Origin of the sequence: Blautia hansenii DSM 20583, from assembly GCF_002222595.2 — a bacterium.
GTDB classification, from domain to species: domain Bacteria; phylum Bacillota; class Clostridia; order Lachnospirales; family Lachnospiraceae; genus Blautia; species Blautia hansenii.
The window spans coordinates 17,501-75,171 of the sequence record NZ_CP022413.2; the positions used below are offsets into that span (position 1 = coordinate 17,501).

General features: G+C 38.2%; 57 protein-coding genes, 7 tRNA genes, 1 rRNA gene and 1 pseudogene (2 of these 66 running past the window's edge). 42 read left to right on the forward strand and 24 right to left on the reverse strand.

What is annotated here, in order from left to right:
- The 9 genes from CGC63_RS00070 to CGC63_RS00110 form a co-directional block, all read left to right on the forward strand.
- A 23S ribosomal RNA gene (locus tag CGC63_RS00070) occupies positions 1-1,953 on the forward strand (it extends 931 nt beyond the left edge of the window).
- A 90-nt stretch (positions 1,954-2,043) separates the two neighbouring features.
- A tRNA-Asp gene (locus tag CGC63_RS00075) sits at positions 2,044-2,117 on the forward strand.
- A gap of 33 nt (positions 2,118-2,150) precedes the next feature.
- Positions 2,151-2,223: transfer RNA gene (locus CGC63_RS00080), tRNA-Val, on the forward strand.
- A gap of 21 nt (positions 2,224-2,244) precedes the next feature.
- Positions 2,245-2,326 (forward strand) — tRNA-Tyr (locus tag CGC63_RS00085).
- Positions 2,327-2,332: 6 nt separating this feature from the next.
- Positions 2,333-2,405, forward strand: a tRNA-Thr gene (locus tag CGC63_RS00090).
- 43 nt (positions 2,406-2,448) lie between these two features.
- A tRNA-Met gene (locus tag CGC63_RS00095) sits at positions 2,449-2,522 on the forward strand.
- 5 nt (positions 2,523-2,527) lie between these two features.
- A tRNA-Phe gene (locus tag CGC63_RS00100) sits at positions 2,528-2,600 on the forward strand.
- 8 nt (positions 2,601-2,608) lie between these two features.
- A tRNA-Lys gene (locus CGC63_RS00105) sits at positions 2,609-2,681 on the forward strand.
- A gap of 170 nt (positions 2,682-2,851) precedes the next feature.
- A complete protein-coding gene (locus CGC63_RS00110) occupies positions 2,852-3,895 on the forward strand; it encodes a CAP domain-containing protein (RefSeq protein ID WP_040351180.1) in 1,044 nt (347 codons plus the stop codon).
- Between the two features lie 556 nt (positions 3,896-4,451).
- Here the strand turns inward: CGC63_RS00110 and CGC63_RS00115 are convergent.
- On the reverse strand, positions 4,452-5,225 hold the full coding sequence (locus CGC63_RS00115) for a DUF6062 family protein (protein ID WP_003021784.1): 774 nt from the start codon (positions 5,223-5,225) through the stop codon (positions 4,452-4,454).
- Positions 5,226-5,378: 153 nt separating this feature from the next.
- Between CGC63_RS00115 and CGC63_RS00120 the strand changes: the two genes are divergently transcribed.
- The 8 genes from CGC63_RS00120 to CGC63_RS00155 all read left to right on the forward strand — a co-directional run bounded on the left by CGC63_RS00120 (position 5,379) and on the right by CGC63_RS00155 (position 11,540).
- The gene (locus CGC63_RS00120; RefSeq protein ID WP_003021780.1) at positions 5,379-6,746 is read left to right on the forward strand and encodes an MATE family efflux transporter; all 1,368 of its coding nucleotides are present in this window, start codon (positions 5,379-5,381) and stop codon (positions 6,744-6,746) included.
- Positions 6,743-7,054 carry a hypothetical protein gene (locus CGC63_RS00125; RefSeq protein ID WP_003021778.1) on the forward strand — a complete coding sequence of 104 codons (312 nt, stop codon included), beginning with the start codon at positions 6,743-6,745 and terminating at the stop codon, positions 7,052-7,054. The genes CGC63_RS00120 and CGC63_RS00125 overlap by 4 nt, the downstream gene beginning before the upstream one ends.
- 13 nt (positions 7,055-7,067) lie before the next feature.
- A complete protein-coding gene (gene crcB / locus CGC63_RS00130) occupies positions 7,068-7,430 on the forward strand; it encodes a fluoride efflux transporter CrcB (RefSeq protein WP_009247662.1) in 363 nt (120 codons plus the stop codon).
- Positions 7,431-7,457: 27 nt separating this feature from the next.
- Positions 7,458-8,747: an O-acetylhomoserine aminocarboxypropyltransferase/cysteine synthase family protein gene (locus CGC63_RS00135; protein WP_003021771.1), complete on the forward strand. Its 1,290-nt coding sequence runs from the start codon at positions 7,458-7,460 to the stop codon at positions 8,745-8,747.
- Positions 8,748-8,749: 2 nt separating this feature from the next.
- Positions 8,750-9,316, forward strand: a complete 567-nt coding sequence (gene mnmM, locus CGC63_RS00140; RefSeq protein WP_003021768.1) for a tRNA 5-(aminomethyl)-2-thiouridylate-methyltransferase MnmM — start codon at positions 8,750-8,752, stop codon at positions 9,314-9,316.
- A 54-nt stretch (positions 9,317-9,370) separates the two neighbouring features.
- Positions 9,371-10,237: a SpoIID/LytB domain-containing protein gene (locus tag CGC63_RS00145; protein ID WP_003021765.1), complete on the forward strand. Its 867-nt coding sequence runs from the start codon at positions 9,371-9,373 to the stop codon at positions 10,235-10,237.
- Positions 10,238-10,325: 88 nt separating this feature from the next.
- The gene (locus CGC63_RS00150) at positions 10,326-11,108 is read left to right on the forward strand and encodes a M23 family metallopeptidase (RefSeq protein ID WP_040351226.1); all 783 of its coding nucleotides are present in this window, start codon (positions 10,326-10,328) and stop codon (positions 11,106-11,108) included.
- A gap of 186 nt (positions 11,109-11,294) precedes the next feature.
- Positions 11,295-11,540, forward strand: a complete 246-nt coding sequence (locus tag CGC63_RS00155) for a GIY-YIG nuclease family protein (protein WP_003021758.1) — start codon at positions 11,295-11,297, stop codon at positions 11,538-11,540.
- A gap of 69 nt (positions 11,541-11,609) precedes the next feature.
- Here CGC63_RS00155 and CGC63_RS00160 read toward each other — a convergent pair whose 3' ends face one another.
- From CGC63_RS00160 to nagA, 3 genes are read right to left on the reverse strand one after another with little or no spacing between them, the layout of a single operon-like run.
- Positions 11,610-13,316 carry a vWA domain-containing protein gene (locus CGC63_RS00160; RefSeq protein ID WP_242970499.1) on the reverse strand — a complete coding sequence of 569 codons (1,707 nt, stop codon included), beginning with the start codon at positions 13,314-13,316 and terminating at the stop codon, positions 11,610-11,612.
- Positions 13,317-13,327: 11 nt separating this feature from the next.
- Positions 13,328-14,215: an AAA family ATPase gene (locus CGC63_RS00165; RefSeq protein WP_003021751.1), complete on the reverse strand. Its 888-nt coding sequence runs from the start codon at positions 14,213-14,215 to the stop codon at positions 13,328-13,330.
- Positions 14,216-14,237: 22 nt separating this feature from the next.
- On the reverse strand, positions 14,238-15,341 hold the full coding sequence (nagA, locus tag CGC63_RS00170; RefSeq protein ID WP_003021748.1) for an N-acetylglucosamine-6-phosphate deacetylase: 1,104 nt from the start codon (positions 15,339-15,341) through the stop codon (positions 14,238-14,240).
- A 187-nt stretch (positions 15,342-15,528) separates the two neighbouring features.
- On the opposite strand from nagA, the gene CGC63_RS00175 reads away from it, so the two are divergent.
- From CGC63_RS00175 to CGC63_RS00220, 10 genes are all read left to right on the forward strand, one after another.
- Positions 15,529-16,395 (forward strand): AraC family transcriptional regulator, encoded by an 867-nt coding sequence (locus CGC63_RS00175; RefSeq protein ID WP_242970500.1) that lies wholly within the window; start codon positions 15,529-15,531, stop codon positions 16,393-16,395.
- 325 nt (positions 16,396-16,720) lie between these two features.
- Positions 16,721-18,070: an ABC transporter substrate-binding protein gene (locus tag CGC63_RS00180; RefSeq protein ID WP_003021742.1), complete on the forward strand. Its 1,350-nt coding sequence runs from the start codon at positions 16,721-16,723 to the stop codon at positions 18,068-18,070.
- A gap of 65 nt (positions 18,071-18,135) precedes the next feature.
- Complete coding sequence (locus tag CGC63_RS00185; RefSeq protein ID WP_003021740.1) at positions 18,136-19,023, forward strand: carbohydrate ABC transporter permease; 888 nt, start codon at positions 18,136-18,138, stop codon at positions 19,021-19,023.
- Complete coding sequence (locus tag CGC63_RS00190; protein ID WP_003021735.1) at positions 19,023-19,856, forward strand: carbohydrate ABC transporter permease; 834 nt, start codon at positions 19,023-19,025, stop codon at positions 19,854-19,856. The genes CGC63_RS00185 and CGC63_RS00190 overlap by 1 nt, the downstream gene beginning before the upstream one ends.
- A gap of 29 nt (positions 19,857-19,885) precedes the next feature.
- On the forward strand, positions 19,886-20,995 hold the full coding sequence (locus CGC63_RS00195; RefSeq protein ID WP_003021731.1) for a Gfo/Idh/MocA family protein: 1,110 nt from the start codon (positions 19,886-19,888) through the stop codon (positions 20,993-20,995).
- 85 nt (positions 20,996-21,080) lie between these two features.
- Complete coding sequence (locus CGC63_RS00200) at positions 21,081-23,258, forward strand: sialidase family protein (protein WP_154965426.1); 2,178 nt, start codon at positions 21,081-21,083, stop codon at positions 23,256-23,258.
- Between the two features lie 29 nt (positions 23,259-23,287).
- Positions 23,288-23,743 (forward strand): NanQ anomerase/TabA/YiaL family protein, encoded by a 456-nt coding sequence (locus tag CGC63_RS00205; RefSeq protein ID WP_040351178.1) that lies wholly within the window; start codon positions 23,288-23,290, stop codon positions 23,741-23,743.
- Between the two features lie 31 nt (positions 23,744-23,774).
- Positions 23,775-24,473, forward strand: a complete 699-nt coding sequence (locus CGC63_RS00210) for an N-acetylmannosamine-6-phosphate 2-epimerase (protein ID WP_003021723.1) — start codon at positions 23,775-23,777, stop codon at positions 24,471-24,473.
- A 26-nt stretch (positions 24,474-24,499) separates the two neighbouring features.
- On the forward strand, positions 24,500-25,426 hold the full coding sequence (locus tag CGC63_RS00215; RefSeq protein WP_003021720.1) for a dihydrodipicolinate synthase family protein: 927 nt from the start codon (positions 24,500-24,502) through the stop codon (positions 25,424-25,426).
- 37 nt (positions 25,427-25,463) lie between these two features.
- Entirely contained in the window at positions 25,464-26,348 is an 885-nt protein-coding gene (locus CGC63_RS00220; protein ID WP_003021717.1) for an ROK family protein, read from the forward strand.
- A 65-nt stretch (positions 26,349-26,413) separates the two neighbouring features.
- Here CGC63_RS00220 and CGC63_RS00225 read toward each other — a convergent pair whose 3' ends face one another.
- The 3 genes from CGC63_RS00225 to CGC63_RS00235 all read right to left on the reverse strand — a co-directional run bounded on the left by CGC63_RS00225 (position 26,414) and on the right by CGC63_RS00235 (position 28,230).
- Positions 26,414-26,956 carry an NADH peroxidase gene (locus CGC63_RS00225; RefSeq protein WP_003021715.1) on the reverse strand — a complete coding sequence of 181 codons (543 nt, stop codon included), beginning with the start codon at positions 26,954-26,956 and terminating at the stop codon, positions 26,414-26,416.
- A gap of 118 nt (positions 26,957-27,074) precedes the next feature.
- Positions 27,075-27,482: a Fur family transcriptional regulator gene (locus tag CGC63_RS00230; RefSeq protein ID WP_003021711.1), complete on the reverse strand. Its 408-nt coding sequence runs from the start codon at positions 27,480-27,482 to the stop codon at positions 27,075-27,077.
- A 205-nt stretch (positions 27,483-27,687) separates the two neighbouring features.
- On the reverse strand, positions 27,688-28,230 hold the full coding sequence (locus CGC63_RS00235) for an NADH peroxidase (RefSeq protein WP_003021709.1): 543 nt from the start codon (positions 28,228-28,230) through the stop codon (positions 27,688-27,690).
- 353 nt (positions 28,231-28,583) lie between these two features.
- Between CGC63_RS00235 and trhA the strand changes: the two genes are divergently transcribed.
- Positions 28,584-29,246 carry a PAQR family membrane homeostasis protein TrhA gene (gene trhA / locus CGC63_RS00240; RefSeq protein ID WP_003021703.1) on the forward strand — a complete coding sequence of 221 codons (663 nt, stop codon included), beginning with the start codon at positions 28,584-28,586 and terminating at the stop codon, positions 29,244-29,246.
- A gap of 113 nt (positions 29,247-29,359) precedes the next feature.
- Here the strand turns inward: trhA and CGC63_RS00245 are convergent, their stop codons facing one another.
- Positions 29,360-30,154, reverse strand: coding sequence for a Cof-type HAD-IIB family hydrolase (locus CGC63_RS00245; protein ID WP_003021696.1), 795 nt, complete (start codon positions 30,152-30,154; stop codon positions 29,360-29,362).
- Between the two features lie 225 nt (positions 30,155-30,379).
- On the opposite strand from CGC63_RS00245, the gene spoVT reads away from it, so the two are divergent.
- On the forward strand, positions 30,380-30,925 hold the full coding sequence (spoVT, locus tag CGC63_RS00250) for a stage V sporulation protein T (RefSeq protein WP_003021695.1): 546 nt from the start codon (positions 30,380-30,382) through the stop codon (positions 30,923-30,925).
- Positions 30,926-31,011: 86 nt separating this feature from the next.
- Here the strand turns inward: spoVT and CGC63_RS00255 are convergent, their stop codons facing one another.
- Both CGC63_RS00255 and CGC63_RS00260 read right to left on the reverse strand, forming a co-directional pair.
- Positions 31,012-32,475, reverse strand: coding sequence for a nicotinate phosphoribosyltransferase (locus CGC63_RS00255; RefSeq protein WP_009247657.1), 1,464 nt, complete (start codon positions 32,473-32,475; stop codon positions 31,012-31,014).
- A gap of 79 nt (positions 32,476-32,554) precedes the next feature.
- The gene (locus tag CGC63_RS00260; RefSeq protein ID WP_242970501.1) at positions 32,555-33,004 is read right to left on the reverse strand and encodes a M15 family metallopeptidase; all 450 of its coding nucleotides are present in this window, start codon (positions 33,002-33,004) and stop codon (positions 32,555-32,557) included.
- Between the two features lie 467 nt (positions 33,005-33,471).
- Here CGC63_RS00260 and CGC63_RS00265 point away from each other — a divergent pair, with 467 nt between their 5' ends.
- The 11 genes from CGC63_RS00265 to CGC63_RS00315 all read left to right on the forward strand — a co-directional run bounded on the left by CGC63_RS00265 (position 33,472) and on the right by CGC63_RS00315 (position 45,283).
- Positions 33,472-33,621, forward strand: a complete 150-nt coding sequence (locus tag CGC63_RS00265; protein ID WP_003021687.1) for a hypothetical protein — start codon at positions 33,472-33,474, stop codon at positions 33,619-33,621.
- A 284-nt stretch (positions 33,622-33,905) separates the two neighbouring features.
- Positions 33,906-34,256 carry a hypothetical protein gene (locus tag CGC63_RS00270; RefSeq protein WP_003021683.1) on the forward strand — a complete coding sequence of 117 codons (351 nt, stop codon included), beginning with the start codon at positions 33,906-33,908 and terminating at the stop codon, positions 34,254-34,256.
- An 87-nt stretch (positions 34,257-34,343) separates the two neighbouring features.
- Positions 34,344-36,104 carry a sensor histidine kinase gene (locus CGC63_RS00275; protein ID WP_040351177.1) on the forward strand — a complete coding sequence of 587 codons (1,761 nt, stop codon included), beginning with the start codon at positions 34,344-34,346 and terminating at the stop codon, positions 36,102-36,104.
- Between the two features lies 1 nt (position 36,105).
- On the forward strand, positions 36,106-37,668 hold the full coding sequence (locus tag CGC63_RS00280; protein WP_003021677.1) for a response regulator transcription factor: 1,563 nt from the start codon (positions 36,106-36,108) through the stop codon (positions 37,666-37,668).
- Between the two features lie 89 nt (positions 37,669-37,757).
- Complete coding sequence (locus CGC63_RS00285) at positions 37,758-39,080, forward strand: ABC transporter substrate-binding protein (RefSeq protein ID WP_003021674.1); 1,323 nt, start codon at positions 37,758-37,760, stop codon at positions 39,078-39,080.
- A gap of 26 nt (positions 39,081-39,106) precedes the next feature.
- A complete protein-coding gene (locus CGC63_RS00290) occupies positions 39,107-40,000 on the forward strand; it encodes a carbohydrate ABC transporter permease (protein ID WP_003021670.1) in 894 nt (297 codons plus the stop codon).
- 59 nt (positions 40,001-40,059) lie between these two features.
- Positions 40,060-40,842 (forward strand): carbohydrate ABC transporter permease, encoded by a 783-nt coding sequence (locus CGC63_RS00295; protein WP_412693778.1) that lies wholly within the window; start codon positions 40,060-40,062, stop codon positions 40,840-40,842.
- A gap of 136 nt (positions 40,843-40,978) precedes the next feature.
- Positions 40,979-42,130, forward strand: coding sequence for an ABC transporter ATP-binding protein (locus tag CGC63_RS00300; RefSeq protein WP_040351176.1), 1,152 nt, complete (start codon positions 40,979-40,981; stop codon positions 42,128-42,130).
- Positions 42,123-42,986 carry a carbohydrate ABC transporter permease gene (locus tag CGC63_RS00305; RefSeq protein WP_003021661.1) on the forward strand — a complete coding sequence of 288 codons (864 nt, stop codon included), beginning with the start codon at positions 42,123-42,125 and terminating at the stop codon, positions 42,984-42,986. Before CGC63_RS00300 ends, CGC63_RS00305 begins: the two co-directional genes overlap by 8 nt.
- Positions 42,983-43,825 carry a carbohydrate ABC transporter permease gene (locus CGC63_RS00310; protein WP_003021658.1) on the forward strand — a complete coding sequence of 281 codons (843 nt, stop codon included), beginning with the start codon at positions 42,983-42,985 and terminating at the stop codon, positions 43,823-43,825. Before CGC63_RS00305 ends, CGC63_RS00310 begins: the two co-directional genes overlap by 4 nt.
- Before the next feature lie 18 nt (positions 43,826-43,843).
- The gene (locus CGC63_RS00315) at positions 43,844-45,283 is read left to right on the forward strand and encodes an ABC transporter substrate-binding protein (RefSeq protein ID WP_003021656.1); all 1,440 of its coding nucleotides are present in this window, start codon (positions 43,844-43,846) and stop codon (positions 45,281-45,283) included.
- A 271-nt stretch (positions 45,284-45,554) separates the two neighbouring features.
- Here CGC63_RS00315 and CGC63_RS00330 read toward each other — a convergent pair whose 3' ends face one another.
- The 14 genes from CGC63_RS00330 to CGC63_RS00395 form a co-directional block, all read right to left on the reverse strand.
- On the reverse strand, positions 45,555-46,931 hold the full coding sequence (locus CGC63_RS00330) for a virulence-associated E family protein (RefSeq protein ID WP_044930255.1): 1,377 nt from the start codon (positions 46,929-46,931) through the stop codon (positions 45,555-45,557).
- Positions 46,843-47,481 (reverse strand): CHC2 zinc finger domain-containing protein, encoded by a 639-nt coding sequence (locus CGC63_RS00335; protein ID WP_003021647.1) that lies wholly within the window; start codon positions 47,479-47,481, stop codon positions 46,843-46,845. Before CGC63_RS00335 ends, CGC63_RS00330 begins: the two co-directional genes overlap by 89 nt.
- A 62-nt stretch (positions 47,482-47,543) precedes the next feature.
- Positions 47,544-49,079, reverse strand: a complete 1,536-nt coding sequence (locus tag CGC63_RS00340; protein ID WP_003021645.1) for a plasmid recombination protein — start codon at positions 49,077-49,079, stop codon at positions 47,544-47,546.
- A gap of 181 nt (positions 49,080-49,260) precedes the next feature.
- Positions 49,261-49,644, reverse strand: coding sequence for a hypothetical protein (locus CGC63_RS00345; RefSeq protein ID WP_003021642.1), 384 nt, complete (start codon positions 49,642-49,644; stop codon positions 49,261-49,263).
- 61 nt (positions 49,645-49,705) lie between these two features.
- Complete coding sequence (locus tag CGC63_RS00350; RefSeq protein WP_004844830.1) at positions 49,706-50,356, reverse strand: DUF6560 family protein; 651 nt, start codon at positions 50,354-50,356, stop codon at positions 49,706-49,708.
- A 285-nt stretch (positions 50,357-50,641) separates the two neighbouring features.
- The gene (locus CGC63_RS00355; RefSeq protein WP_003023134.1) at positions 50,642-51,088 is read right to left on the reverse strand and encodes a hypothetical protein; all 447 of its coding nucleotides are present in this window, start codon (positions 51,086-51,088) and stop codon (positions 50,642-50,644) included.
- A 28-nt stretch (positions 51,089-51,116) separates the two neighbouring features.
- Positions 51,117-51,497, reverse strand: coding sequence for a hypothetical protein (locus tag CGC63_RS00360; RefSeq protein ID WP_003023131.1), 381 nt, complete (start codon positions 51,495-51,497; stop codon positions 51,117-51,119).
- 289 nt (positions 51,498-51,786) lie between these two features.
- A complete protein-coding gene (locus CGC63_RS00365; protein ID WP_003023129.1) occupies positions 51,787-52,536 on the reverse strand; it encodes a hypothetical protein in 750 nt (249 codons plus the stop codon).
- Positions 52,537-52,822: 286 nt separating this feature from the next.
- Entirely contained in the window at positions 52,823-53,473 is a 651-nt protein-coding gene (locus CGC63_RS00370; protein WP_003023127.1) for a DUF6560 family protein, read from the reverse strand.
- Between the two features lie 253 nt (positions 53,474-53,726).
- Positions 53,727-54,203, reverse strand: coding sequence for a hypothetical protein (locus CGC63_RS00375; RefSeq protein ID WP_003023125.1), 477 nt, complete (start codon positions 54,201-54,203; stop codon positions 53,727-53,729).
- A gap of 214 nt (positions 54,204-54,417) precedes the next feature.
- A complete protein-coding gene (locus CGC63_RS00380; RefSeq protein ID WP_003023123.1) occupies positions 54,418-54,726 on the reverse strand; it encodes a hypothetical protein in 309 nt (102 codons plus the stop codon).
- Positions 54,704-54,952, reverse strand: coding sequence for a hypothetical protein (locus CGC63_RS00385; RefSeq protein ID WP_003023122.1), 249 nt, complete (start codon positions 54,950-54,952; stop codon positions 54,704-54,706). Before CGC63_RS00385 ends, CGC63_RS00380 begins: the two co-directional genes overlap by 23 nt.
- Before the next feature lie 109 nt (positions 54,953-55,061).
- Complete coding sequence (locus tag CGC63_RS00390) at positions 55,062-55,445, reverse strand: TnpV protein (protein WP_003023120.1); 384 nt, start codon at positions 55,443-55,445, stop codon at positions 55,062-55,064.
- Positions 55,442-57,364: a recombinase family protein gene (locus CGC63_RS00395; protein ID WP_003023119.1), complete on the reverse strand. Its 1,923-nt coding sequence runs from the start codon at positions 57,362-57,364 to the stop codon at positions 55,442-55,444. Before CGC63_RS00395 ends, CGC63_RS00390 begins: the two co-directional genes overlap by 4 nt.
- A gap of 55 nt (positions 57,365-57,419) precedes the next feature.
- Here CGC63_RS00395 and CGC63_RS00400 point away from each other — a divergent pair.
- Positions 57,420-57,605: pseudogene (locus tag CGC63_RS00400) on the forward strand (ABC transporter substrate-binding protein); the annotation flags it as partial.
- 15 nt (positions 57,606-57,620) lie between these two features.
- Positions 57,621-57,671, forward strand: the 5' portion of a protein-coding gene (locus CGC63_RS00405) for a glycerophosphodiester phosphodiesterase (RefSeq protein ID WP_040351220.1). It continues 660 nt past the right edge of the window; 51 of the gene's 711 nt are visible here — the first part of the coding sequence; its start codon is at positions 57,621-57,623; the stop codon falls past the right edge of the window.

Consider the following 57,671-nt stretch of genomic DNA (forward strand, 5'->3'; position numbering starts at 1 on the left):
AAGAATATCAAACTCCGAATGCCGCAGAATTGCTTACCGGGAGTCAGACTATACGAGATAAGTTGGATAGTCGAAAGGGAAAGAGCCCAGACCTCCAGCTAAGGTCCCAAAGTGCGTGTTAAGTGGAAAAGGATGTGGGATTTCAAAGACAACCAGGATGTTGGCTCAGAAGCAGCCATACATTCAAAGAGTGCGTAATAGCTCACTGGTCGAGAGGTCCTGCGCCGAAAATGTCCGGGGCTAAAACACGACACCGAAGCTGAGGAATTCTAAGGAATTGGTAGAGGAGCATTGCATAAGGGAAGAAGCAGTACCGAAAGGAGCTGTGGACTTTATGGAAGAGAGAATGCCGGAATGAGTAGCGAGAGTAAGGTGAGAATCCTTACGGCCGAATATCTAAGGTTTCCAGGGTAAAGCTGATCTGCCCTGGGTAAGTCGGGACCTAAGGCGAGGTCGAAAGACGTAGTCGATGGACAACAGGTTGAAATTCCTGTACTGCGATATAACAGAACTGTGGGGACACGTGTGGAAAGCACATCCCGGGAATGGAATCCCGGGGCAAGCGAGGTAGGAGTCTGGTAGGCAAATCCGCCAGGCAATCTGAAGACGTGATGCGGACCGAAAAGAAGTAGGGAAGTGTGTGAGCCATGCGTCGAGAAAAGCCGCTATTGTTTATATCGTACCCGTACCGTAAACCGACACAGGTGGATGAGGAGAGAATCCTAAGGCCGACGGAAGAAGCATTGTTAAGGAACTCGGCAAAATGACCCCGTAACTTCGGGAGAAGGGGTGCCACAGAGATGTGGCCGCAGAGAATAGGCTCAAGCAACTGTTTAGCAAAAACACAGGTCTATGCAAAACCGAAAGGTGAGGTATATGGGCTGACGCCTGCCCGGTGCTGGAAGGTTAAGAGGAGAGGTTAGCGCAAGCGAAGCTTTGAATTTAAGCCCCAGTAAACGGCGGCCGTAACTATAACGGTCCTAAGGTAGCGAAATTCCTTGTCGGGTAAGTTCCGACCCGCACGAAAGGCGTAATGATTTGAGCGCTGTCTCAACAATGCATCCGGTGAAATTGAAATACCAGTGAAGATGCTGGTTACCTGCGCCAGGACGGAAAGACCCCATGGAGCTTTACTCCAGTTTGGTACTGGGACTCGGTATTGCATGTACAGGATAGGTGGGAGACGAAGAGGCATGGACGCCAGTCTATGCGGAGTCGCTGTTGGGATACCACCCTTGTGATATTGGGTTTCTAACCAGCCGCCGTAATCCGGCGGTGGGACAATGCCAGGCGGGGAGTTTGACTGGGGCGGTCGCCTCCGAAAGGGTATCGGAGGCGCCCAAAGGTTCCCTCAGAATGGTCGGAAACCATTCGCAGAGTGCAAAGGCAGAAGGGAGCTTGACTGCGACACCGACGGGTGGAGCAGGTACGAAAGTAGGGCTTAGTGATCCGGTGGTATTAAGTGGGAATGCCATCGCTCAACGGATAAAAGCTACCCTGGGGATAACAGGCTTATCACTCCCAAGAGTTCACATCGACGGAGTGGTTTGGCACCTCGATGTCGGCTCATCGCATCCTGGGGCTGTAGTAGGTCCCAAGGGTTGGGCTGTTCGCCCATTAAAGCGGTACGCGAGCTGGGTTCAGAACGTCGTGAGACAGTTCGGTCCCTATCCGGCGTGGGCGTAGGATATTTGAGAGGAGCTGCCCTTAGTACGAGAGGACCGGGGTGGACGGACCGCTGGTGTACCGGTTGTTCTGCCAAGAGCATGGCCGGGTAGCCAAGTCCGGAAGGGATAAACGCTGAAGGCATCTAAGCGTGAAGCCCCCCTCAAGATGAGATATCCCATTCGAAAGAAGTAAGACCCCTTGAAGACGACGAGGTAGATAGGACAGAGGTGGAAGTGCAGTAATGTATGGAGCTGACTGTTACTAATCGGTCGAGGGCTTGACCTAATAGCTTAGGAAGTTAAGCGGACTAAGCTGAACGGCAGTTGGAAGGTTTCGTTTTATATATGTAGTTTTGAAGGTATATATCTTCAGTATGGCCCAGTGGCTCAGTTGGTTAGAGCGCCGCCCTGTCACGGCGGAGGTCGAGAGTTCGAGTCTCTTCTGGGTCGTTTACTTTCATTTGAAAGTAAATGAAAATTTATGGGATCTTAGCTCAGCTGGGAGAGCATCTGCCTTACAAGCAGAGGGTCACAGGTTCGAGCCCTGTAGGTCCCATTTATTTTAAAAAGTTAATATGGGCGATTTCCCGAGTGGCCAAAGGGGACAGACTGTAAATCTGCTGGCAACGCCTTCGGTGGTTCGAATCCACCATCGCCCATTATATGCCGATGTGGCTCAATTGGCAGAGCAGCTGATTTGTAATCAGCAGGTTATCGGTTCGAGTCCGATCATCGGCTTAGCAATAAGATTTATTATAGATTTTATTGTAAAATAGTATATCGCGGGGTGGAGCAGTCTGGAAGCTCGTCGGGCTCATAACCCGAAGGTCATAGGTTCAAATCCTGTCCCCGCTACTCATGCCCAGATAGCTCAGTTGGTAGAGCAGAGGACTGAAAATCCTCGTGTCGCTGGTTCGATTCCGGCTCTGGGCATTTAATATGGAGCATTAGCTCAGTCGGTAGAGCACTTGACTTTTAATCAAGTTGTCCGGGGTTCGAATCCCCGATGCTTCACTGTTTTAAAACAGTCTAAGTCCTTAAGATAAGGATTTAGGCTGTTTTTTGTTTTATAGAAAAATTTGCTCTATGAAATAAAAATACTCGATATCTCATTTTTATCTCACTCTTGTATATCCATAGGATGTTTAGTAAAATTAGTTTAAATGAAAGAGGAGGTAAGCAGTATGAGAAACAAAAGAGTAAAATTATTTGCGGCAGCATTGCTTTTTATGGGAAGTATAGTTGTAGGCAATAAAGAAGTACAAGCAGCTCAGTGGGAGTATAATAGCTCGGGCTGGTGGTATCAGGAGGATGATGGAAGTTATCCGGTTAATACATGGAAATCAATTAGTGGAAAGTGGTATTATTTTGATGGAAATGGATATATGCTGACAGGATGGCAGAAAATTAATGGAGTGTGGTATTATCTTTATAGTGACGGAGCAATGGCATCAAATAGATGGGTAGGTGATTACTATTTAACCGAAAATGGAGCAATGGCAACGAATACTTGGATTGATGGGTATTATGTAGGCTCTGATGGTCAGTGGAAAAGAAATCAATGGATAAATACAGAGTATGGCTGGTGGTATCGTCATGGAGACGGAAGCTATACAACAAATAATTGGGAGTTTATAGACGGATACTGGTACTATTTTGATGGAAACGGTTATATGAAAACAGGTTGGCAGGAGATATGGGGAAAATGGTATTATCTTTATAGTGATGGAGCAATGGCATCAAATAGATGGATAGGTGATTACTATTTAACCGAAAGCGGAGCAATGGCAACGAATACTTGGATTGATGGGTATTATGTAGGACCTGATGGAAAATGGGTGAAAGATATTTCCATAGTTTATGAAATGGAAGTTGCCAACATTGTAAATAAAGAGCGTGCTGCAAATGGATTAGAACCTTTAGAATATGATTATGAACTTGCTGAGGCAGCCGGTGTGCGTGCAAAGGAGCTAGAGCAAAATTTGTCACATACTCGTCCGGATGGAACATCATGTTTTACTGTTTTGCAGGAATTTGGTATTGAATATTGGATGTGCGGAGAAAATATTGCAGCGGGACAAAGGACACCTGAGCAGGTTATGAATGGGTGGATGAACAGTCCAGGGCACCGTCAGAACATTATGGGTCCATATACACATATAGGTGTAGGGTATTATGTAGATAAGAACGGAAGAATGAATTGGGTCCAGCTTTTTATCGGAAAGTAGTTAAGGCAGACAATAAAAAAGAACCAGAACCAATGAGGGGGGAAGGTTGGTTCTGGTTTCTTTTTTAATATTTTTAAATATTAAAAAGAAGGAGAGCCGGTTTTTATTCCGGCAATATGAAAAAGAAAAAGATTTTTGAAAAAGTCTTATCGGCTTTTACAAGTTATACTATAAAGGGTAAATGTGATGAATTTGTGATGAAATGATAAAAGAAATGTGAAGAAAAGAAAAAAACGGAGAATATCATATTTGTTTGTAACAGTGAGATTTTTACAGAAGGATTTTACAGTGCAGACTAATTTTTACATAAAAAAAGCAAGAGCAGAAATCTGAGGGGGATAGATTTCTGCTCTTGTTCATTTCATAAAAAAGAAGGAGTTACTGGCAATAGGCTTGCCAGTAATATGAAAAGAAAAAGATTTTGAAAAAAGTCTTATTGGCTTTTACAAGTTATACTATACTATGTAAATAAGGCTAATTTATGACAAAATACTAAAAGAAAAATGAAAAAGAGAAGTTTTCATTTATTCTTTTTTTATAAATGCTTTTGAATTTCTTATCTTTCGGATTGATAGAAAGGATCGGCAGGATAGCTGCCGGCGGATTTCTGCATTCCCCGCTGTATTGCGTCTTTAGAGGTTTTCCAGTCAGCATCCTTGTTTTTATAATCGAATTTGTCACAGAACCATGCTAAATCATCGGTAACTCGCTGTAAGTTTTCTGTCATTAAAGAGAATAATTGTGGGTAAAATTCAGCTTTTTCTTTGTCAGACAATAATTCTTCAGCTGTTTCTACTAAATCACCGAAGTGAGGAAGGCAGAAGCCATTGCTGTTTTTGAAAATCTCCTGAAATTCTTTATTTTTACGATAGAGTTCAAAAAAGGTATCTAAATATCTGGCATAAGTATTCTTGGAATAATCACAGATATAACAGGAGTTATTCTGTTCCTTTACCCAAGTGCCCAAAGAGGTTTGAGGGTTATCGGGATTTAATTTTGCCTTTTTAAAATGTCCCAGCATAGATGCCTTTTTTGGAGAAAACATTTTTATTTGTTGCTGCAATTCTTCATTTTTCTTTTTAAAATGTGTGGTGAGAATAAGTCCGGTACCAAGACGGTTGCCATAGTGAAACATCTTTTTATAGTGGTCTCGGCAAAATCCCATTTTATCGGTTTCTGCCCGTATGTCGTCTTCCATGTAGGAAGCGCCTTGTCCCAAGACAAAGTCCAAAGCGTGTTGTTCCAGATTTCTTTCAATAAAACAGAATGGACATTCATCATTTGCATGAAATGCGTCCATTAGTGGAATGGTGTATATTTTCTCTTTCATAATGCGTCCTCTATTCTTTAATTTTATATATTAAAGGGTATCATAGTTGGGGGTAGTTGAAAAGAGACTTTTGCAGATAAAAATTAGTGTTTGCAGGTTCTTTCAGAGTTTGGTAAGATAGTAAAGTAATGACAGAATTTGAGGAAAAAGGACATGAGAAAAAAGATTGATTTATTAGAAGGATCAATTGCGGGAACCCTTGCCCGTCTGGCTTTTCCTATCATGGGAACTTCCTTTATTCAGATGGGATACAATCTGGTGGATATGATATGGATTGGAAGATTGGGAAGCAATGCGGTAGCAGCAGTTGGAGCAGCCGGTATGTTTATGTGGCTGGCAAATGGATTTACAATGATACCAAGAATAGGTGGGCAGGTAAGTGTAGGACAGCGTTTGGGTGCGGGAAATCCGGAAGAAGGAGCCGAGTTTGCCAGAGGAGCTCTTCGTATGGGAGCATTTCTGGGTGTTTTGTATGGAATTATCAGTTTGCTTTTGAATAAGCAGTTGATTGGATTTTTTAATTTGAACAGTCCGGATGTTATATGGGATGCGAGAGTTTATTTGATGATTACCTGCGGATTGATTGTATTTTCCTTTTTAGATCAGGTTATCGGAGGTATTTTGGCTGCGATGGGAAATACGGTCACTACCTTTCGGGTTACTACGGTAGGGCTGGTGATTAACCTGATTTTGGACCCACTTTTGATTTTCGGCATTGGTCCGTTAAAAGGAATGGGAGTTGCAGGAGCGGCTTTTGCAACAGTATTCGCACAGATAATTGTATTTGTTCTTTATTTAAGAGCAGTATGGAGAGAGCCAATTATTTTTGGGAGAATTCATTTGTGTGTAAGAACACCGAAGCAACATATCAGAGAAATTGTAAAAATAGGTCTTCCTTCTGCTATGCAGGATGCGCTGATGTCTATGATTTCTATGGTAATTGCTCGCTTTATTGCAGGCTGGGGAGATGCGGCAGTTGCGGTTCAGAAGGTAGGAAGCCAGATAGAGTCTATTTCATGGATGATGGCAGGAGGCTTTTCCACAGCAGTAAATGCTTTTATTGCACAGAACTATGGTGCAGGGAAAAAGAAGCGTATTAAGAAGGGATATCGAAAAGCCATTGAAATTATGGCGGTGTGGGGTGTAATTACTACATTGCTTTTGTGGGTATTTCCGGAATTTTTCTTTAAAATATTTATTAAAGAACCGGATGTTATTCCAATGGGAGTGGATTATTTAAGAATTATAGGAATTTCGGAAATTTTTATGTGTCTAGAAGGCGCTGCCACAGGGGCGTTTCAGGGAATTGGAAAGACTGTGCCTCCGTCTGTTACGGGAATTTTGTTTAATGCCTTTAGAATTCCGGCAGCTATGATTTTATCTGCTACGGGCTTGGGATTAAACGGCGTCTGGTGGGCATTGAGCTTATCCTGTGTGTTTAAAGGAACAATTTTACCGCTATGGTTTAAAGTTGTATTAAAAAAATATGAGAAACAGGGAATGGAGGAGGAAGTAAGATGACGCAGCAACAGATTGTATTGATTGTTCTGGCAGCAGTCATTATTTTGGCGGGAATTTTTCTTGCTGTGAAAGGTAAACCGTCTATGATAAGAGAACGCTTTGCCAGTGGGGTTTCACCTGAAAATGAGAGAAAGTTTATGATGACCATAGGCGGAGCAGTTTCTGTCATGGGTTTGGATTTATTGATTTTGCAGCTTTTGTCTTTACGCATGAAATTAAGTTCTGAGCAGACGCTTTTAGTGCTTGGAGCGGGATTGGTAGTGTTTGTGGCAATTATCCTTATTGGACAAAAGTATTACAGAAGATAGGGAGATAGAAGCTATGTTAAACTGTTTTTGTGTCGGCATGGGAGGATTTCTGGGAGCAGCAGCCAGATATTTACTGAGCCTCATTCCTGTACAGGATAAATCAGGATTTCCGTGGAACACTTTTTTTATCAACGCAGCGGGAGCTTTTCTCATCGGCTGTATTTCTGCATTCGCAGCAAAAAAGGGAATAGGAAGCAGCTCTTTGATTTTATTTTTAAAGACGGGAGTATGCGGAGGATTTACCACTTTTTCTACTTTTGCGCTGGAAAGCTATGTGTTAATGGAAAATGGGAAAGGCGTTCTTTCGGTAATTTATATGATTGCCAGTGTGTTGGTATGCTTGGGTGCAGTGATGCTGGCACAAAAAATAATTTAAAATTCTATATAAAAGGAGAGGATAGAGATGAGCAGAGAATATCATATTGAGACAAAATGTATTCAGTCCGGTTGGAAACCAAAGAAGGGTGAACCGAGAATGATGCCGATTTATCAGAGCACAACTTTTAAGTATGACACAACAGAAGAAATGGGCAGATTGTTCGATTTAAAGGACAATGGATATTTTTATACAAGATGTCAAAATCCTACCAATGATTTAGTTGCAGCGAAAATTGCAGATTTGGAAGGCGGAGTTGCAGCAGTGCTCACTTCCTCAGGTCAGTCAGCAATTTTTTATTCTATTTTTAATATTTGTGAAGCAGGAGACCATGTAATCTGTGCTTCTGCTATTTACGGCGGTACTTTAAACGTTTTGGGCGTAACAGCGAAAAAGATGGGAATTGAATGTACTTTTGTAGATGTGGATGCGCCGGCAGAGGAATTGGAAAAAGCGTTTAAACCAAATACAAAGGCTGTCATTGCAGAAACTATTGCAAATCCATCTTTAGTAGTATTAGACATTGAAAAAATGGCAAATCTGGCTCACAGCCATGGTGTTCCTCTTGTAGTGGATAATACTTTTGCTACACCGGTAAATTGCCAGCCGTTTAAATGGGGCGCTGATATTGTAGTGCATTCCACAACAAAGTATATGGATGGTCATGCAGCGCAGGTAGGCGGTGCGATTGTAGACAGCGGAAATTTTGACTGGGAAGCTCACGCTGATAAATTCCCGGGACTGACAACTCCTGACGAGTCTTATCATGGAGTAGTTTATACAAAACAGTTTGGAAAAGCTGCTTATATTACAAAAATTAATGCACAGCTTATGCGTGATTTAGGCTCTGTTCCTTCTCCTATGAACTCTTTTATCTTAAATTTAGGGCTGGAGTCATTAGTTTTAAGAGTGGAAAGACATTGCTATAATGCACAGAAGGTTGCGGAGTATTTAGACGCACATCCGTTGGTTGGAAAGGTGAATTATCCGGGACTTCCACAGGATAAATATCATGATTTAGCGCAGAAATATATGCCAAAGGGAACTTGCGGGGTTATTTCTTTTGAATTGAAGAAGGGAAGAGAAGCTGCTGTGAAATTTATGGACAGCCTGAAGCTGGCTTCTATTGTTACGCATGTGGCAGATGCTAAGACAAGTGTATTGCATCCGGCAAGCCATACTCACAGACAGTTGAATGATGAACAGCTGGTTGCAGCAGGAGTTTCACCGGGAATGATCCGTTTTTCAGTAGGAATTGAGCATATTGACGATATTATCGCAGACCTTTCACAGGCATTGGAGGCTAGCGAAAAATAAGTATGAAATCTTATCAGATTACAGAGTGGAGTCATGAGCTGTTTCAGTTACAGGTAAATCCGAATGGGTTGTATATTGATGCAACCATGGGAAATGGATATGACACGTTGTTTTTATGTGAATTGGCGGGAGAAAGTGGAAAAGTTCTGGCTTTCGATGTGCAGGAAAAGGCAATTATGTGTACAACAAAGCTTTTAAAAGAGCACAATGTGGAAAACAGGGCAAAGCTTTATCTGGACAGTCATGAAAACATGGATGAATATGCAGAAGCAGGAAGCGTAGACGGCATTTATTTTAATTTCGGCTATTTGCCGGGAGGCGACCACAATCTGGCAACAAAGGCAGATACTAGCGTAAAAGCTATTGAAAAAGGTCTTGAACTGCTGAAAAAAGGCGGTGTGATGGCACTTTGCATTTACAGCGGAGGAGATACGGGATTTGAAGAAAAAAATCGAATTTTAGAGTATTTAAAGAAGCTGAACAGCCGAAAGTATGTTGTGATTGTCAACAGCTATTATAACAGGGAAAATAATCCTCCAATTCCTGCGTTTATTGTGAAAAAGGGATAGAATAGCCAAAGACGACATATAATACAAGTAAGAAAATGCAGGTTTTGTATTTTTATGAAAAAAGAAAAAGACGCAGGTATGTTACTTGCAGTGTTGTTTTTGGTATTGCCGTATCTTTTGACTATGATTATTTCGGGCAGAAAGGCGTGTCCGTTAAGCCGGCAGACGGATTTGGAAGAATATATTCCGATTTTAACAGCGGCTCATATTGACTGGGGATATGAGAAAGAAGCAATTCAAGCGCAGACAGTGATTGAGAGAACGAATTTATCTTTAAAAATGAAATCAGAAGAAGCCATGAAGGATATTCGGGAAGCGGCTGATTATTTAAAGAAAAAAAGTATGAGCGGGGAAGAACTGAAACAATTTCGGAGGTTTCAGGAGGCAGCTGTTCATACCGAGGGAGAAGTTCTTGTATTTCAAAAGGAGAAAAGAGAGCTTCCTTATCATCCTCTCAGTCAGGGTAAAACCAGAAGCGGAGAAGAAATTCTGGGTGAAAAGTTTGCTTACATACCCTCAGTGGAAACACCGAAAGATATAGACAGTCCTCTGTATGTAGAGGGCTGTTATTTTTCTTTAAAGGAGTTGGAAGAGAAGATTAAAAAAAGTTATCCTGCTTTTTCCATAACAGCAGAGGCAGAAATCGAAATAACAAAAACAGACAGTGCAGGGTATGTTATGGAAATTCAGATTGGAAATCAGGCGTTTCAGGGAGAACGGATAAAAGAGGTGCTTGATTTGCCTTCCTCTTGCTTTAGCGTGCAAAGCAGTCAAGGGGAAGTGCGTTTTTTATGTAAAGGTATCGGACATGGAATGGGAATGAGCCAGTATACGGCTCACAATCTGGCATTAGAAGGAAAAAATTATGAGCAGATATTGGGATATTTTTTTCCTGATATGGAAATAGAGAAAGAAAAATGAAAAGATGTATAACTTCTGCTTTTCTGGTAATCCTATATTTGAAAACAAGAAAGGGGCGGATGAGCCCACTAAGGCAGAGGTGAAAAATATGAGTAAAAAAGGAAAAATTCGTGTAGCACTGGGAAGCTTACTGGCACTTACTCTGGTAGTTACCTGTGTGGCTGTTTACCAGTCCGGGAGTAAGAGCAGAGCAAATGAGAAAGAATTTGTTAAGGAGAACGAGGAAGATATTGTTGACCAGGCAATAAAAACAGAGGAACGAGAAGAGACAGAGGAAGAAACACAGGATGTAAATACCACAGATGTAGAGGGTACAAGAGAAGTGGAAGACAGTACACCGGAGAGCACAGAGGAGACTGCTCCTGAAACAGTGACACCGGAAACAACACCGGAGCAGACACCTACACCGGAGGCAGAAAATACATCTGCACAGGCAGCAGCAGCGCCGGAAATTAACTTTACAGAGAGTTCCTTAATGGAATGGCCGGTAAACGGACAGGTTGTTTTGGATTATAATATGGATAATACAATTTATTTTCCGACTTTAAATGTGTATAAGCTCAATCCTGCAATCGCTATTTCTTCAGAAGTAGGCGCTCCCGTGGCAGCAGTTGCCAACGGAAAAATTGTGTCTGTGGTAAATAATGAAGAAACAGGGCAGACGGTTACGGTGGATATGGGAAATGGCTATCAGGCAGTTTACGGACAGTTAAAAGACGTACCATTTCAGGCAGAGGAATATGTTTCCGCCGGAAGTATATTGGGATATATCAGTGAACCTACAAAATATTACACAAAGGAAGGGGCAAATCTGTACTTTGCTTTATCAAAGGATGGAGTTTCTTTAGATCCGATGCAGTATCTTCCGTAAAAGAATATCATTCACAAATTCTGACTGGGAGAGTATAATAAACTATGCGGAAAGAAAATCCGCAGCCGATTTTATATTACAGTCAGTATCTTGTTTGAGTAAAATACTTTTTAATCGGCGGCTTGATATATAGAACGTCATGTCTTTGGGCAAGGCGTTCCTTACATAGATTTACGGGAGAAGAAGATGAATTATACGTATATGGTAAAGTGCAGCGACGGCAGTTTTTATACCGGATGGACAAACAATCTGGAAAAAAGGATTGCCAGTCACAATGCGGGGAAGGGCGCAAAATATACAAAAAGCAGATGTCCAGTAGAGCTGGTTTATTTTGAAGAATTTGAGACCAAGACGGAAGCTATGCGCAGGGAATATGAGATTAAACAGTTGAAAAGGGAAAAGAAGATAGATCTGATTAAGAAATTTTTGTGATATTATAACTTTGAACCGCCACATTGACAGGACTAAGTGTCCGGTATCCATGTGGCGGAAGTTTTTTGTCTAGTCTGTGATTTGTTTTTTCAGATAATGTCCTACGATATTAGCAAAGTTGGAAATATCGTGAATATAGGCAAAATCCTTTCCAAAGATTTTCTTTTCTGACTGAAGGTCTTCTTCTTCGCCTGCAAATACACCTAAAACAGAAATTTTACGATTTCTCAGCCTGCGAATTTCTGTGGCAGTGTCTTTTACTGCAAAATCCAGATAATAGGGCTGCTTTTCTGTTTTTTGACGAGAATTTGCGGCGATGATATCGTTGGGATTTCCATCACTTAATACAATCAGAATTTTATTTTCCTGTGGCTGTTTATCAAGGCTGTCCGCAACAGCTCGAATAGCAAGTCCGTCTCGATTGTTGGCAGAACCATAAAATTCAAAAATATTCTCATCAGCGTCAGAATTGTCCAGGTAATCTCGATATTCATTTAAGATAGTGTAGGAACCAAAGGTGCAAAAGCCTGTTACCCGATGGGGAATTTGGGCAAGGCTTAAAGCCCTGCTGATGATAAATCCCTGAAGTGCTACAAGGCTTTGACGTCTTTGCTGTGAGCCGCTGGCATCAATTAGGACTTCTACGGCAAAATCAGAATTATCTTGTAAAAGCTCCCGTTTGAATAGCATGGAATTATCTGTTCGACCTAAATTCCAGAGCTTTTCCGGACAGATTGTGCCGTATTCACTGGTACATAATTCCCGTTCTGTTCTGGTGAGTAAAGCTCTTTTTAACAGATTAGAAAGAGATAAAATGTTTTGGCGTGTGAGAAGAAAATTCTTTTTATAAACGTGAAGATTTTCTTCTTTTATTCTCTTTACATAATCTGTTTTGGCATTACTTACTGCCTGATTGTGTAGGACACCTTTTGTAATATGGAGCTTGCAGTCTTCATGTATGCCTGTACACATTTGTTTTTGCAAACGCGATTTTTCATTGGGCGGAAGAATACTTTTTCCATAATTCAGTTCAATATACTTTTCCAAATGCTCTGAGGATTGTTTATCAAGAGCCAGAAGCCTGACATTGGATTTATCCTGTTTTCCATTATCTTGAGCATCTACATGGCCGCTGAAAATATTGACAGTATCTTCATCAGAAATTAAGTTATCCTGCTCCTCTGTTTCATCAGATTCTTCAGCAGCAGATTTCAAGCCGGAAGTGTCTCTGCTGATACCTTTAAAATATTCTGCGAAGCCTTTTTCATAAGAAGTATGATAGACTTCATCAATACATTTGCATACATCTTTTACAGAGCTTGCATGAGAAAGTGCAGCGATTTTTAAAAGCAAAGGATGCAGCTTGGGATTTATGGTTTTTTGGTAAAGCTGAAATTCTAAATAGCAATATTCCAGATAATCCCAATCCGTATGAGAAAAGCGAAAAGCATCCTTTTTTAGAGTTTCCCGGAAAGCTTTTCTTCGTATATTTTCAATTCCTTTTCTCTCTGCACAGATTTTTAAGGAAACTGCACTGTCGATACAGAGTTTGGAAATCAGGGTAAGAACAGAAGGTTCTGCTCCATATTGTATTTTCTTTTTTATATAAGTTTCAAAAAAATCGGCATCAAAATATTTTTGGAAAGCGCCTTGCAAAACCATATTGTAGAAAGCAATTTCAGGAGATTTTTGCAAGTCTGCGGGATTGATTTTTACATCGCAGTTATAGTCCTCACTGACTGTCCACAGAAGATTTTGCAGTCTGTTTTCCATCATGTTTTCTTTCATTAGAACACATCACCGCTTTTCCATGTATCAGGGATACGAGTCACAACAATATCGCTAATCAGTTCACGTTCAAAATTGTCAAAGCTCTTATTAATAATACCCATTTCCACAGCTTCCATTGGACTTAGACCACCATGAACCAGGCGAAGGGCACCGATAAGCCCACGCATATCTACTGCCTTTGTGGAAATTTCTCCATTTTTTGCTTTTAACTGTAAGTCTAAAAACAGACCACAGAATTGTTCCAGGGCATCTGGCTTGATGTGAGGAAAGATATTTCTTAAAATCTGTTCTAAACGTTCCATAGAAAGTGGAGGCATATTGATTACCATAAAACGGGAAACAAGAGCTTCATTTAACTCTTTTGTTCCAGCGTAGCCATAATTCATAGTACCAATGAAACGTGTGGCAGGATGAAGGGCAATTTTTTCATAACCAGGTACGTCCATAATTCTGCGGTAATCCAAAACTGCGTGCAACACAGCTACCGCATCATTTTTTGCCATATTGATTTCATCCAGAATACCAAAACCGCCGGAAACAGCACATTGATAAATAGGTCCCTGTCTTAAAGTAACCTCATTATTTTTAAAAGTATCTGTTCCGATGAGGCTGCTGCTGTCTGTGTTTACATGAAAAGAAATGTTATAGGTGGGACGGCCGAAAATCCATGCCAGATTTTCAGCCAGTATATTTTTCCCTGTTGCTTTATCTCCACATAGCAGCAGATTTTCGCCCTCTAATAAAGCAGTAACTGCCTGTGTGAGAATTTTTGTTCCATAAAAAGGCATAGAAGGTTCTACAAGTCTTGCCTTTAGTGAGTCGGGCAGTGGATATTGGCTTTTAAAAGTGTCAATACGTGACTGCAAAGCTTCAGTGAAATCCATAAAACGCCCCTTTCTGCAGATATTAGATTACCTGCTGAATTTCATAATTATCATTTACGAGTACAATGTCTGCATATTTACCAGCAGTAAGAGAACCTACTTTGTCATATACGCCAATGCTCTTAGCCGGATTTCTGGTAGCTGCAAAGATAGCAGTTGCTTCAGGAATTCCAAACTCCATAGCTTTTTTCATGCAGTCAAAAAGGTTTGTAGCAGAGCCTGCAATTGTGCCGTCAGAAAGAGCTGCAAAGCAGTCGGTCATAGTAACTTCCTGTCCCCCAAGTTCGTATTTACCATTTGGCATACCGGTTGCCATCATGGAGTCACTGATAAGGACAACACGTTCATCACCGAACATCTTAAATGTAGTACGGATTGTAGCAGGGTGAATGTGGAAACCATCGCAAATAAGTTCTACCATACAGTCTGGGGTATCACAAGCTGCACCTACAACACCTGGATCTCTGTGAGCAAATGGAGGCATGGCATTGTATAAATGAGTTACGTGTTTCGCACCCATGTCCATAGCTTTTTTTGCACATTCGTAATTTGCAGTAGTATGACCGATAGAAATAACAACTTCATCTTTCACTTCCTGAATAAAGTCAAAGGCTTTGTCTACATTTGGTGCCAATGTAACCAGTCTAATCTGATTTCCGGAGGCTTCATTGCATTTTCTAAAGAAAGATGCATCAGGAACGGAGATATGTTCTCCTGCCTGTGCGCCCTTCTTTTTAATATCAATCAATGGTCCTTCCATATTTACACCGATAATATGAGCAAGCTCTTTGGATGGCTCTACTTTCGTAGCAGTAGCAAAAATATCCATAAGCTGGTCTTTTGCAAGTGTCATGGAAGTAGGACAGTAGGAAGTAATACCGTGTTCTTTTTCGTACTGTAAAATAACTTTTAAGCCTTCTGGATCTGCATCACAGAAATCATGACCTTTTGCACCATGGCTGTGCACATCTACAAGACCTGGAATAACCTTTAAACCGGAGGCATCAATGACTGTTTTATCTGTTACTTCTGCTTCTGAAGCTACAATTCTGTCATTTTCTACATATAAATCTTTTTGCAGGAAGGTACCGTCTTCCTGAAATACAAAACCATTTTTTATAATCATAGTGAATTCTCCCTTTTCGTTTATTTATATTTTTATTATAAGGAGATGAGAGAGGGAAATCAACTGTTTAAAATGAATATTTAAACTGTTCTAATGGCTACTTTTAAACAGAGAAATAATTCACAAATTTAAACAATAAGGGTATAATTGGTGTTATCAAATGACTAAAAGAATACGGAGGGATAATGTGAAAAAAAATGAAGTAAAGACAGAAAAAACATATATCGAAGGAGTACGGATTAATTTTTTATATGTGGATAAGTATTCTTTTGGCGGAGAGTGGTATATGCCAGAAAGCAAAATTCCATATAGTATGTTGCGGTACATTACAGCCGGAAAGGCAATCTTTATTATAGATGGAAAAGAGATTACTGTAGAAAAAAATCAAGTAGTGTATATTCCAAGAGGATGTGAGTTATCCTGCCATGCACTGGGGAGTACTTTTTCTTTTATGAGTATTCGTTTTAATACGTCTGTGTACTATGATGGCGGAGATTTTTTGAAAGATTATTATGAAATGCCGGATGTTTTAGAAGATAGGGGAGAAAAGGAATATTTTGAAAAAATTTATGATGCCATACATTTAGAAGGGGCAGAGCGCATGTTCTTAGTCAGAGGATATTTGGAATTACTGATTGGAAAGATTATTGAAAGAGTAGGAAAGGACAATGCACATTTGAAAAGAGAGGTATGGAGGAAAGAAAACTCTTTAAATTCAGGAACAGAGCGTATGGATGAAAGAATTCGTTCTGTGGTGGATTTTATGGTGCTACATCCCACAGAAACATATACTACAGCTAGACTTTGTGAAATGGCTGGATTAGGAGAAACAAGATTTCGCAAGCTCTTTAAAGAGCAAACGGGAAAAAGCCCGGGAGAATATTTACGAGATATGCGAATGACTGTTGCAGGGAGAAGGTTACTTTTGTCAGCAGAAAGTGTTAGCGATATAGCATATAGTGTTGGGTATGAAGATGTTAATTTCTTTATCCGCGTATTTAAAAAATATTTTGGTGTAACTCCTAATCAATATAGAAAAGTATCCAAGGAATAGTGCGGAATAATCCTATAAAGTGAGGGAAAATATATAAAAATGTATGGTTTTATTTGGCCGAACCTTTAGTAATTATACAAAATAACCAAAAAACTCTTTTCTGAAACAATAGAAAAGAGATTTTTTTGTTAAAAAATAAAGAATACACAGATGTGGAATAAAAAGTGTTGTTTTGTGCTACTAATAAATGGATATTCTGTGGTATTGTCTAAAAAAAAGAAGTAAAATTTCATTATCAAAAGCGAAATCCACAAAAAAAGAACGGGATATGTGGAAAGCGTTATAAAAAGGAACGTAAAATTATAGATGAAAGGAGTTAGATTTTATGAAAAAGAAACTAGCGTTATTATTAGCAGGAATTTTGGCATTGGGATCTTTTGCAGGTTGCGGAGGTGACTCTGGAAGTAAGGATAAAGGAAAAGAGCAGAGTTCTGTGAATGCAGACGGAGAGCTGGAAGGTGATATTACATTTTGGCATTCCTTTACACAGGGAGGAAGATTAGATACCATCCAGGCAGCAGCAGATAAGTTTATGGAAGAAAATCCAAAGGTAAATATCAAAATAGAAACCTTTTCTTGGAATGACTTTTATACAAAGTGGACAACAGGACTTGCTTCAGGAAACGTGCCAGATATGAGTACAGCTTTGGTTGGTCATGTAACAGAAATGATTAACTCAGATGCATTAGTTCCTTTAAATGATTTAATTGATGATATTGGAAGAGATAAATTTTCAGAAAATGCATTAAACGAAGGTACTGTGGATGGTAATAATTATTCTATTCCATTATATTCCCATGCAATGGTTATGTGGGTGAGAAAGGATTTGCTGGAACAAAATGGATTAGAAGTACCTAAAACATGGGATGAATTATATGAAACAGCTAAACAGCTTACAAAAGATGGAATTTATGGATTGTCATTCCCATGTGGTTCTAACGATTTTCAGGCGACAAACTTCTTAAATTTCTATGTTAGAAGCGGTGGTGGAAGCCTTTTGAATGATGACTTAACAGCAAACTTGACTAGTGATTTGGCAATTGAGGGAATTAACTACTGGTTGAAGGTTTATGAAGATTGTTCACCAAAGGACTCTGTAAATTATGACGTTTTAGATCAGGCAACTTTATATTACCAAGGAAAAACAGCATTTGACTTTAACTCTGGTTTCCAGATCGGTGGTGTTCAGCAGAACTCTCCTGATTTATTACAGTATGTAGATTGTTATCCAATTCCTACTATAGACGGAAGTGAACAAAAGGGAATTACAACTTCTAATCAGCCGATTGTAGTATGGAAAAATTCAAAACACCCTGATATCTGTAAAGAATTTATTAAAACTCTGTATGAGGAAGAAAATTACTTAGATTTCTTGGCATCCCAGCCGGTAGGTATGCTTCCATCTATTTCTGGTATTGAAGATTTAGATGCATACAAAAATAATGAAACTATTCAGCAATTCCAACATGCAGAAGAAGTTATTAGTTCTCAGATACCAGGGGGAACAGCAATTGGATTTGAACATGGTCCAAATCTTCAGGCTGGATTAATTGTAAATCAGCATGTTATAGAAGAAATGTTCCAAGATATCATTACTAATGGTACTGATGTTGAGACGGCAGCGAAAGCAGCAGAAGAGGAATTAAATACATTATTTAAGGCTGCTGCACAATAAAAATAAAGTGAGGCTGTTGCCATAATATAATTTATAGCAACAGCCTCTAAAAGGAGATAACACACATGAAGCATATGAAAAATAGAGACTTAACAAGATGGTTATTTGTATTACCAGCGATTATTGTTGTATGTGCCTTATTTCTTTATCCTATTTGTTCAAGTATTTTTTATAGTTTTACAAACAAGAACTTAATAAGACCAACTTACAGCTTTGTAGGATTCGACAATTACATAACAATTCTTACAGACAAAGCATTTTGGAGTTCATTTTTTAACTCATTAAAATGGACGGTTTTTTCTTTAGTGGGTCAACTTTTAGTAGGATTTACTGCAGCGTTGGCATTGAATAGGGTAAAGCATTTAAAAGGTGTGTATAAAACTTTATTGATTATACCGTGGGCATTTCCATCTATTGTTATCGCATTTTCATGGAAATGGATATTAAATGGTGTATATGGTATTTTGCCAAATCTTTTAGTACAACTAGGAATTTGCGATGAAATACCTCAGTTTTTAACAGAAAAAACGTTAGCGTTTGTGGTATTAGTTTTGATAAATATATGGTTTGGAGCACCAATGATTATGGTTAATGTACTGTCAGCATTGCAAACAGTTCCACAAGATCAATACGAGGCAGCCGAAATTGATGGTGCGAAAAAATGGCAGTCATTTCTTTATATTACAGTTCCTCATATTAAAATTGTTATGGGACTTCTTGTAGTTCTTCGTACAGTATGGATATTTAATAACTTTGATATTATTTATCTGATTACAGGAGGAGGTCCAGCAGGTTCTACGGAAACTGTACCGGTATATGCATACAATATGGGTTGGGGAACAAAGTTACTGGGACAGTCATCAGCAGTAACAGTTCTGTTGTTTATATTTATGATGGTAATTTGTATTGGATACTTTGCAGTTATCGGACGTTGGGAAAAGGAGGATAAGTAATGAAACGTAGACAGGGAAGAGTTGGAAATGCAGTATGTCATGTTTATTTACTTATTCTGACGAGTATTGCAGTATTTCCTCTTTTATGGATTTTGATTTCATCAGTTAAGGGTAAAGGTGAGTTGACAGGAAATCCTACAGGTTTTCTTCCAAAAACAGTGACTCTAGATTACTTTGAACATGTTATCAATGATTTGGGATTTATAACTAATATTAAAAATAGTATTATTATTTCTCTGATTACAACAGTTATTGCAATTACAATTGCATCTATGGCAGCGTATGGAATTGTAAGATTTTTTCCTAAATTCGGGGCAGTTATGTCTAGATTTTTAGTGACAACATATATATTTCCTCCGATTTTGCTCGCAATTCCGTATTCAATTGTTATGGCAAAATTGGGATTGACGAACACAAGAGTAGGTTTAATTATCGTTTATTTATCATTTAGTATTCCGTATGCGGTATGGTTATTAGTAGGGTTCTTTAAGAGCGTTCCTATTGGAATTGAGGAAGCAGCTCGTATAGATGGGGCAAATAAGATTATGGTATTCGGAAAAGTTGTCCTTCCCTTGGTTGCACCAGGTATTGTTGCAACAGCTATTTATACATTTATTAATGCATGGAATGAATTTTTGTATTCTTTGATTTTGATTAACGACACAGAAAAAATGACAGTTGCCGTGGCTCTTCGTTCTTTAGATGGAGCAGAAATCCTTGATTGGGGAGACATGATGGCAGCGTCAGCATTAGTAGTAATACCTTCTATTATTTTCTTCTGCTTAATTCAAAATAAAATTGCAGGTGGATTATCAGAAGGTGCAGTGAAATAAAAAACATAACGTGAAAGGAGATTTTTATTATGGTAGTAAAATATGGAGTAGTAGGTGTAGGTTATTTTGGAGCGGAGCTGGCAAGAATTTTAAAGAGATTGGACGATGCAGAAGTAACAGTTGTATATGATCCGGATAATGGTCAGAAAATTGCTAATGAGCTTGGCTGTGATGCAGCAGCTTCGTTAGATGAACTGGTAGCGAGAGAAGATGTAGATACTGTTGTAGTTGCTACACCAAATTATTTACATAAAGAGCCAGTTATTAAGGCTGCACAGCACGGGAAAAATGTATTCTGTGAGAAACCAATTGCTCTTAGTTATGAAGATTGTGATGAAATGGTTAGAGCTTGTGACGAAAATAGAGTAACTTTTATGGCAGGACATATTATGAACTTTTTCCATGGAGTACAGAGAGCAAAAGAGTTGATTAATGAAGGTGTAATCGGAAAAGTTTTATATTGTCATTCAGCAAGAAATGGCTGGGAAGATGTACAGCCATCTGTATCATGGAAAAAAATTAGAGAAAAATCAGGTGGACATTTATATCACCACATTCATGAATTGGACTGTGTACAGTTTATTATGGGTGGTATGCCGGAGGCTGTTACTATGACAGGCGGTAATGTGGCTCATGTAGGTGAAAATTTTGGTGACGAAGATGATATGCTGTTTATTAATGCAGAGTTTTCTGATAATCGTTTCGCAGTAATGGAATGGGGGTCTGCTTTCCACTGGCCAGAACATTATTTGTTAATTCAAGGAACAAAGGGCGCAATTAAACTGGATATGTTTGATGCTGGATGTACTTTAAAGGTTGATGGAAAGGAAGAACATTTCTTACTTCATGAGACGAAAGAGGAAGATGATAATAGAACAAGCATTTATCATGGAACAGAGATGGATGGTGCAATTCAATATGGAAATCCAGACAAAATACCTCCATTATGGTTACAAGGAGTCATGAACAAAGAGATGAGATATCTTAATGAATTGATGCACGGAATGGAACCTTCTGATGAATTTAGACCACTGTTGACAGGAGAAGCAGCGAGAGCAGCTATTGCGACAGCTGATGCTTGTACAAAGTCAAGATTCGAAAACAGGAAAGTAGCATTAAGCGAAATTATAGGAAAATAAAAATATAAGGCAGGAGGAGAGGACATTTCATAGTAAAAGTTGAAGTTCTCTCCTTTTAAATTTCAAAATAATGGAAGGTTTTGTAATGAAAAAACGGAATAAAAAAATTATGGCGGTTTTTATGGCATTAACGCTTACTTCAACAATTGTACCAGCATATTCTTACAATGTATGGGCAGGAGAGAAAGAAAATAATGCAAATATTTCTGTAATTCCACAGGGACTTATATTGGAAAAGGAGAATATTGATATTGAAGAGGGAAATACCTATGACTTAACGAATGAGACAGGTGGTGATATGATACAGTCATTAGAAGAAGGAACAATTATAGTTTCATTTACATCTACAGGGACGCAAGCTTATCAAAGTCTTATTAGTGCAGGAAATTCTACAAAGGGAAATCGAAACCGATATTTTCATCTATATATTACAGATACAGGTGCTTTAGGAATGGAATTACGAAACACGGATGAGGTGTTTAAATATACATTAAGTCGACCGGCTGCATTGAGAGGTTCCTATAAAGGTGAAATAGCAGAAAATACAGTAGCTTTTAAAGCTGATAAAGAGAAGAAGGAGTACAAAATTTTTGCTAATGGAGAATTACTTGCTACATTAAAACAGGAAGACTTTAAGTTTATTAAAGATATAAGTGGAGTAAATAACGTTCAGCTTGGAGGAACAATAAGAGATGGAGCAGTAGGCTATCCATTTGAGGGAACTATAAAGAATGTAAAAGTATATAGTAATCCATTGAGTGACGAAGAGCTACTAGAAAGTACAGGAAAGACTACTTATGGAAAAAATATTTTTTATGCAGGAGATGAGACCAGCTCTAATTATTTTAGAATTCCTACATTGCTAACTTTAAGTAGCGGAACAGTAGTTGCTACTGCAGATGCCAGATATGGAGGAACACATGATGCAAAAAGTAATATTGATATAGCTTTTGCAAAAAGTAAAGACAGTGGAGAGACGTGGAGCACTCCAACACTTCCTTTAGTATTTGATGATTATGCAGCTCAGGCGATAGACTGGCCAAGAGATTCTGTAGGAAAAAATGTACAAATTAATGGAAGTGCCTCTTTTATTGATTCAGTAACAGTAGAAGATAGTACTACTGGCAGATTATTCTTGTTTGCAGATGCTATGCCTGCTGGAATAGGATTTTCTAATACAGCTGCCGGTTCTGGATTTAAAACAGTGGATGGAGAGAAATATGTAAAACTTCATTGGCACAAAGATCCAGCTAATACATACAATTATACCATTCGAGAAGATGGTATAATCTATGACGATAGGACAGGAATGCCTACAGAGTACTCGGTAGATGGTGATTATGATTTGCTGAAAAATGGCGAATATTTAACTCAGAAACAGTATGATGTTCATTTTGAAGGAACAAAACTGATTGAAGAAAAAAATGATGTAGACGTTAATATGAATATCTTCTATAAAGATTCTTATTTTAAAGTTTTGCCAACAAATTTTATTGTAATGAAATATAGTGATAATGAAGGTGAAACATGGTCAGATATGCAAATTCTTGGAAGGTTTAAAGAGGATAATCAGAGAGTCCCATTATATGGACCAGGAGTAGGAACGCAGATTAAAAATGGTGAGCATGCAGGAAGAATTATATTAACAATGTATAATAGTATATCAGCAGAATTTGGATTCCTGTATAGTGATGATCATGCAGCTAATTGGAACTATGTTACAACAGATTTGGGCGGAAGTGGAACTTTTGCAGAAGCACAAATTGTAGAATTACCGGATGGTACACTTCAAACTTATATGCGTACAAGTGTAGGGAAAATAGGTGTTATAACAAGCATTGATGGGGGTACAACATGGACAGAGCAGGAATTTGTTCCTGGCATGACAGCAGCATCTTATGGTACACAGCTTTCCGTAATTAGCACAAGTCAGCTTGTAGATGGAAAACCAGCAATTTTATTATCAGAGCCAGCTGCCACAAATGGTAGACGTGGAGGAAAGATATGGGTTGGTCTTGTAAATGATACAGGGGCAGAAGGATATGATAAATATGACATAGAATGGAAATATTGCTATTCAATTGATAATGATAAATATGGATTTGCATATTCTTGTATGTCAGAATTGCCGGACGGAAATATTGGAATTTATTATGAAAAATATGATTCATGGTCAAGAGACGAGCTTCATTTAAAAAATATTATGAAGTTTGAGAAATATAGTCTGGATGAATTAACAGGCAATAGTTGGCTAATTAAGTGAAATATGTAAGTGTGACAGGAGAGACAAAAATGATATACGACGAAATAAAAAACATATCACGTTATCGTGGAATTTCTTCTAATCTGGACACCGCCATTGATTTTCTGGAAAAAACAGATTTAAAGAGTCTTCCACTGGGAAAAACAGAAATTCTGGATGATAAAGTATTTGCCAATGTTATGGAGGTACAGGCAAAAGATGAGGAAGAATTAAGTTTTGAAATTCATAAAAAATATATGGATATTCAGATTGACGTTGAAGGTACAGAACTAATTCTTATCGGTCTTGGTGAATTTACGGAAAAAGAACCGTTTTCAGAAGAAAGAGATTTCGGAAGCTGTACAGCAGAAAAAAGTGCGCGGATGATTATGGGACCGGGAAGATTTATTGTATGTATGGCACAAGAACCTCATCTTCCCAGTGCAGCGGCAGGTGATGATCGCAGATTAAAAAAATGTGTGATTAAAGTAGCAGTGGAAGATTGAGTCAAAATTGAGTACTGAAAAGGAGAAAATTATGAAACAAAAGTTGGAGCAGCTTAAAGGACATTTAATTGTATCTTGCCAGGCATTACCTCATGAACCGCTGCATTCCTCTTTTATTATGGGAAGAATGGCAAAAGCAGCAGAAGAAGGAGGAGCAAAAGGAATTCGCGCCAATACGAAAGAAGATATTCTGGAAATTAAAAAGAATGTAGACCTTCCGGTAATTGGAATTGTGAAACGTGATTATGATGACAGTAAAGTTTATATTACACCTACTATGAAAGAAGTAGACGAACTGATGGAAGTGAAACCGGAAATTATCGCTGTTGATGCTACCATTGAATTAAGACCGGGTGGATTGACATTAGATGAATTTTATCATGATATTCGCAAAAAATATCCGGATCAATTATTGATGGCAGACTGTTCTACTGTGGAAGAAGCGTTGCATGCGGATGAGCTCGGATTTGATTTTATCGGAACAACTCTTGTAGGTTATACAGAGCATAGTAAGGAAGATAAAATTGAAGAGAATGATTTTGAGATTATTCGTACAATTTTAAAAAATGTAAAACATTGTGTAATTGCGGAGGGAAATATCAATACCCCTGAAAAAGCAAGGCATGTAGTAGAATTGGGCTGTTATAGCGTTGTAGTTGGTTCTATTATTACCCGTCCCCAATTAATTACAAAGTCTTTTACAGAAGAAATGAAAAAAGCAGAAATTTAAAGTGAAATTTTAAGGAGGAAAATAAAATGGCAAATTTAGAAAAATATAAAGGAATTATTCCGGCATTTTATGCTTGTTATGACGAAGAAGGTAATGTAAGTCCTGAAAGAGTTCGTGCATTGACACAGCATTTTATTGACAAAGGTGTAAAGGGAGTTTATGTAAACGGTTCTTCAGGAGAATGTATTTATCAGGGTGTAGAAGAACGTAAAATTATTATTGAAAATGTAATGGCAGTTGCAAAAGGGAAACTGACAGTTATCAATCATGTTGCATGTAACAATACAAAGGACAGCGTAGAATTGGCAAAACATTCTGAAAGTGTAGGTGTTGATGCTATTGCTTCCATTCCTCCAATTTATTTCCGTTTGCCGGAGTATTCAATTGCGGCATACTGGAATGCAATCAGCGAAGCAGCGCCAAATACAGATTTTATTATTTATAATATTCCTCAGTTAGCAGGAACGGCTCTTACTATGAGTTTGTTTGCTGAAATGATGAAAAATCCTAGGATAGTGGCTGTAAAAAATTCTTCTATGCCTACACAGGATATTCAGATGTTTAAGGCAACGGGAAAAGAGGCAAAAGGAGAGTTTGTAGTATTTAACGGACCGGATGAACAGTTTGTAGCAGGACGAGCTATTGGAGCAGATGGAGGTATTGGAGGAACTTATGGTGTAATGCCTGAGTTATTCTTGAAATTAAATGATATGATTGCAGCAGGTGAATGCGAAAAGGCAACAGAACTCCAGTATGATATTAATGAGATTATTTACAAGATGTGTTCCAGTCATGCAAATATGTATGCAGTTGCAAAAGAAATTCTTCGTATTAATGAAAATCTGGACTTGGGCGGCGTTCGTCTTCCTTTGGAGAATTTACAGGAAGCAGATAAAATGATTGCAAAAGAGGCAGCAGATATGGTAAATGCTGTTAAAGAAAAATATCTGTAGAAGATATAGATAATAGGGAAGAAAAGGAGCTGGCATTATGAAGACATATATATGTATTGATATTGGCGGGACTTCCATAAAATACGGTATAATTAAAGAAGACGGGATTTTTCTTGTTACCGGAGAAATGCCTACAGAAGCCATGAAATACGGTGGTCCGGGAATTATGAGAAAAGCGGAAGCGATTGTGGAGAAATTTTTACAGGAATATGAACCGGAAGGGATTTGTGTGTCAACAGCAGGCATGGTAGACTGTGAAAATGGTAAAATTACTTATGCAGCTCCGTTAATTCCTGATTATACAGGAACAGAAATTAAGAAAATTTTGGAAGAACGATTTCATTTACCGTGTGAAGTGGAAAATGACGTAAATTGTGCAGGATTAGCAGAAAATTTTAATGGAGCTTCAAAGGGAAGTAAAATCAGTGTTTGCTTAACCATAGGAACGGGAATAGGCGGTGCAATTCTTATAGACGGAAAGGTGTTTCACGGATTTTCCGGAAGCGGATGTGAAGTAGGGTATATGCACCTTCCGGGCGGAGAGTTTCAGGATATGGGCGCCAGCAGTATTCTTGTAAAAAAGACAGCAGAATATAAAAGTATATCACCGGAAAGTATTGACGGAAAATATGTGTTTGAACATGCAAAGAAGGGTGATATGGATTGTGTTCGTGCCATTGAGGAAATGTGTGACGTGCTGGGGATGGGAATTGCCAACATTTGCTATGTAGTAAATCCCGAAGTCGTGGTATTGGGTGGAGGGATTATGGCTCAAAAAGAATATTTGAAAGACAGGATAAGGATAAGTCTGGATAAATATCTTTTGCCTTCTGTAGCTAGATATACCTGTCTGGAATTTGCTAAAAATAAAAATCAAGCAGGAATGCTGGGAGCATTTTGTCATTTTAAAGAAAGACATTAACAAAAAAGGGCAGCCGTTGAATTTCAACGACTGCCTCTTGCTATGCGGAGGATTTACATTATAGATTAACCAAAGTATCTCTTTAAGAGACCTTCAAAAGCTTTACCGTGACGAGCTTCGTCTCTAGCCATTTCATGAACTGTGTCATGGATAGCGTCAAGGTTAGCAGCTTTAGCACGTTTTGCTAAGTCAAATTTACCGGCAGTAGCGCCGTTTTCAGCTTCAACACGCATTTCCAGGTTTTTCTTTGTGCTGTCAGTAACAACTTCACCTAATAATTCAGCGAATTTAGCAGCGTGTTCAGCTTCTTCCCAAGCAGCTTTTTCCCAGTATAAACCGATTTCAGGATATCCTTCTCTGTGAGCAACTCTAGCCATAGCTAAGTACATACCAACTTCAGAACATTCACCTTCGAAGTTTGCTCTTAAATCAGCTAAGATGTCTTCGCTAACGCCCTGAGCAACACCTACAACGTGTTCAGCAGCCCAGCTTCTTTCTTCAGACTGTTCTACAAATTTTTCAGCGCCTACGCCACAAACTGGACATTTTTCAGGAGCTGCATCGCCTTCATGAACATAACCACATACACTACATACAAATTTTTTCATAATAATAATCTCCTTTTCATTTAAATAATTTTTGCTATGAAATCTGGCATTGCCAGGTTTTTTTAAAGTAATAACAGTAATGATTACTATTTTAATTTAACATACTTGACTATATTTGTCAACTACTTTTTAATAATTCTTTTTCATTTAAACAGTCATTGCATAATCCATAAAAAGTAGTAGTCTGGTCCGTTATTCTTCCATCAATATTAGCAGCAACTTTCTTTACCATACAGTCGAACTCATTGTTTTCCACATCCTGTATACAATGGCAATGTGTGCAGATAAAATGACTGTGCGGTTTCGTATTGCAGTCAAAGCGGTCAGGGCTGTTTCCGGTAGAAATCTTTGCAATTTCACCGAGCTCCACTAAAAGTGACAGATTACGATATACAGTTCCCAGACTGATATTTGGAAATTCACGTTTAATTTCAGCATACACTTGGTCTGCAGTAGGGTGTTCCTTACATTTTTGAACATATTCCCGAATACATTCTCTTTGTCGGCTGTATTTCAAAGTAGCCATATATTCTCCTTTCTGCCAGAAAAACAACTGACGAATTAAATAATAGTAATTGTTATTGATATTATACTATCATATTGGATTAAAATAGTCAAGTATAAAAAAGAAATTTATGAAAAATAGAAAAAGGCTGCTGAATTAAGTCTTTTTCTAAAAAGAATATGCTTAATCCAACAACCTTTTGTCAGCGGAGGATTTATATTATAGATTAACCGAAGTATCTCTTTAAGAGACCTTCGAAAGATTTACCGTGACGAGCTTCGTCTCTGGCCATTTCATGAACTGTGTCATGGATAGCGTCAAGGTTAGCAGCTTTAGCACGTTTTGCTAAGTCAAATTTACCGGCAGTAGCGCCGTTTTCAGCTTCAACACGCATTTCCAGGTTTTTCTTTGTGCTGTCAGTAACAACTTCACCTAATAATTCAGCGAATTTAGCAGCGTGTTCAGCTTCTTCCCAAGCAGCTTTTTCCCAGTATAAACCGATTTCAGGATATCCTTCTCTGTGAGCAACTCTAGCCATAGCTAAGTACATACCAACTTCGGAACATTCACCTTCGAAGTTTGCTCTTAAATCAGCGGCAATATCTTCGCTAACGCCTTTTGCAACGCCTACAACATGTTCAGCAGCCCAGCTTTTTTCTTCAGACTGTTCTACAAATTTTTCAGCGCCAACGCCGCAAACCGGACATTTTTCAGGAGCTGCATCGCCTTCATGAACATAACCACATACACTACATACAAATTTTTTCATAATAATAATCTCCTTTTCATTTAAATAATTTTACTATGAAATCTGGTAAAACCAGTGTTAAAACAATAATAATAATGATTACTGTTTTAATATAATATACTTAACCAAAAAAGTCAAGTATATTTTTGAAATTGTTTTTTATGATGATGCCAGAATTAAAAGTTCTTTTCATAGTATTAGCAAAAATAAAAAAGTTAATCTTTTCCTTGATTTTTAAAAAAATAAGGTGTAGTATAATAAATATCAATAAGTAGTATTGAAAACTATTTATAAAGATAAATAAAACCATAAAAGAGCATTCGAAAGAAAAAAGTATCATATACTATCTTTATAAAAGCAAAGGAGTGACTGACATGAAACTGAAAATTAAAGACCCCGGAAGTGCAATTACCCATTTTATTGGATGTATTATGGCGATTTTAGCTGCTCTGCCGCTGCTTTGGAAAGCGGCAAGAGAGCCGGATTATATCCATATTATTGCGATGAGTATTTTTATATTGAGTATGATTTTACTATATGCGGCAAGTACGATTTATCATACGGTAAATTCAACAGAAAAGGTAAACCGCAGACTTCGCAAGCTGGACCACATGATGATTTTTATTTTAATCGCAGGGAGTTATACACCGGTTTGTCTGATTGTTTTGAAAGGAAAAACAGGATTGCTGCTGTGTGCCGCTGTGTGGATTACGGCAATTATCGGAATTATTGTAAAAGCATGCTGGATTACATGCCCCAAGTGGTTTTCTTCTGTAATTTATATTGGAATGGGCTGGCTGTGCGTATTTGCTTTTGTTCCGATTGTACATTCCCTCTCGCCGGCAGGGTTTGGATGGCTTTTGGCAGGAGGAATTATTTATACAGTAGGAGGAATTATTTATGCGCTGAAGCTTCCTATTTTTAATTCCCACCATAAAAATTTTGGTTCTCATGAGATTTTTCATCTCTTTGTAATGGGAGGAAGCGTTTGTCATTTTATTGTGATGTATTTCTTTGTAATGCCTATGCCGGCATAAGATGTGTAAAAAGAGAAAAGAATGTGGATAAAGCAGATAAAATAAAATCCTTTTGTGGATGAAATTTTATCTGCTTTTGGTTTGTAGGAGATTGCGTTATATGAAACAAAAAGTTAAATCAGTCCAAAATGTTCCATAGCTTTATAAATGCCGTCTTCTTCAACCGAAGCAGTAACATAAGAGCAAACGTCTTTAATAGGCTGTGAAGCATTTCCCATAGCGATGCTGTTTGGAACAGCTTCTAACATTGCTCTGTCATTTTCACTGTCACCGAAGACATAACAATCTTCTTTAGATTTTCCAAGATGTTCGCAAAGAAAGTCAATTCCGCTTGCTTTTGAGTAGCCTTTTTGAATGATTTCATACATATTATTAGAGCGGTCAATGCACTGGAAGTATTGAGATAAGTAAGATTTTAATTCCTCGTTTTCCGGTGTAGGAGGAAGCATTGCGAGGATTTTATCATAAGTGAGGGTATCACTGTGCAAAATGTCTTCAATATTTTCTCCTTTAATTTGGAAAAGTTTTTCCGCAGCATCAATCCATTTTTCGGCATTTGCAAGAGTATAATCAAAATAAACAGCATGAGATGCTTCGTAAAGTACAGAAACTTTATGTTCACGCAGTTTATATATAAGCTCCTTACAAAATGTATTGGTAAGTTTTTGAGAGAAAAGTTCCTTATCATGAAGAAAAATATTGATGCCGCAGCCGCAGATATAGCCATCAAAATTCAAATCGGTTATTTTTTCAGGGAGACTGGTTCTTGTTCTTCCGGTATTGATAAAGAGAAGATGTCCGTTGTCACGGGCCTTTTTTAAGGCAAGCTTTGTGCTTTCAGGCATAACTCCGGGACCTTCTGTAATCAGTGTACCGTCTATATCAAAAAATAAAAGTTTGGAAGTCATAGAAAAAACGTCCTTTCTGGTAATAGGGTTAAAATTTTGTATTCTATGGGGTATTTTAGGACAGAATGGGAATATTGTAAAGTGTTAATCAAGTCAAAATCGTATCAAAACGTGCCAAAAGATTGATACGATTGACATGATTTGATGAGTAAATGTATAAAAATTCCTTCCTGTACAGATACTATTTCCAGAAATGGAAATTTTAACAGATGGAGGAATTTTTTTATGAAAGCGACAGGAATTGTAAGAAGAATTGATGATTTAGGCCGAGTAGTAATTCCAAAGGAAATCAGAAGAACTTTAAGAATAAGAGAAAGTGACCCAATGGAAATCTTTACGGACAGAGAGGGACAGATTATTTTGAAGAAATATTCTCCTATCGGTGAGCTGAATATGTTTGCGAAAGAATATACAGAAGCGTTGGCACAGGCAGCAGGCTGTATTGCATGTATCGCAGATAAGGATCAGATTATTGCAGCGGCAGGAAACGGATGGAGAGAATATGAGCAGAAAACCATTAGTAGAGAACTGGAAGAACAGATTTCAGATAGAAAAAATATTTGTGCCGCAGAGCAAAAAGAATTTATCAGAATTATCGAGGGAGACAAAATGGAATATGCGTCTCAGGTAGTATGGACAATTACCTGTGCGGGAGATGCAGTTGGTGCAGTGATTATTTTGGAAAAAGAGGGTGGTCGTAAGTTTACGGATACAGAACCAAAATTGGCACAGGCAGCAGCAGGATTTCTGGGGAGACAGATGGAACAATAGTAAAAATAAGATAGATAAAATTCAGCCATAGAGCGGTGCGTTGACGTGAGCGGTTGCTTATGGCTGAATTTTTAATAAATTTTTTCTTATTCAATAGAAGCCTGTCCGACTTTTTTTAAAAGGTCTGATTTTATTTGATAAAGCTCATCAGACAAATCTACATAAACCTCCTGTGGGTTGGCAAAACGTCTTGTTTCATCCCATAAAGTATTTAACTCTTTGCGGCAGATTTCCTGAATTTCCATGACGGAAGGTGAGGTATAAACACATTCTCCTTTCAGGAATACCGGTATGAGAAGCTCTCGTAAAGTGTATGAGCCGCCCGGAATTTTTGTCTTTTTCCATGTGGCAATAGGATCAAAAATAATCATATCTTCATCAGGATTAAATACTTCGTGTTCCATACAGATTAAATCAGCACGGATTTTTCCGGTTTGCTTATCATAAATTCTTTGAATAGTTTTATTTCCCGGATTTGTGATTTTTTCAATGTTTTCGGAAAGCTTGATTTTCGGTATAAAATCAGCATCATCTTTATTCTTAATAGCAGCCAATTTGTAAACACCGCCAAAAGCCGGATTATCATTACAGGTAATCAGATTTGTTCCTACTCCCCATGAATTGATTTTTGCGCCCTGAGCTTTTAAGCTTTCAATTAAATATTCGTCAAGGTCGCTGGAAGCGGAAATAATAGCATCTTCAAAACCGGCGTCAGACAACATTTTATAAGCTTGTTTGGACAGGTATGCCAAGTCACCGCTGTCAATGCGAATACCATAGCCTTTTAAATCAATACCGGAGTCTCTCATTTCTTTAAATACACGAATGGCATTAGGGACACCGGAATTTAAAACATCATAAGTATCTACTAATAAAATACAGGCATTTGGATAAAGCTGGGCATAGGTTTTAAATGCTGTGTATTCGTCAGGAAAACTCATAATCCAACTGTGGGCGTGAGTTCCTTTTACAGGAACTTGGAACATCTGTCCTGTAAGTACGTTGGAAGTACCGATGCAGCCGCCGATAACAGCGGCTCTTGCGCCATAGAGTCCTGCATCAGGTCCTTGTGCACGGCGAAGTCCAAATTCCATAATGCCATCGCCTTTTGCTGCGTAAACAACACGGGAAGCTTTTGTGGCAATCAGACTTTGATGGTTCAGCAGATTTAAAATAGCTGTTTCAATTAACTGAGCTTCCATAACAGGTGCAATTACTTTTAAGAGAGGTTCTCTTGGGAAGACAACCGTTCCTTCGGGAACAGCATAAATATCACCTGTGAAATGAAAGCCTCTTAAATATTCCAGAAAGTCTGTATCGAAAATTTTCAGGCTTTTTAAATAATCGATGTCATCCGGGGAGAAATGGAGGTCACGCACATATTCAATAATTTGCTCCAATCCAGCAGCAATGGCATATCCGCCGCCACAGGGATTTTTCCTGTAAAAGGCATCGAAAACAACAATTTGGTCTGTGGGATTTTTGAAATATCCCTGCATCATAGTCAGTTCATATAAATCAGTCAATAATGTCAGATTTAAAGCTCTCATATCATAGCGCTCCTTTGCATTTTGTGCAATCAGCTTGTTTTGCACTTTGTGCAGATATTATACCACGTGCGCAGAAGAATTAAAAGGTTTGTGTTAACTTCATTCCGTGATATTCCTCTAAAGTAAGTCCTGTAAGAGAAAGATATAGGGAAAGTGTTTTGCCTACAAACCGAATATGCCATGGCTCAAATGGATATCCGGTAATATGCTCTTTTCGTTTGGGATAGCGTAGGATAAAGCCATGAATGGGTGCATGTGCTTTTAACCATTTTCCTTCTTTTGTATCAGAGAAGCTTTCTTCTAATTCAAAGTTTAAAGAAGGGCAGGAAACGTCAAGGGCAAGACCGCTTTGGTGTTCGCTGGTTCCCGGAGCTGCCACAGCCGTACTATTTCTTTTTAAGGCATTTTCATATAATTGCTTTTGACTTAGATAAGAACGATATCCGGAAACACCTACGAGAGAAATATGGTCTAAGGAAGCCTGTTCAAATAAAGCCTTTGCTGCTGTGGCAGCGTCAATATCCAGCATTTTGCGTTCCTCATTGGCGGAGGGGGCAAAGGGGATTTTTGCAGTTGTAAGGTGAGTCGGTATATAATCAAATGCTAAAGGGACAGAAGGGTTAATAAGCTGCGTATAGGAAAACATAGAATAAGCACCTGCCTTTTTATAGTAAGTACAAGATATGCGGGTAACGGGAAAAATAGAACTAAAATTTCTATATTTTTCTTAAAATAGAGAAATATAGAAAATAGAATTTCAAAATGCTCTTTAGTATGATAAGACAAAAGAGAAAAAATAAGAAAAATGCCTAAAAAATAAGGCTGAAAAGGGGCTGAAACAGAAAAAATAATTTTGAGCATATTACTACATTGAAGTGGGAAAAGTCAAAAGGGAGAAGTGTTATTGGACATATTGATGAATGAAACAGAAAGTGCTATCATACGCATTGTAAAAGATAAATATATTTTAATTGAAAAGGAAAAGAGGCAATCGCTATGGAAGCAAATGCAAACGTAGTAAATAAGAAAAAAAGTTTTAAGGAAAAATTTCATGATTATATGATGGGAATGTCAAAAATTGTACCATTTGGATTGAATGATAAGGAAGACAAGTATTATCACAGCATTTTTAATTATGATAAATAAGAGATAAAAACAAGGGAAGATAGGGCTGAAAAGTCGCTGTCTTCTTTTTTTGCTTTATTTCTTGTTTTTAGTATACTCGTTTTTGACAATGAAATCTACTCGGAAAAATACACAAAAATCCATAGAATGTAACCTATGCTTTTTTGGGAACAATGTCAATGGATTTTAAAATCTCTCCATGCTAAAATATCTGCAATGGTAAGCTATTCAATATCGTATACCGCATCATTTAAGCTTATTCCATTATCTATATTATTATTATTATAGTTATTAGGAGGTACAGTATGAACGATACGAAGATTGATGCAATGTTTGAAATATTGCAAACCATTACAAAAGATATAACTGATATGAAAAAAGATATAACTGATATGAAAAAAGACATGACCGACATGAAAAAGGATATCCTAGGATTAAAAGAAGAAACAAGGGATATAAGGCTTCATATTGAAAATGTAACGGACAAAAACATATCTTTACTGGCAGAAAATTATTGTAATCTAGTTCAAAAGCTAGATGAAAATAACAAAGTGACAGACAATCAATTAGCATATCAGATTAAAGTGAATTATTTAATTTCTGACATGGAAAAGGTGAAACAGGAAGTGGCAGAAATTAAAAAACGCATTTCATAATGTGTTACAAATACCTCCCGGTGAGCGGTTTGGTTCGCTGACCTGGGAGGATTTTTAAATTTTATTTATTTACGAGGGGGAAACACATTGAAAAAGATAAAGCAATATAGGCTAAAAGGGATTTACTATCGCAGTTTTATGGTTTTAATTGTAATCCCAATTCTCATTGTATTTATTGCAGCAATTTTTATTATTCGTCAAATGATGGAAGATTCTGCTATACGGAATATTGAACGTGTGCAGAAAAATATGTGTATGAATTTGGAAAATGAAATCCAAGATGCAGCTTTAAGGCTATCGCATTTTTTATATGTAAATGATGGTACAATTACAAAGGCAGCAGCGAAAACAGACACTTATGATATGGAAAAAAAGAGGGTGTTGTCAAAGGAATTAGACAGATATTTTAATTTTGCCATGTGTCCCATAGAGGATATTGCAGCGGCAACTTTTTTTATGAAAAACGGAAATTATACCAATTTAAAAGAAGATTTTTCTATTTCTATGGCAGAAATCAAAGGAGCAGATTGGTATGTACAAGCGTTGAAAGAGAAGAACAAAGTCTCTGTAGGAAGTTTTAACAAAAAAATCACATCATCGAAATATGGTCAAAATCCTTTTTATATTGCAGTAGCAATTTCACCGGACATTCGGGTAGATCAGTCGGGACGTATTGAAACAGCTATGTTAATCGTTGTATCTGATTTAGAGAAAACCATAAAATCGGATACAAAGGATGATTCTCTTGGAAATACGATTTTATTAGATGAGAAAAATGAGGTTTTATATGATCCGGAAGGAAAAGCAGACCTTATTAAAGGCAGGGAAATAAAGGATGGACAATATAAATTTAAAGAAGAGAAAACAGGGAAATCCTATGTGGCAGTAGCTAGGTCTGTAACAGGTACAAAGTGGCGTGTTGTGAACGTAGTGCGAGCAAGAAAAATAACAGGAGCTTTTTTGCGTACAGCAAGTATTATGCTTGTGATAATTGCTGCGTTAATGTTGCTTTTTAATATATTTTCACATTATTTTTTGAAAAATATTATTCATCCGGTTAATGATATTATCCAAGGCTTAAAAGTAGTACAGACAGGAAACTTAGATGTTCATATTACACCAAAGGGACAATCAGAAATCCGTAACATGATTCATTCCTTTAACCAAATGGTGAGACGGTTAAAGATACTGATTAAAGAGAATGAGCAACAGCAGTTAAAGAAGCAAGAGGCGGAAATGAAGGCTTTACAGTCACAGATAAATCCACATTTTCTGGTAAATTCTTTAAGTTCTATTCGATTTATGGCGCAGGTTTCCAGATTTGAGGGGATTCGAAAAATGGCAGAAGCATTGATAAAAATATTGTCCTGTTCTTTTCGAAGTAATCAGAGTACCTATACAATTAGAGAAGAACTGGAGATGCTTGATAGTTTTATCTTCCTTATGAGTATTCGTTATTCTGATGGCTTTCAATTTGAAAAAGAAGTGGATGAAAAATGCTTAGATTATCAAATTCCCAGACTGATTTTGCAGCCTTTAGTAGAAAATTCTATTGTTCATGCTTTTACAGAGAAAGAGGATATAGGGGTAATTAAAGTATCTGTATATGAAGATACGGAATGGATTTATTTAACTGTAGAAGATAATGGAAAAGGAATTTCAGAAGCACAAAAAAAACGGATTTTCAGCGAGGAAGAAAAGGAAGATAATTATAGTATTGGAATCAGAAATGTTTATACCAGATTAAAGTTAAATTATGGAGAGGATAGCAAGTTCGTTATAGATAGCAGAGAAGGCTCTTATACGAAGACGAAAATTGCGCTTAAAAAGAAAGTGGTGGACAAGTGAGATGAAAAAGCTATTAATTGTAGATGATGATGCTTTAATCAGAGCAACACTACACACAATTGTGGATTGGAATGAGTTGGGGTATGAAGTTGCAGGAGATGCACAAAATGGTGAGCAGGCGCTGCAAATATTAAAGAAAGAACAGATAGATTTAGTATTTACAGATATGAAAATGCCTGTTATGGATGGAATAGGGTTGATGCAGCAGATTAATCAAATGGAAAAAAAGCCTCAGATTGTGGCATTAAGTGGCTATGATGATTTTAGCTTAGTACGCAGTGCCTTTAAGCTGGGGGCATTTGATTATGTTCTGAAAGAGGATATCTGCGAAAAGGGCATTACTGAATTAATCAAAAAGATTGATCCTGTAATAAAAAAAGAAGAAGTGCCCTTATACAGTGGAAAAAAGGAAGAAGAAGCCTTTTTAAAGGATATTTTATTAGGGCGTGTAATTCCTGTGAAAAAGGGAAGACTATTTGAGGAAAATTATGTGCTGGCAGCATTTGAAATCGACGAGTTTAAAGAAAATACAGTACGATTTCAAAGCTCCTTTGAAGAATATCTTGTAAAGCCAATGGTAAATATTGCACAGCAGATACCGAGAATTGCCAATAAATGTGTTTTTATTTCCTTGTCACCGGGGCTTTATTTCTTATATATACCTATGCCAGAGGGAACTTCTCCGATTGTTTCTGAAACGATTGTTTCTCTTTGCAAACAGCTAAAAAGCGTATGGAATAATTATATGAATTTGCCTGTTTCAGTAGGAATAAGCAGAGTGGGAAGAAGTTCGGAGGATTTCTGTCACTGTTTGCTTGACACAGAAAATCAGTTGAAATTGCGTTATCTGGTTGGCAAAGGGAGTATTAATTTCTATGGACAAAAGGGAAGAATTTTGCCTGAAAAAGCTTATGAGAGACAGAAATTCTATGAAGATATCATTCAAGCCTTACAGGATGGAGATTTAGTAAAGCTGGAGGAGCAAAAACGTATTTTATTAAGGCAATTAACGGACATGGCAGAAGAGGATGCAAGGAAAGAATGTCTGTATCTTGTATGGTTTATTGCTCTTATGATGAGAGAGAATGAAGATAGTATTTGGTCTTTGTTTCTGGGGGAAGTAAATTATTATGAAAAAATAGGACGTATTGCGGATGGAGGAAGTCTGGCAATATGGACCAATAATTACATTAGTTATGTAGCCGATTATATTGTGAATACATACGATAGAAACCAGATGGATTTATTTCAAAAAGCACGAAGATTTATTATGGATAATTATGCAAATCCGGAGCTTACATTGGGCAGTACAGCAGCTTATGTGGGACTAAACGAAAAATACTTCAGTTCTTGCTTTACAAAAGAAATCGGAAATACGTTCAGTAACTTTCTGACAGAAATCAGAATGGAAAATGCCAGAGAACTGCTTCGTACTACGGATATGAAAATGTATGAAATCAGTGAAAGAGTAGGTTACAACAGCGTAGAGCATTTTAACAGAATGTTTAAGAAGGTGTGCGGTGTAAGTCCCAGTGTGTATAAAAGACAAATTTTGCAAATCTAACGATACGTCAAGAAATCTTACTTTTTGTCATAGTGCCACGTATCTATATCTGTTATGATTTCAATATCATAATATTTGAGGAGGTCAATATGAAAAAGAAAGTCTTAGCAGCATTATTATGCGCGGCAATGGTTGCTACAAGTCTTGTAGGTTGTGGTGGTTCCGATGGCAAAGAAAGTGGGAAAAAGGATGGAGAATCTGAATTATCAGGGGAATTAGTAATTGCTTTGTGGGACAACAGAACAATGGAATTATTTGAAAGTCTGGATCTTGAAGGACGTTTTCAGGAATTATATCCAGATGTAACATTAGAATTTGAAAAGTTGAAAGATGATACAGAATACTGGAATGCTATGAAAATGCGTGCGGCAGCAAACCAGCTTCCAGATGTAATGTTTAATAAAACATTTACTCTTTCCAGATTTAAAGAGTATTTGGTAGATATCTCTGATTTAAAAGCAGTAGAGGATAATAAAGTTGCTTCCGGTTATGCGGTAGATGATAAGATTTTAGGTATTCCTCTTACTATGAGTAGTGAATATGTATATTATTGGAAAGATATGTTCAAAGAAGCCGGTGTAGAAGTTCCGGATACATGGGCAGAACTGGAAGAAGTATCCAAAAAGCTTCAGGATTATTACGGAAAAGACAACGGAGATTATATGGCATTTGCTATTGGTGGAAAAGATGAATGGACAACTTATCCATTTGCAGAATTCATGCCTTCTCTGATTTCCGGAAACGGACAGAACTGGAATACTATGGCAGGTCAGGATGAACCTTTTGCAGAAGGAACAGATGTAAATACAGCGTTTAAGAAAATTGATTCTCTGTTTTCTTCAGGCGTATTTGGAAAAGATCCTTTAGGTCTTAGTAATGACCAGGCATATAATCTGTTTGCTACAAAACAGTCTTCTATTATTGCAGCAGGAGCAAGAGCTTTGAAATCCTTTAAGGATACAGCAGAGAGCACAGATGAGTTAGGAACTTTCTACTTACCTGTAAGAGATGATGAGTCTGAACCATTTAGAACTGTTACACAGGGTGACTTATTCCTTTCTGTAACTTCACACTGTGAAAATCCAGAACTGGCAAAAGCATTTGTAGAATTCTGTTTCTCAGAAGACTGGTATCCGGATCATATTAAATCTATTCCGGATGACAGTGCAAGTAAAACATTTACAAAAGAAAAAGATCCGATTTTAGCACAGGCAGATGAACTTCAGCCAGAAGCAGAAATCGTTATGTATGACGGTGGTGGAGATGATTTCCAGGCATTAGTTGCAGAAACTACTTTCGACTATAAAAAATTAGGTGCACAGATGTTAATTCCTGATTTTGATTTAGACGAAGCGCTGAATGAGTTAAATACAAAGTGGAAGGCAGCAAGAGAAAAACTTGAAATTAAATAAGCAGACGAAGTGAGGAGGATATCAGAATGCAAACTCTGAATAAGAAAAAAGCACGGTTTATTGTGTTGTCCTTAATCATTCCGTTGACATTGCTGATTTGCTTTGTAGTATTTCCTGCGGGAGATTTAATACGAATGAGCTTTACAAACTGGGATGGATATTCAAGCTCCAGTGACTTCATAGGTTTTGACAACTATATATCCATGTTTCAGAATAAAGATTTATGGACATCTCTTAGGAATAACGGTGTTTATTTCGCAGCACATTTATTGTTTATTCCCATAGAGCTGATGGTGGCAGTAATGCTGACATCAAAAATGAGAGCAGCAAAGGCATATAAGACAATTGTATTTCTGCCATATATCATCAATGGAGTAGCAATTGCCTATGCATTTTCTTATTTCTTTTCTCCTGTAAACGGAGCATTTAATTCCATGTTAGAATTTGCTCATTTAGAAGGATTTATCAGAAACTGGCTCTCTGATGAAAAGATTGTAAACTTTGTTTTGGCATTTGTATCTTTGTGGCGTTTCAGCGGCTATCATACTGTTTTATTCATGGCTGCATTGCAGTCCGTACCAAATGAAATTATGGAAGCTGCGGCAATGGATGGGGCAAATTCCTGGCATATATTCCGTTATATTCAGGTGCCATCTATTCAGTTAATGGTTGACTTTGTGTTGTTTGATAACATTCGAGGAGCCCTTCAGGTATTCGATATTCCGTTTGTTATGACAGCGGGAGGTCCGGGATACGCATCATCAACCTTTACATTACATACCATAAAAACGGCATTTACCTTTAATAACTTTGGCCTTGCTTCCACCATGGCGGTGGCAATCATGGTACTTATTGTGGTGATTTATCTCATACAGAATAAAATTCTCCATATTGGAAGAAAGGCGGAAAAGGTGAAATGAGAAAAGGCAAGACAAAAAGAATCGGAATTGAAATTTTAAAACAGGCAGTAGGTATTACGATGGTATTTATTGTGCTTGCGCCTATCTTGCTGACACTTTTTGCGTCACTGAAAACCAAGGCAGATATGGTAAATACATCACCATTGCTGCTTCCTGAGCTTTCCAGAATTACTTTTGATAACTTTAAAGAAGTATTTGCCAATAAATATCTTTTATTAGGATTTAAGAATACAGGAATTATTCTGGTAATCAGTTTGATTTTCAATGTCATGTTTGGAACAATGACAGCATTCATTTTAGAGCGATTTGAGTTCAGAATGAAAAAGGTAATTGTGGCACTGTTTTTCCTTGGAATGTTAATTCCTACCTTTGTAACAGAAATTGCCCGTTTTAAAATTATTACAGGATTAAATTTATACAATACTCTTGGAGCACCGATTATCATCTATGTTGCATCTGATTTAATGCAGTTGTACATTTACAGACAGTTTATTTCTACTCTGCCTGTATCCTTAGATGAGAGTGCGCTTCTTGATGGATGCAGCTATTTCCAGCTGTTTAGAAAGATTATTTTCCCGCTTTTAGCTCCGGCAACAGCGACAGTGGTAATTATTAAATCCATTTCCATTATCAATGATATGTATATTCCATATCTGTACATGCCTAAGAACAAATTGCGGACATTAACTACTTTCTTAATGGATTATGCCAACGCACAGGAAGGTTCCTGGCAGACGCTGGCAGCAGGAATTATTGTAATTATGATACCAACAGTACTGATTTACATATTCTTCCAGAAATACATACTGGCAGGTGTGGCTGCCGGTGCGGTAAAAGGCTAAATAAAAGGTGTAAAGTCATTAGATTTCTAATGGTTTTACACCTTTTTTACGTTTATTTCTCAAAAGTATGATAGTTCATCTTTCTGCTTTCCTTTATACTAGCGTTCAGATTGCTGAAAAAGGAAGGAGAAACACGATGTCAGAAATCACATTGAAAAATGTTTCAAAAATATATGAAAACCAACAGTATGCAGTCAGAAATGTAAATCTGGAAATACAGGATAAAGAATTTGTGATTTTAGTAGGACCATCCGGCTGTGGAAAATCTACAACTCTTCGCATGATTGCAGGACTTGAGGATATTTCAGACGGAGAACTTTACATAGATGGGGAATTTAGTAATTATTGTGAACCAAAGGACAGAGAAATGTCTATGGTGTTTCAGAATTACGCTCTTTATCCCAATATGACAGTTTATGGAAATCTGGCTTATGCACTGAAAATCAGAAAAGTTCCCAAAGATGAGATTAAAAAAAGAGTTCATGAAGTGGCAAAAATTTTGGAGATTGAGCATTTGTTGGATAGAAAGCCCAGTGCACTTTCAGGGGGACAGAAACAGAGAGTGGCAATGGGAAGCGCAATTATCCGAAAACCAAAAGTATTTTTAATGGATGAGCCATTATCCAATCTGGATGCAAAGCTTCGTACTCAGATGCGTATTGAACTGGCAAAGCTTCACAGAGAAATGGAAACAACGATTATTTATGTGACACATGACCAGACAGAGGCAATGACATTGGGAACGAAGATTGTGGTAATGAAAGACGGATTTGTACAGCAGGTTGCACCGCCGGCAGAAATTTATAATAATCCGGCAAATCTGTTTGTGGCCGGTTTTATCGGTGCACCATCTATGAACTTCTTTGAAGCCTGGGTGGCAGTTGAAGAAGGACGTACACTTCTCTATCTGGGAGGAAATGAGCTGGGAAAGAAAGTTTATCTGGATGGGAAAAAAGGAGAAATTCTTCAGAGACAAAAAAATGGTGAAAAAGTAATCCTGGGAATTCGTCCGGAGGATATTTACGAATATGAGGAAGCGAAAAGACGAGGATTTGAGAAAAATAGTGTAGGTCTGGAAGAAAAAGTAATTGCCAGAGAACTTTTAGGGGCAGAGGTTGTTTTGTACTTTCAGGCACAGGGAAGAAATCAGGCAGTACGCTTAAATCCGGAGAATGAGACGAAAAGAGGAGAAAATATCAATCTCTATTTCGATACAGAAAAGCTTTACGCTTTTGATATGGATACACAGGAAAACTTGTTCTATAAGGAGGATTTTACTCATGAATAAAAAGAAAAAAGGCAGTTTATCCCCTTATGGATATCTACTGCCGTGTATGCTGATTTTTGCAGTATTTTTGTTTTATCCATTTTTTAAGACCATTTATTTGAGTTTTTATAAGACAGATAAGATGGGGCAGGCGAAACTCTTTGTAGGAATCGAGAACTATAAAGAATTATTGACATCGCCCTCTTTTCTAAACAGTTTAAAAGTAACTTTAATTTTTGTAGGAATTGTTGTTGTGGGAAGTATGATTTTAGGGCTGATTACCGCAGTGTTGTGTAATAAGGCATTTCCCGGAATTCGCTTTTTCAGTACAGCCTATGCATTGCCAATGGCCATTGCGTCAAGCTCTGCAGCCTTGATTTTCAAGCTGATGCTTCACCCTTCCGTGGGAATTGTCAATAAGCTTTTGGGACTTGATATCAACTGGCTGAGTAATCCGGAAACAGCACTGTACTGTGTGGCAATCCTCACAGCGTGGTTGAACAGCGGAATTAACTTTTTGTACTTTTCAGCAGGACTTGGAAATATTGACAGCACTATTTACGAAAGAGCTTCTGTAGACGGAGCCAGCGGTGTACAGCAATTTTTCCATCTGACTTTACCGGGATTATCTCCCATTATGTTTTATACATTAGTGGTAAACATCATTCAGGCATTTCAGTCCTTTGGTCAGATTAAAATCCTCACGGAAGGAGGACCAAACGAAACCACAAATGTTATCGTATATTCTATTTACAGAGATGCATTCTTTAACTATCGTTTTGGAAGCGCAGCAGCACAGTCCGTAATTTTATTCTTTATTGTAATGCTCATTACACTGGTAATGTTCCGCATAGAAAAGAAAGGAGGAAAACCATGATAAATACAAAGGCTTTACGAAAAAGAAGAATTCATACAGGAATAAGAGTATTGATTAACATAGTGACAGCAATTATCGTGTTAATTCCTCTCTTGTATGCGGTAAGTATTGCATTTATGCCTTCAGGGGAACTCTTTACCATGGATATGAATTTATTTCCAAAAAATCCGACCATTGAAAACTTCAAACAGGCATTTACAAGTGTTCCTTTACTACGCTTTATTATCAATTCATTTGTTATGGCAGCCTGTATTACACTGGGGCAGATTGTTACCTGCTCTCTGGCTGCCTTTGCCTTCTCCTTCTTAGAATTTAAAGGAAAAGGCGTGTTATTTATGATTGTTATGGCTACGATGATGGTTCCGGGAGAAGCAACGATTATCTCCAACTATCTTACTGTAAGTCAGCTGGGTATGTTAGATACATATTCAGTATTAATTGTACCTTACCTGACATCGGCAATGGGAATTTTCCTGTTCCGGCAGTTTTATAGCACATTTCCAATTTCTCTGTACGAATCTGCGAAACTGGATGGGTGCAGTAACTTGAAGTTTATCGTAAGAATATTGATACCTCTTACAAAATCAGCCATTGGAGCAATGGGTGTTTATACCTTTATCAATGCATGGAATATGTATATGTGGCCATTGCTGGTAACTGGTTCAGATGAAATGAGAACTGTACAGATTGGTATCAGTATGCTGGACAGTGTAGACTCTCAGTCAATTACACTGATGATTGCAGGTGTGGTAATGGTAATTATTCCTTCAATATCTATCTTTATTGTAGGGCAGAAACAGCTTATTCGAGGAATGTTCGCAGGAGCAGTAAAAGGCTGACAAAGAAAGGAAAAAAGAATGAAGAAAAAAATAATTTCAGTGATTTTAGCAGGAACAATGATGATGGGAACTCTGGCAGGATGCGGAGGAAACAAAACTACAGAAACAGAAAATAAAACAGAAGGTAAAACAGAGGAAACTCAACAGACAGCGGGTACAGAAGAATTTTCCATGGCAGACGCTTCTGAAGTAGACGGCACAGAAATCTCCTTCTGGCATTCCATGGGTGGTGTCAACGGACAGGCGATTGACACATTAGTTAAGAAATTTAACGATGAAAACGAATATGGAATTACTGTAAAAGCTCAGTATCAGGGAGAATACGATGACTCCTTAAACAAATTAAAAAGCGCACAGATTGGAAACATGGGAGCAGATTTAGTACAGGTATACGAAATCGGAAGCAGATTTATGATTGAGTCAGGCTGGATTACTCCTATGCAGCAGATGATTGATGCAGATAGTTATGATTTATCCCAGATTGAGCCAAATCTGGCTGCATATTATACCATTGATAATCAGCTGTACTCTATGCCTTTCAACTCTTCTACACCGATTATGTATTATAATAAGGAAATGTTTGAAAAAGCAGGCATTACAGAAATCCCAGATAGTCTGGAAGGAATTGAAGCAGTTGGTGAAAAGCTTTTAAATGAAGGCGGAGCAGGACAGGTAATTTCTTTAGGAATTTATGGATGGTTCTTTGAGCAGTTTATCGGAAAACAGGGATTGGAATATGCAAATAACGGAAACGGAAGAACAGAAGCGGCTACAGCAGTTGCCTTTGATTCAAACGGTGCAGCAGCAAATATTTTAACCGCATGGAAATCTCTTTATGATAAAGGCTATGCACCAAATGTAGGAAAAGGCGGAGACGCAGGTCTTGCAGATTTTTCAGCGGGAAAATCAGCCATTACACTGGGTTCTACAGCTTCCTTAAAACAGATTTTACAGGATGTAAACGGAAAATTTGAAGTAGGTACTGCATACTTCCCTAAAGTAAAATCCACAGATGAGGGTGGAGTTTCCATTGGTGGTGCATCTTTATGGGCATTAAACAACAATGATGCTAAAAAAACAAGAGCAACCTGGGAATTTGTAAAATTCCTGATTTCCCCAGAGTCACAGGCATACTGGAATGCACAGACAGGATACTTCCCAGTAACAACAGCAGCACAGGAAGAACCGGTATTTAAAGAAAACGTAGAAAAATATCCACAGTTCCAGACAGCAATTGATCTGAAAGCTTTTGTCAAGGGGGTGCGTGGATATTTTTCATATTACTTACGCAGATTCTCTCTCTGCTTCTGCCTGAATAATGCGTTTCAACCTGTCCTCCGCAGTCAAACCGCTACTATGGTCAAAAAACACTTTGACTTTATAATTTGTTTTGCCTTGCTTAATCACAAAAACTCCATCCGGTTTGTTTTTCTCCGAATGGTTATTTGGGGTGGGTAGTGTACTGTTCACAATATTTGTCATACGATATTCCTCCTTGAATGAAAAAGCCCGACAAGGAAAGGTCTGACAACGAAGTTCCGACAACGGACATCAGAAAACCTTTTTTCTTTATCGGGCGATACTATCTTTTTACTATTTCCTTTTTCTTTATAATATTGGTTGTCATGGTTGTCAGAGAGGGAAAAGTGCCGCAATATCAAGGCTTTCGGGATTTTTGCCCGACAACCAGACCGACAACCGGCTCGACAACCGAAGCGACAACGGGCTTTTATTTTTGCTTCAACCATTCTTCCGGAAGTCCTAACTGTTCCATTTCCTCTGTCGGGATTTCTTGAAAACCATCCATGCTGTTGTCAGGCTCGTTGTCATTCCTGATACGCTCCCAGCCCTTTTGTCGGCGGTAAGGCTCTGGAAAATACCTCGGATTGCTGAACGCCCTCCAGCCTGTGACAGCGTTATTCATAATGTCGTTGATCTCTCGCAGCTCCCATTGTTTCGGTTCGTCATAATCATGCCCCAGTGCTTCCTTGTAAAGCTGCTTAGAGCAGACTATGCTGCCGGAATAGCGTTCCAAATAGTCTAAAATCTGTCCTGCCTTTGTGTCCTCCGGCATAAAGTCCTTTTGGTGGGCTTTCAGATAAGCGTTCATAGCCGGACTGAATCTCAGACGGAAATTGCCACTTCTGTAAATCTCCATAGCTTCTGCCCACATCTGATTGATATACTCTCTGGAAGCCTGTTCATCTGCCAAAATATGAACCTCAGCCCTTTCAGGATAGACCATAACCGGAACGAAGCGGCGGTTGCCTGTTCGGTCAAGGGGAAGAAAGTCAAGGGTATTAGAAGAACCTCCAAACACACATTGTCTTTTTCTGTCTGCCGGATGTGTTTCATAGGGTATCTTATAGGTTTCCTTTTGGCGGCTCAGAAAGGACTTGATTTCTTCAATGCTCTTAGCGTTGGCGGTTGCAATCATTTCCGACATTTCAATAATCCAATGCCCCTGCATTTTGCGGTACACATTTTCATCATCCAGCTTTTTCAAGTCATCAGAGAACCAGTCATCATTGACCGCAAGCAAACGGAAGAAAGAGGACTTTCCGGCTCCCTGACCGCCCACAAGACAGAGCATAACCTCAAATTTGCACCCCGGCTTAAAAGCTCGTGAGATAGCACCCAGCAGAAACAACTTCAATGCTTCATAGGTGTAATCATCTGTATCAGAACCGAGAAAGCGGTGCAGACAGAAGCGTATGCGTTCTGTTCCGTCCCATTGCAAGGCATTGAGAAAATCACAGACAGGGTGGTAACGATTTTCATTGGCAATAACCGCAACTGCGTCTATGATTTTCTTCTCTACGGTCAATCCATAGTTTTCTTCAAAATATAGGAGCAGATATTTCACATCCACATCCGTCAATGTCGGGCTGTCACGATACCAACCGAGGGGCTTCACAATGTCGATTCTTTCGGTCAGAAGATTTTTTCGGATAGCCCCTTTCAAAAGTGGGTCATATTGCAGAACACGCTTATAATTTGCGGCAGTATTATAAACCTTACCTTTCTCGCTCTGCTCTAAGCTGTTTCGGATTTCTTCTACTGTGCATGGTTCTGTCTGCTGACAGTTCTGCAATTCGCTGTTCAAGTTTTAACACCTCCTTTCTCTGTTCTGCCACAAGTGCTTTTCGTTCCTCCAATGAACCATACAGAAGAATATCAAGTAGATATTCGATATAGTTCTTCTTATACAGTGCTTCTGCAAACATAGGATTCCATTCCTCATCCGGCTGTTTAGGAGCGTATTTCTTTTCCCATTCTCTAAGAAGATGAAAATAATCCGTCAGCACCTTGTAGCAATGATTTTCTCCTTTTTGATACTTCTGTTCCGGTGTCGGCTCACGAATACGAGGGCGGACACTGGGCTTTTGTCGGCTGTCATAGTTAAGACCAAAATCTTCAGCAAGTTTGACAGCAGCTTCCCTCAGCCCGATACCGAATAGCTTCGCTGTCAGATCAACAGCGTCTCCGGTTGCTCCGCAGCCAAAACAGTAATAGCGTTCATCCAGCTTCATACTGGGGGACATATCCGAGTGAAACGGACAGCACGCCATACCTGTGCGACCCACTTTCAAGCCATAGGCTTCTGCGGCTTGTCGGGCAGTAACATTTTCTTTTACAATTTCAAATACATTCATGTGACTCCTTTCCTGAAACGAAAAAAGCACCTGTCATTTTCAAAGTGAAAACAGCAAGTACCTTAGAGTTCCATATCCTGTTTTTTGCTTTTCTCCGGAATTGTTCGGCTCACTTCACGCTCTGCCATTTCTTTCTTCTTGTGGCTCAACTGCTCTATAATGGAACTTTTGGCTTTCTTCTTGATTTGCTCCGTTCCGGCTTTTTTGACCTCCGGTTTCATCAGCGTGGTTTGGATTTTCTGAATGGTTGATTTCATAGCATTTGTGATTCTGGCAATCACTCCATCCAATCGTTTCACTGCATACTCAACTTCTTTCTTTGAAGCCTTACGCTCAGGGGAGAGAACCCATGCCTTAGACTGCTCCACCAGCTTAATATCCTCCTTGTGCGTTTCCAGTTTCACAGTATCAGCAACGACCTCAACCGCCTTGTCATAGGCAATATCGGCAACCTCATCCACCAGAGCTTCCACATCCTCAATCTTCATCGTGAGTTCTTCCAATTTTTGCTCCTGTGCTGCCAGTTGCTCCTTTTGCTTGAAAATAATGTAGTCCTGTTTTTCCAGATAAGCACGACCACCATATTCCGGTTCTTCTTCCAGTTGTAAGCCGTGCTTTTTCGCCACATCAAACAGCAGCACTCGGCAAGCTGAATCGAAAGTCATCTTGCGGTTGTTTTTTCTTCCGACCGGCTTCTCCGGTTCCGGCAGTTCAAACCCCAGTGCTTCCAAAGCCTTTTCCTGTTGTGGGGCAATCTCCCCATATTGATTTTCACAGTCGAACACATGACGCTCGTGAATATGAGGGGTGCTTTCATCCAAGTGCAGCGCCCAATTCAAGATATGGACATGAGAACCGAAACGCTCATTTACGATTTCCATAAATTCTGTGACGATCTCAATGAGCAGTTCCGGCGGAACATGATTGTCAAGTGTTCCAATCTGATAGACCGTTTCCTCTGGACAGGTCTTTTTGCTTTTGAGTAAATCTCCGGTTTCCTTATTTCTTTCAGGGTGTCGGTTCTTCACATTTCTTTCGTTCTGTCCGGTTACAAAATCACGATACCGCTGACGATAAAAAAGCTGTTCCACATCTTCAAAAGTGGCAGACAGCTCATTTTCCTTTTCGGAATTTTTGAAATTGCGGAAGCCATTGTAACAGTCCCAATAGAGATTTTGTTTGGCTCGCTCTTCGTCAATGTGTTCGCTGTTGGCAATGTCAAAACTGCGGTCATTGTGCTTCGGATTATAAACGCCATTCTTTCCGGCTCGTCCATTGTGCCTTGTTAATTTCACATGAATTCCTCCTTTTCTTTTTGATTTCCCCGACAGGGGAGAAGGGCAGCGAAGCTGATTCCTTGCGGCTTTCTGCGTCAAGTAATACCCAGTATTAAGTGGCGAGACGCCACTTAACTGGGCAAGGCTGCCGCCCTTGACCTGCACAGGGGTATTGCATTCCCTGTACCCATGCACAAAGGGTTGCACCCTCTGTACTCCCGCCCGAACAAACTGACTTCGCCCCGTCCCAAGCTCCGTCAGTTCCTTCGGTTTTACAAAACAGTCCACCGGACTATTTTGCAAAAAGAAAAACCGACGCATGATCGCTTTACGCTCAATACATCGGTTTCTTCATCTGACCTTAACGTTCATATTCAGTTGTGGCAGATTACGGATAATCTGCAAATGGATAAACAAAAACGACCAACTATGTAGCTGATCGTCCTTGCGTGGTTGCCTTAAAAAGTAGTTGATAAACACCCTACTCTTGAAAAGCTCGTTGTCATTTACATCTATTATTTTTGAATAGAAAAATTCCTTTATAAATGATAAAAGGAATTGAACCGATTACTCCAGCAAGTGTATAAATCGGGAAAGTAACAAATCCAATTATAATTTTAGGTGCGATAGGAGTTAGCCATTTCTTAACTAAACCACTATAAAAAATCAAACCTGTTGGTATTCCAGCAAAAAGCAATCCAAAAGAAAGAATACTTCTTGTAAATCCTAATGGTTCAGGAACAGACATATTTTGACTTGTCCAAAACGCAATGTACTCAGGGTCACTAAGTTGATTCATTTGATTAAGTGCTACAAAATAACCAAGTACACAACCAATAATTAAAAATAAACATATAAGCAATATTTGTTTCAACTCTTTTTTCATATTTCATCTTCCTTTACGGTCATATTCAGTTGTCTAACATCGTACTGTTATAAAATCTATGTCATTTACGATTTTTCTTATGCTGATTTGCCCAGTAAGATTTTACAGGGATTCTTCTTCTTTTTATGTCCTCCATAAATTCTTCTTTGTCAATATTACTATCAATGGTAAATAATTTTTCTCCATTTACATATACACGCATAGAACCTTTCCTTCTCTCGCAATAGGTAATATCTTCAAAGTGAAAAGTTCTCTTTCTGCCAAAAGTTGAACGCCATGTGATTTCATCTTCATCCACTTCCAGTTTCCACATAATCATATTCAATGAGCCTATAAAAAACACAACAAATGCAATGCCAAATACCAAGGGAGGAAATATATCATCCTGTTGGATAGCACTTGCTACAGTACAACCTCCTGTAAATAAAATTCCAAAAACAAATATAATAGTCAATGTTTTCTCTGTTTTTATTGTATAATGCGTTCTAATTATTCCCTTTTTCTGTTCTTCCTCTCGTTCTTTAGCTCTCTTTTGTTGAAGATTTACAAGATATTTCAAAAGAAGAAGTACAACTAAATAGGGGCCTATTTGTGTAATTATATTCAAACACATTCGTAAAAAATCATTCATTTTTTGCCCTCCATAGTTCCAGCTATATAAAAATGATTGTTTGAAATCGAGTATTAAAAACCTCAATTTTTCATATCTCATTATACTTCATCAACTTAAAGAATGGAAGAAAAAATTTTGTGTACAGAGTTCCTGTTCAAGCCTTGTAACGCACATTTCTGCAAAATCCATAGTCCCCGATACTTTCCTCACGGGTGATATACAGTCGGAATTCTGTCAGCTCATGAAATAAGAAAAACCGACGCATGATCGCTTTACGCTCAATACATCGGTTTCTTTATCTGACCTTGACGGTCATATTCAGTTGTGGCAGATTACAGGTAATCTACAAATTTCCCAAAACAAAATAGGATATTTATTTTTATTCTATTCAACTACATACCCATATTCTGTGTGTGGTAAATACCTTACAGTTATCTTATCTCCTAAATCGCTACCTGTTCCCCAATATTTTAATGAATGTTCTTCTCCAGTTTTCTCATCTCTAATATGTATTCTTCTTTCACTATTAGAGTTTTCTCCTGACATTGCACCTTGTGTAACTTCTCCGGTAACTTCAACTAAATTGTTAGATAGTAAATAAGGTATATCCAAGCAACAAGGAACAGTTATAAATATACCGAGAATCAATAACCCAACAACTGCCATCACATTGATTATTTTTTCCCATTTTTGATATTTTATTTTTTCTTCTTCATTGACAGCCTTTCGTTTTATAAACTTCCCATTTTTCTTTCTATGCAAAACATACATAATTAAGACTATAAATGATACTATAATCACTCCAAAAGTTCTAAACATCAATAATGCCATAAATTTGTACTCCTTTCAAAGCGACACGCTATTTATTAACAGCTTTATCAGCTAATCTTTTATCTCCCCATGGCGTTTTCAGCATAGGCTCATTATCAATAATTCCTGCTCTTAAAATTTCAAGGGGTTTTTCTAATTGTAAGATGTTTTTATTATCTATAATAATAGCAGTTTGAAATTCCTCAAAACTTTCAAAAACTCTGTCTTGAAATATAAAAGATATATTTTCTTTACATTCCTCTGCGTTAGCAGGTAAAACACAGGAACCCATCACATATTTTTTCTCATTATAGGAAAACTCAATAAGAGTAAAAGCCATATCATTATCATAATCAGACTTGATAATTTCCATTAGATCTTTTGCTTCAATAATGAGCGTTGGCTTTTCATTTTTCTTAAAACCAAACATGAATAACACCTCCAAGAATTAACTTTATCTTATTTTTCATTATACTTCATCAACTTAACGAATGGAAGAAAAAATTTGTGTGCAGAGTTCCTGTTCAAGCCTTGTAACGCGCATTTATGCAAAATCCATAGTCCCCGATACTTTCCTCACGGGTGATATACAGTCGGAATTCTGTCAGCTCATGAAATAAGAAAAACCGACGCATGATCGCTTTACGCTCAATACATCGGTTTCTTCATCTGACCTTGACGGTCATATTCAGTTGTGGCAGATTAGCCAATTTGAAAAATTACTCTGGCACATCTACTGAATAACTTAGATTGTTTCCTCTCTTGTCGCTCTTTAAATCATCATAATACCATAGATACATCGTTCTGTCATATACATTGATTTCAATAACACCATCTGGCTTTTGACCTTCTACTTCTAATGAGTAAATTTCCTTATCATGTGCATAGCCAAAAACAAATCTGGTATCTGGATAATTTGGATTCAAGTCCTGTTGAAAATCACTTAATTTTAAAGATGAACGAATTAGTTCTGTAATATCAGATATAAGAATGCTATCCGCTTTAGTTGTAACCGGTGTAGCATTCATAAATGCATATTGTACACTTGCTTCCTCCACCTGTTTTTTGCAGCGTGCCATCACAAAACCTTGAACGGGATCGTTATCGCTTCCTGCCCGATAGAAAATAGTATCATACTGTTTGCCATTCCATATATGCAATATTTCATCAACATGATTAAGAAAATCTTCTGGAACAGAAAATTCTTCATTTTCAGCATTCAAAGGAGAATTCAAAATAGCTTCTTCGACAGAACTATAATATATGAGTTCAGAATCCTTTTTATCGTAATCACTCAAATTGAATTCGACATATGCATTGTCTTTATTGTCATCTTCCGGAACATAAGTATAACGACCATTTTCAATATGGTCATCATAATCAACAAACAGTCCAATACATATCAGCGCTGCAAAAATCAAAAAAACTATTCCTACAATGATTAGCAATATTTTCAAAAATTTTTTCATACAAAAGTCCACCTTCTTGCTTCATTTCAGTAAATTATATCATACCGATATGAACAATTCAATTCACGCTCTATCAAGTAGTTTTTTACTTACCTATAACGCACATTTCCGCAAAATCCATAGTCTCCGATACTTTCCTCACAGGCGATATACAGTCGGAATTCTGTCAGCTCATGAAATAAGAAAAACCGACGCATGATCGCTTTACGCTCAATACATCGGTTTCTTCATCCGACTTTGACGGTCATATTCAGTTGTCTAACATCGTACTGTTATAAAATCTATGTCATTTACGATTCTTCTTATGCTGATTTGTCCAGTAAGGTTTTACAGGGATTCTTCTTCTCTCTATATCTTCCATAAATTCTTCTTTATCGATATTACTATCAATGGTAAATAGCTTTTCCCCATTTACATATACACGCACAGAACCTTTTTTTCTCTCGCAGTAGGTAATATCCCCAAAACGAAAAGTTCTCTTTTTTCCAAAAGTTGACCGCCATGTGATTTCATCTCCGTTCACTTCCAGTTTCCACATTACCATATTGACTATTCCGCTTATGCCTACTAAAAAAAATATTCCAAATATACAAATGACAAACATATCTTCTTTTTCCCTAAGACTCATAGCCGTACAACAAGCAAAAAATATTGTACCTACGATAAATGCCACGACAAGGAATTTCTCTGTTTTTATTATATAATGCGTCCTTATTATTCCCTTTTTCTGTTCTTCCTCTCGTTCTTTAGCTCTCTTTTGTTGAAGATTTACAAGATATTTCAAAAGAAGAAGTACAACTAAATAGGGGCCTATTTGTGTAATTATATTCAAACACATTCGTAAAAAATCATTCATTTTTTGCCCTCCATAGTTCCAGCTATATAAAAATGATTGTTTGAAATCGAGTATTAAAAACCTCAATTTTTCATATCTCATTATACTTCATCAACTTAAAGAATGGAAGAAAAAAATTTGTGTACAGAGTTCCTGTTCAAGCCTTGTAACGCACATTTCCGCAAAACCCATAGTCCCCGATACTTTCCTCACGGGTGATATACAGTCGGAATTCTGTCAGCTCATGAAATAAGAAAAACCGACGCATGATCGCTTTACGCTCAATACATCAGTTTCTTCATCTGACCTTAACGGTCATATTCAGTTGTGGCAGATTACAGGTAATCTACAAAAATTATTTTTTCCATATAACTTCACCACAATGCGGACACTTTTTGGGAATGATTAAATTGCTATTTTCATATTGAATTAAAGATATTTTCTTATTCTTGCGGTCACAAATATCTTTAACTTCTTTATTTACAAGACTACCTCCTTCTTCTCCTAAATATCCCAAAGTAGTCTTATACCATGGAAATTTTCCTTTACATACAGGGCATTTCCATAAAAACAGGAAAATGTATTCAAAAAAGAAAGACACCAACCACATCAAAAAGGTTAAGAAAAATATGACTAAGCAAACAAGTCTAATATAATTAGGCAACACTCCTTTTATAGGCAACATTTCTTTTAGGAAAACCGCAATCCCCCCTATAGCAAGTGATGGCACACAAATATATGGCAAAATACGAAATATTTTTTTATTCACTATACTTATCTTGTTTAATGAAGAAATATTTTTATATACAAATTCTACCTTACTTTTTTCCATATATACTGCCTCCCGAAAAGCTCACTTCTAAAATTATCTTTTGTCTATTATACTTCATCAGCCTAAAGAATGGAAGAAAAAATTTTGTGTACAGAGTTCCTGTTCAAACCTTGTAACGCACATTTCCGTAAAATTTATAGTCTCCGATACTTTCCTCACAGGCGATAGGCAACGGTCAAAACATCAGGTTTGCACCTGACATTTTAACCGCATATCAGCCCTGATTATCACAGTATCCCTGCTGGCTGTTCAGCCCATGCTTTTTCGCATATTCACTGGCTTTCTGTCTGCGTTCCTCGCTGTAAGGCGGCAGGAAGCGGATAGACAGACGGAACTTTGCCAGCACATAAGAAACACCGCCTTGAACATTGGATTTTTCCAGTCGGCAAAGGTCAGGGTACTTCTTAGCAAAAGCAGCCAACCTCTTTTTCAATCCGGCGTTGTGGGTGTAGATATTTGCCTTGTCCTCGCCCTCATTAAAGAGAACGATTGTTTCTTTCTCAATCTTCGTCAGTCTCGTCATAGCAGCCCTCCCTACGGTTTTTCAACACCCTCAGCCTGCGGTAAAAGCAACGATACCACCTTTCAACACCCTCAGCACTCAGCTTGACGGAAAGCATATAAAACAGCTTCTTCGCCACCGGATCGGGTGCAAGGGCAGCCACCATACGCAAACGCTCGACAGTTGCTTTCAGGTTCGGACAGCCAAAGGCATAAAGGGCTTCCATTTCATTCCGGTTCATCTTCATTGTGTTTTCCTCCTTAAAGTTTGATAAATGAAAAGCGACAGACACTTCATAAGGAAATACCTGTCGCTTCGTTGACGATATAAAATTGTTGGTTTTGGACTTGATAAAATCAGCAGTAAATCATTTCCTGTCTGATGATTTCTTCGGCTCGGTTACGGATAGAGTTCATGGACTGTACCCACAACATCTGATTGTCTGCTTTCATGGTTTCGGTCACACCCTCGGCTTGTTTCATCTGCTCAATGATAAGGCTGCACCTTTCCGCTGCCTGTTTGTTCAGGTCAGCAAGGTAAGTATGCAGTTCGCCGGATAAACAGAGGGCAGATAACCTTGCAGGGCGGTACTGCTCCAAATATGTCCTGTGCAGTCTGCCCCACATACCGATAGGGCGGTGTTCCTCCGGCAGCTTCAAGTCCGGCACATAGTAATCGCCCACAAGAACATAGTCCAGACCATTGCTTTCATCATGGATTCGTGGTTTCAATTCTGTCATGCTATTTTTTCTCCTTTCACTTTTTGCCGATTTGATTTGCTTGTGGCGTTCTGTTCAACACACACATTGCTATCAGAGCTTTTTTCTTCTGCTATACGCTCATGCTCCGCAAATTCTTTTGATTTCTCACGAATCTTTTTCATATACTTACGATTGGATTCTCGTTTTCTGCGAAGTCGTTCCGCCTCTTTTTCAGCAGCAATCCTTTCTTCCTCGGTTGGTTCATGCTGCTCCACAGGTACTTGAAATTGCCCGACATAGTTAAGATATATCTCCACCTCTGTGGTGCGGTCTGCACCTTTTCCTTGTGGCTCGTGAACCAGAATTTTGTCGATAAATTCATTTATCATGGCAGGAGTAAGTTCTGTAATGTTCTCATACTTTTTGACCAGCTTTAGAAAACGCTCCACATTATTTTGACCGCCTATAATCCGTTGCATATCAGCGGTGTCAGTCTCAATAATCTTGTTCAGCTCGTTCTGCTCATTTTCATAATCAGTAAGCATACTCTGAAAAAGTCTGTCCGGCAATCTTCCAATCACATTATCTTCATAGATTTTCCTGATAAGCATATCCAGTTCGTGAACTCGCTTCTGATTTCTTTCAATGCGGTTTTTTACAGTTTCAGAAACAGCAATATCTTTCATCGCCGATTCTTCTTGCAGAGAATAGACAAACTCCTGCTCATTCAAAGAAACATAATGGCAAGTCTCCTGTATGGTTTTCAGAATGATGCTTTTAAGTGCTTTTGTTGAAATATGGTGGCAAGTACAGTGACGATCATACTTCTGATAAGCAAGATTATAAGTGGAACATTCATAACAATCTGCCGGATTGGAATAACTTGTCCTTTTTTCGCCTTTGGCAGTATAGTATATTCTTTCTCGCCCTTTCCGCTGCCTGTGATTATACATCGGCGCACCACAATCAGCACAGTAAATCTTTCCAGTCAGAACATTAGGCTCGCCCATAGGATCTGCTTTTCTTACATTCTGTCTTAACTTTTGAGCAAGCAGCCATGTTTCTTCATCGACGATAGGCTCTTGTGTATCATCAAAAACCACCCAATCTTCCTTGTCTGCCCTTTTCGTCTTTTTGTCCTTATAGGAATTTTTGAATGTCCTGAAGTTGACAGTCTTTCCGATATACTCTGGTCGGGCAATCAGAGTAGTAACCTGATTTCCTCGCCACATATACGGATTTTCTTTGTCATAGTTGCTTGCATGATTTCCAAGTCCCTTTTTTCCAAGATAATAAGACGGTCTTTCTATTTTTTCTTCTGAAAGTTCTCTTGCTATCTGATAAGGTCCTTTTCCCTCAATAGTCATGCGATAAATTCTGCGGACTACTTCAGCAGCTTCTTCATCAATAATCCAATGGTCGGGGTTTTCGGGGTCTTTCAAATAGCCGTATGGTGGGATATTACTTGTATGAGCGTTGCCGGAAGAACCTCTGGATTTCAGTACAGCTTTAATTTTCTTACTTGTGTCCCTGACAAACCACTCATTCATGATATTCAGAAAAGGGGCAAACTCACTGGTTTCTTGACGGTCACTGTCAATACCATTATTGATTGCTATAAATCGAACTTCCTTTTCTCTAAACAGAATGTCAGTGAAAAAACCTACTTGCAGATGATCTCTGCCGATTCTGGACATATCCTTGCAGATACAGGCAGTGATTTCTCCGTTTTTAACACCTTCAACAAGTCTGTTCCATGAAGGTCTGTCAAAGGTCGCTCCACTCCAACCATCATCGGTAAAATGAACAAGATTCGTAAAGCCATGTTTTATAGCATAATCTTCAAGCATTTGCTTTTGATGAACGATACTGTTACTCTCTCCAGCATTATCATCATCACGAGACAGTCTTTCATACAAAGCAGTAATGCCATTGCTTTTATCTTTTTTTCTTCTCATGCTGAACTCCTTTCTTCAATTCCTATCCACTCCTTACGCTCACAAAATATCACATCAGTTACATGATTCTTCACCAAAATATGTAGGTGCATTGTTAAGCGTATTCCCTGAAGCAAGAGCAACGGTAGAGTCTGAAATTGAAAACCTTCTCAATGGAAATGCAGATGTAAAAACGGCAGTAAAAAATATGGCAGATGCTATTAACAAATCGATTGAAGAATATAATCTTGTAAATCAGTAACAGAGGTGAATGAGCATGACAGAAATATTTGCTCACAGAGGTGCCAGCGGTTATGCCCCAGAAAAT

Coding starts and splice junctions, on each gene's coding strand:
- CGC63_RS00110 (WP_040351180.1), top strand. CDS start 2,852: ATGAGAAACAAAAGAGTAAAATTATTTGCGGCAGCATTGCTTTTTATG.
- CGC63_RS00115 (WP_003021784.1), bottom strand. CDS start 5,225: ATGAAAGAGAAAATATACACCATTCCACTAATGGACGCATTTCATGCA.
- CGC63_RS00120 (WP_003021780.1), top strand. CDS start 5,379: ATGAGAAAAAAGATTGATTTATTAGAAGGATCAATTGCGGGAACCCTT.
- CGC63_RS00125 (WP_003021778.1), top strand. CDS start 6,743: ATGACGCAGCAACAGATTGTATTGATTGTTCTGGCAGCAGTCATTATT.
- crcB (WP_009247662.1), top strand. CDS start 7,068: ATGTTAAACTGTTTTTGTGTCGGCATGGGAGGATTTCTGGGAGCAGCA.
- CGC63_RS00135 (WP_003021771.1), top strand. CDS start 7,458: ATGAGCAGAGAATATCATATTGAGACAAAATGTATTCAGTCCGGTTGG.
- mnmM (WP_003021768.1), top strand. CDS start 8,750: ATGAAATCTTATCAGATTACAGAGTGGAGTCATGAGCTGTTTCAGTTA.
- CGC63_RS00145 (WP_003021765.1), top strand. CDS start 9,371: ATGAAAAAAGAAAAAGACGCAGGTATGTTACTTGCAGTGTTGTTTTTG.
- CGC63_RS00150 (WP_040351226.1), top strand. CDS start 10,326: ATGAGTAAAAAAGGAAAAATTCGTGTAGCACTGGGAAGCTTACTGGCA.
- CGC63_RS00155 (WP_003021758.1), top strand. CDS start 11,295: ATGAATTATACGTATATGGTAAAGTGCAGCGACGGCAGTTTTTATACC.
- CGC63_RS00160 (WP_242970499.1), bottom strand. CDS start 13,316: ATGATGGAAAACAGACTGCAAAATCTTCTGTGGACAGTCAGTGAGGAC.
- CGC63_RS00165 (WP_003021751.1), bottom strand. CDS start 14,215: ATGGATTTCACTGAAGCTTTGCAGTCACGTATTGACACTTTTAAAAGC.
- nagA (WP_003021748.1), bottom strand. CDS start 15,341: ATGATTATAAAAAATGGTTTTGTATTTCAGGAAGACGGTACCTTCCTG.
- CGC63_RS00180 (WP_003021742.1), top strand. CDS start 16,721: ATGAAAAAGAAACTAGCGTTATTATTAGCAGGAATTTTGGCATTGGGA.
- CGC63_RS00185 (WP_003021740.1), top strand. CDS start 18,136: ATGAAGCATATGAAAAATAGAGACTTAACAAGATGGTTATTTGTATTA.
- CGC63_RS00190 (WP_003021735.1), top strand. CDS start 19,023: ATGAAACGTAGACAGGGAAGAGTTGGAAATGCAGTATGTCATGTTTAT.
- CGC63_RS00195 (WP_003021731.1), top strand. CDS start 19,886: ATGGTAGTAAAATATGGAGTAGTAGGTGTAGGTTATTTTGGAGCGGAG.
- CGC63_RS00200 (WP_154965426.1), top strand. CDS start 21,081: ATGAAAAAACGGAATAAAAAAATTATGGCGGTTTTTATGGCATTAACG.
- CGC63_RS00205 (WP_040351178.1), top strand. CDS start 23,288: ATGATATACGACGAAATAAAAAACATATCACGTTATCGTGGAATTTCT.
- CGC63_RS00210 (WP_003021723.1), top strand. CDS start 23,775: ATGAAACAAAAGTTGGAGCAGCTTAAAGGACATTTAATTGTATCTTGC.
- CGC63_RS00215 (WP_003021720.1), top strand. CDS start 24,500: ATGGCAAATTTAGAAAAATATAAAGGAATTATTCCGGCATTTTATGCT.
- CGC63_RS00220 (WP_003021717.1), top strand. CDS start 25,464: ATGAAGACATATATATGTATTGATATTGGCGGGACTTCCATAAAATAC.
- CGC63_RS00225 (WP_003021715.1), bottom strand. CDS start 26,956: ATGAAAAAATTTGTATGTAGTGTATGTGGTTATGTTCATGAAGGCGAT.
- CGC63_RS00230 (WP_003021711.1), bottom strand. CDS start 27,482: ATGGCTACTTTGAAATACAGCCGACAAAGAGAATGTATTCGGGAATAT.
- CGC63_RS00235 (WP_003021709.1), bottom strand. CDS start 28,230: ATGAAAAAATTTGTATGTAGTGTATGTGGTTATGTTCATGAAGGCGAT.
- trhA (WP_003021703.1), top strand. CDS start 28,584: ATGAAACTGAAAATTAAAGACCCCGGAAGTGCAATTACCCATTTTATT.
- CGC63_RS00245 (WP_003021696.1), bottom strand. CDS start 30,154: ATGACTTCCAAACTTTTATTTTTTGATATAGACGGTACACTGATTACA.
- spoVT (WP_003021695.1), top strand. CDS start 30,380: ATGAAAGCGACAGGAATTGTAAGAAGAATTGATGATTTAGGCCGAGTA.
- CGC63_RS00255 (WP_009247657.1), bottom strand. CDS start 32,475: ATGAGAGCTTTAAATCTGACATTATTGACTGATTTATATGAACTGACT.
- CGC63_RS00260 (WP_242970501.1), bottom strand. CDS start 33,004: ATGCTGGATATTGACGCTGCCACAGCAGCAAAGGCTTTATTTGAACAG.
- CGC63_RS00265 (WP_003021687.1), top strand. CDS start 33,472: ATGGAAGCAAATGCAAACGTAGTAAATAAGAAAAAAAGTTTTAAGGAA.
- CGC63_RS00270 (WP_003021683.1), top strand. CDS start 33,906: ATGAACGATACGAAGATTGATGCAATGTTTGAAATATTGCAAACCATT.
- CGC63_RS00280 (WP_003021677.1), top strand. CDS start 36,106: ATGAAAAAGCTATTAATTGTAGATGATGATGCTTTAATCAGAGCAACA.
- CGC63_RS00285 (WP_003021674.1), top strand. CDS start 37,758: ATGAAAAAGAAAGTCTTAGCAGCATTATTATGCGCGGCAATGGTTGCT.
- CGC63_RS00290 (WP_003021670.1), top strand. CDS start 39,107: ATGCAAACTCTGAATAAGAAAAAAGCACGGTTTATTGTGTTGTCCTTA.
- CGC63_RS00295 (WP_412693778.1), top strand. CDS start 40,060: ATGGTATTTATTGTGCTTGCGCCTATCTTGCTGACACTTTTTGCGTCA.
- CGC63_RS00300 (WP_040351176.1), top strand. CDS start 40,979: ATGTCAGAAATCACATTGAAAAATGTTTCAAAAATATATGAAAACCAA.
- CGC63_RS00305 (WP_003021661.1), top strand. CDS start 42,123: ATGAATAAAAAGAAAAAAGGCAGTTTATCCCCTTATGGATATCTACTG.
- CGC63_RS00310 (WP_003021658.1), top strand. CDS start 42,983: ATGATAAATACAAAGGCTTTACGAAAAAGAAGAATTCATACAGGAATA.
- CGC63_RS00315 (WP_003021656.1), top strand. CDS start 43,844: ATGAAGAAAAAAATAATTTCAGTGATTTTAGCAGGAACAATGATGATG.
- CGC63_RS00335 (WP_003021647.1), bottom strand. CDS start 47,481: ATGAATGTATTTGAAATTGTAAAAGAAAATGTTACTGCCCGACAAGCC.
- CGC63_RS00340 (WP_003021645.1), bottom strand. CDS start 49,079: ATGCGTCGGTTTTTCTTTTTGCAAAATAGTCCGGTGGACTGTTTTGTA.
- CGC63_RS00345 (WP_003021642.1), bottom strand. CDS start 49,644: ATGAAAAAAGAGTTGAAACAAATATTGCTTATATGTTTATTTTTAATT.
- CGC63_RS00350 (WP_004844830.1), bottom strand. CDS start 50,356: ATGAGATATGAAAAATTGAGGTTTTTAATACTCGATTTCAAACAATCA.
- CGC63_RS00355 (WP_003023134.1), bottom strand. CDS start 51,088: ATGGCATTATTGATGTTTAGAACTTTTGGAGTGATTATAGTATCATTT.
- CGC63_RS00360 (WP_003023131.1), bottom strand. CDS start 51,497: ATGTTTGGTTTTAAGAAAAATGAAAAGCCAACGCTCATTATTGAAGCA.
- CGC63_RS00365 (WP_003023129.1), bottom strand. CDS start 52,536: ATGAAAAAATTTTTGAAAATATTGCTAATCATTGTAGGAATAGTTTTT.
- CGC63_RS00370 (WP_003023127.1), bottom strand. CDS start 53,473: ATGAGATATGAAAAATTGAGGTTTTTAATACTCGATTTCAAACAATCA.
- CGC63_RS00375 (WP_003023125.1), bottom strand. CDS start 54,203: ATGGAAAAAAGTAAGGTAGAATTTGTATATAAAAATATTTCTTCATTA.
- CGC63_RS00380 (WP_003023123.1), bottom strand. CDS start 54,726: ATGACGAGACTGACGAAGATTGAGAAAGAAACAATCGTTCTCTTTAAT.
- CGC63_RS00385 (WP_003023122.1), bottom strand. CDS start 54,952: ATGAAGATGAACCGGAATGAAATGGAAGCCCTTTATGCCTTTGGCTGT.
- CGC63_RS00390 (WP_003023120.1), bottom strand. CDS start 55,445: ATGACAGAATTGAAACCACGAATCCATGATGAAAGCAATGGTCTGGAC.
- CGC63_RS00395 (WP_003023119.1), bottom strand. CDS start 57,364: ATGAGAAGAAAAAAAGATAAAAGCAATGGCATTACTGCTTTGTATGAA.